This window comes from Bowmanella sp. JS7-9 (assembly GCF_004329715.1).
Taxonomy (GTDB): domain Bacteria; phylum Pseudomonadota; class Gammaproteobacteria; order Enterobacterales; family Alteromonadaceae; genus Pseudobowmanella; species Pseudobowmanella zhangzhouensis.
In genome coordinates this window covers 57,332-114,772 of record NZ_JXSY01000021.1, presented here as the reverse complement: position 1 = coordinate 114,772, position 57,441 = coordinate 57,332, and the positions used below count along the sequence as shown (strand labels likewise).

The window sequence follows — 57,441 nt, the reverse complement described above, 5'->3', positions numbered from 1 at the left end:
AAAGTAATAGGGCAATAAAGTGCAGCAATGGCGCGCCGGCCAAAAACAGTAAGCCCACTGTCGTGGCAAACATGACAATCACAGTACCCAGATCCGGCTGCATCAGCAGAAAAAATGCCATCACGCCAAACACAAACAGCGGGATCCAAAAACCCAATCCACGGGTTTTGGTAATTTGCTGGAAACGGCGTACCAGATAACCGGACAGATACAGAAAGAAACACAGTTTGGCGATTTCAGCGACCTGAATGGTGATCGGTCCAATCACAATCCAGCGCGTACTGCCGTTGACGTTGCGACCGATCCCCAACACCACAATGAGTAACACAATGGCAGCGGCTAACAGGTAGAAGTTCCACTTTTTCCACATTTGCATAGGCACTTGCAGTACCACTGCCGCGGCCACTAAGGCCAGTCCGATATAGGTGATGTGACGAAGGGCAAAATAAAACGGGTTGCCGGTTAAACGGGTTGCTACCGGCATCGACGCCGACGTGACGATGACCAGCCCGATTGAAAGCAACGCCAGGGCAATCAGCAACAATCCTGCATCGTACGGACGATTATCCACCTCGCCGTGGCGCTGACTGAACAGTAAACGTAATTGACTGGTCATGGCACTCATTGCAATGCCTCCACCGCTGCCACGAATTGTTCACCGCGATCCTGATAATTTCGGAACATATCCAGGCTCGCGCATGCCGGTGATAACAGCACCATATCGCCTTCTGAAGCTATTGAGGCGGCTAGGCTGACCGCCTGCTGAATGCCGGTAACCGGTTTGGCATTGTTATGCAGACGGGCGATTTTATCGCCGTCTTTACCCAGCGTAATCAGGGTGTCGACCTTGCTCAGCGCAGCCACCATTGGTTGCAAATCCGCACCTTTGGCATCACCACCGGCAATCAATACCAGTTTACCGGTGACGGTTGGCGCCAAACCATCAATCGCCGCCAACGTGGCACCCACATTGGTGCCTTTCGAGTCATTGATCCAGCTCACGCCACCGCGCTGCGATACCAGCTCACAGCGATGGGCCAAACCTTTAAAGGTTTTGGCGGCTTGCTGCAGCGCGCCATGGTCATCGGTAAGCGCCAGCGCCAACGCCGCTGACGCCTGAATATTGGCAACATTGTGTAAACCGCGCAGTTGGCAATCCTGCATACTCAGCCACGCCTGATTCTTAAATAAAATCGTTTGCGTGGCTGCGTCATAGCCAAAACCATCACGAGACGGCTCAAGACCAAAACTGTCCCGCGCCAACGCTTTGGGATAAGCGGTACTGGCATCATCACGATTGGCAATGCATCGCTGTGCGTGACGATAAATACGCAATTTACTGTCGCGGTAATCGGCAAAATCCCGGTAACGATCCATATGGTCATCACTGACATTCAACACAGTCGCGGCGACCGGCGCCAAAGACGAAGTGGTCTCCAGCTGGAAACTGGATAACTCCAGCACAAACACGTCAGCATCAGTACCAAGCAAATCCAGCACCGGAATACCAATGTTGCCGCCCATTGCGGCATTGAGTCCGGCTTGCTGCAACATCGAGGTGACCAGCGAGGTAACGGTAGACTTGCCGTTGCTGCCAGTAATAGCAATCACAGGCTTGCGATTCAGCCGCGCAAATAGTTCCACATCCCCGACAATTTCCACACCGTGGTGCGCTGCCGCGGCAATAGCGTCGCTGCGTATTGATAAGCCCGGCGACACCACCAGCATGTCAAACTGAGTTAAACGCGCGGCCTCTAATGGTCCCAGTGTTACCGGCACAGGTAACTGCACAGACAGATTCGTGCGGGTGTCAAATCCTTGCAAGGATTCACATTTACCCTGCAAATAGGCAACACAAGCCTGGCCCGTTTGGCCAAGCCCTAATACTGCGATGTGTTTGCCCGCGAGAAAATCCATGCTTACCTCAGTTTCAGGGTGCTTAACCCTACCAGCACTAACATCAGCGAGATGATCCAGAAGCGCACGATCACACGCGGCTCTGGCCAGCCTTTTAATTCGTAATGATGGTGAATCGGTGCCATGCGGAAAATCCGCTTGCCCCGTAACTTAAAGGAGCCCACCTGCAGGATGACCGACAAGGCTTCCATCACAAATACGCCGCCCATGATCAGCAACACCAGTTCCTGGCGCACCAGCACAGCGATAATGCCCAATGCTCCGCCCAGTGCCAGCGATCCAACATCGCCCATAAACACCATGGCCGGATAGGTGTTAAACCACAGGAATCCCAAACCAGCACCAACAATCGCAGTACACACGATGACCAACTCACTGGTAAGCGGCAAATGGGGTAGATTTAAGTACGCGGAGAAATTCACGTTACCACTGGCGTAGGCGAACACCGCAAACGCGCCGGCGACCAGAATAGTTGGCACAATCGCTAGGCCGTCCAACCCGTCTGTCAGGTTGACCGCATTACTGGTACCGACTAACACGAAATAGGTCATGACCAGATATAACGCACCAAGCTGAGGCATCACATCTTTGAAAAACGGCACAATCAACGCAGTTTCTGCTTCGGTATGGGCGCTGCTATACAGGAAAAACGCGACCGCCACGGCGACCACGGATAACCAGAAGTATTTCCAGCGAGCGATTAAACCTTTGCTGTCTTTACGGATCACTTTGCGGTAGTCATCCACAAAGCCGACTAAGCCATAACTGGCGATGACGAACAGCGTGGTTAAAACATAACGATTGGCCAAATCTGCCCACAGCAGTGTACTGCTGATAATCGCAGCCAGAATCAGTACGCCGCCCATGGTCGGTGTACCGGATTTGGATAAATGGGACTGCGGGCCATCATTACGCACGGTCTGACCGATTTGCAGGCGCTGCAATGAACGAATCATCCATGGACCCATAAAAATAGCGATCCCTAGCGCCGTCAGCGTACTCAGAATAGCCCGCATGGTAAGGTATTGAAAGACGCGGAAACTTGCGTCAAATTGTTGTAGCCATTCGGCCAGCCATATCAACATGCGATGGCCTCCGGGTTAAATTCAAGCTTTCCCACGCGTGACTCCCGAATGGCATCTACCACTCTTTCCATGCGTGCACTACGCGAGCCCTTGACCAAAATTGTGATTGGCAATTCGCTGTCGAGCAATCGTGACTCAAGTTCACTTATCAGCGTATCGATGTCACTAAAATGACGGCCGTTGCCGTTAAATACCGTGCTGGCATGCTGGCTAAGCACACCCAGGGTAAACAACAACTCCAGCCCTTTATTTCGGGCATATTCGCCAACCTGCTCATGGTAAAAACGGGCTTTTTCGCCTAGCTCAGCCATATCACCGAGCACCAGAATGCGCTGACCCGGGTAACTGGCCAGCAGATCGATGGCGGCATTAACCGACAGCACATTGGCGTTGTAGGTGTCGTCCAGCAGACGCACTTGCGAAGTAAGCTGATACACATTGGTGCGGCCTTTTACCTGGCGCATGTTTTCCAGCCCCAGTTGCACGTCATCCAACGTAGCACCGACGGCCATCGCCAACGCAGCAGCTACCAGCGCATTGCCTACATTGTGCATACCCGGCAACACCAGATTGACCCACGCATTCCCCTGCGGCGTAACCAGTTCAAAACTTGCGCACCCATCAGCCCCCAGAGTCGCGCGACGCGCGCAGAAGTCAGCGTTTTGCTGCAATGAGAATCGCTGAACCTGGATATCGGTTAGTTTGGTTGCCCAGAAATCATGAAACTGGCTATCGGCATTTAGCACTGCCACGCCTGCGCTATTCAGGCCCTGAAAAATCTCGCTTTTCGCCCGCGCAACGCCGAGCAAACTGCCAAATCCTTGTAAATGAGCTTCAGCGGCATTGACGATAGTGGCCGCATCCGGCTTAACCAGTTGGGTGGTGTAGGCAATTTCCCCCAAATGATTGGCGCCCATTTCAATCACCGCATATTCATGCTGTTGCTCCAGACGCAGTAACGTCAGTGGCACCCCGATGTCATTATTAAAATTACCGTCAGTGGCCAGCACATTACCGCGGCGCGCTAAAATAGCGGCAACCATTTCTTTAACCGTCGTTTTGCCGCTACTGCCGGTGATCCCAACGGTTTTCGGCGCCACTTTGGCTTTGATAGCCGCCCCCAACTGACCTAATGCCTTATGGGTGTCGTGCACCACAATTGTTGGCACGTTGACCTGTTGAGGCTCTGAGATAATCAGCGCAGCGGCGCCTTTTTCCAAAGCGGTCGGGATAAATTCATGACCGTTAAAATTCGGCCCCACCAGGGCAATAAACAGGTCACCTGGTTTGATGGTGCGCGTGTCGGTACTCACACCCTGGATAGTTATATCCGCACCGCTTAATTGACCATCAAGCTGCTCTGAGATCCATGTCAGTGATACCGGAATCATGCTGTTTCCCTCACTAATAAACCTGCAATTATTTCTCGTTCGTTATAATTCAATCGCGTGTTACCAATTATCTGATAATCCTCGTGGCCTTTACCTGCCACCAGAATCACATCCTGTTCGTTACATGCCAGCAGGCATTGTTGAATCGCTGTGGCTCTATCCAGTTCGACCCTGACCGCTTCGGGTTGCTGACAGCCGGCCAAAATATCCTGCACGATGGTTTGCGGATCCTCTGAACGACTGTTGTCATTGGTCAACATCACCCCATCGGCGAAACGTTCGGCAATTTCACCCATTTGCGGGCGTTTGCCCTTATCTCGATCGCCACCACAGCCAAACACACACCACAGTTTTCCACTGCAATGACGCCGTGCGGCAGTCAGAGCCTGTTCCAATGCATCCGGGGTATGGGCGTAATCAACAATCACGGACGCTTTGCCGGGTGCACTAAATAATTCCATCCGACCGGCGACGGCCTGAACTCGCTCTGCTACCTGCATTAGTTGGGTAAAGGGTTTACCAAGACATAGCTGTGCGGTAATGGCTGCCAGCAGATTGAGTACATTGAAATGACCAATCAGCGGGCTATTGAAACTGGCGTCACCCCAACTGCTGTGCAGTTGAATTTGGCTACCGCCGCTATGGAACGTCACCTGTTTAGCGACGCAGAAACGCTGCCCTGGGAATAGACATTCTTCCAGTCCAAACCAGACAGGCTCAACTGACTCGGGGCATTCAGCCAGCCAACGGGCACTTTGCGGATCCTGTTGGTTTAGTACCGCGTACTTGAGCCCGGGTTGACGCAACAGCATACGCTTGGCAGCGGCATACTCGGCCATGGTGCCATGGTAATCCAGGTGGTCACGAGTCAGATTGGTGAAGATCGCCACATCGGTCTTCAGCGCGGTAATGCGGTGCTGAACCAGCGCATGACTGGACGCTTCAAGGCTGATCATGCCCGCTCCCGCTGCACGCATATCAGCCAGCAGGCGTTGCATGCTAACCGCATCAGGGGTGGTATTGATCACATCACTCAGTTGACCCAGCAAACCCGCGCCCACCGTGCCGATGGTACCGGCCGTTTGACCGCACAACTGGCTTAACTGCGCGCTGAGCTGAGCGGTCGTGGTTTTGCCATTGGTGCCGGTGACCGCGACGATATCCAGATGATTGGCAGGGTAGTCATAAAACTCACAGGCCAGCAGACTCAGCTGCTCAACCAGTTTATAGAAATGCACGATCAGCGAATGCTCACGCATATCCGTTTCACCATGGCGGACGCGTTCATCGGTATGGGCAATAATCACCCGCGCCCCCAAACTTACCGCCTGTGGAATAAAATCCCGGCCGTCCACATTGTGTCCGGGTACAGCCACAAACACTTTATGTAAATCCACGTCGCGGCTGCTGAGCACCAGATCACTCACCATCAATTCGGGCGCCTGAATGCCAAATTTAGCCAGCACGTGGTGCAGATTAACCGCCATGCAAACCCTCCTGCTGATGTTCAAGCGCCGCAATGGAGGAAACCGGACGGTCATCCGGGGGAATATTCAGCATTTGTAGTGCGCCAGCCATAATCCGCGAAAATGTCGGTGCAGCGGTATCGCCCCCGTAGTAAAGGTCGCCACCTGGTTCATCCACTAACACCACGCATACCAGACGGGGCTCAGACACCGGCGCAATGCCCACGAACAGGTTGGCATATTCTTCACCATAGCCACCGGCGACGGCTTTACGGCTGGTTCCGGTTTTGCCAGCTACCCGATAACCGGGCACGGCGGCTTTCGGCGCTGTGCCACCATCCAATACAACAGATTCAAGCATGCTTACCATGGCATTCGCGTATTGTTCTTCCAACACCCGCTCACCCTGTACCGGCGTGCCTTTGATGATGCTCAGTGGTCGTTTAATCCCACCGTTGGCGATAATCGAATACATGCGGGCAACCTGCAACGGCGTCACGGCCAGGTTATAGCCGAAGGATAACGCCGCCAGTTCATGCTCTGACCAACGACTGCGGTCGTGGAAAATACCACTGCTTTCACCAATCAGATTGGTACCGGTATCGCCAATCAGGCCCATTTCATAATACAGGTCGATAAAACGCTCTTTGGGCACTGATAACGCCAGTTTCGATGTGCCCATATTGGAGGATTTCTGAATAATCCCGCGCAGATCCAACACCCCATTATTTTTCCCATCCTGCACCATTGAACCGCCAACGCGCATCCAACCGGGCGAGGTATCAATCTGGGTATCCAGCGTGGCTGCGCCATATTCCAACGCGCTAATCACTGCCATGGGTTTAACCACTGAACCCGGTTCAAACGTATCGGTAACTACGCGGTTACGAATGCGGTGCGCCGTCACGCCACGACGATTATTGGGGTTAAACGAGGGCGCATTAACCAATGCGAGTATTTCACCGGTGTGCACGTCCACCACCACAGCGGACGCCGAAGCCGCATCGTACAACTGAATGGCGCGTTTCACTTCTTTGTAGGCCAGCGCCTGCAGGCGTTGATCGATGGTCAGCGAGAGATCCTGTGGGTCTTCGCCCTGGGTTTCATCCAGGATTTCCACCTGACGGCCTTTGGCATCACGACGAATTTTGCGGGTATCCGGCGTACCGGTCAGGTAATCATTGAATAAGCGCTCAACCCCTTCGATGCCTTTATCATCGATATCGGTAAAGCCAACCAATTGTGCACTGACTTCACCGGTTGGGTAGTAACGGCGCGATTCCTGACGCAGATAAATGCCTGGGATAGCCAGTTTCTGCACATATTGCGCCATCGCTGGGGTGACCTGACGCTGCAGATACACGAAACGGCGGCTGGGATCGGCGACCCGCTCAACCAACGCATTCACATCGTCACCAATTACCTGAGCCAGCGCTTTCCAGCGCCGCATATCCTGCAGTCCACCGCGATCGTGCACGACTTTAGGATCCGCCCAAATAGTTTGCACCGGCACACTCACGGCCAGCTCTTCACCATTACGATCGGTAATCATGCCACGGTGCACGCTGCTGGTACGGGTACGAAGTGTGCGGTTATCGCCCTGTTCGATTAGCTGATCAGGCGAAATCACCTGAATATATGCGGCGCGCACAGCCAGGCCGGTAAAGACTGTTGCAATCACAACCCCTACAAGCAGAAAACGCCACTGCAAAGGGCGTGGCGCGATATTGGCTTCAGCTTGTTGTTTTTTGGTAGCGCGGCTCATTTTATCCTCACTACCACTTCTTCTTTGGGATCCGGCCGATGCATGTCTAACTGCTTGGCCACCATGCTCTCGATGCGATTATGTTCGGTCAGGGCACTTTGCTCCAGAAGGAGATGCCTCCATTCCACATCCAGCTGGTCTCTCTCCTGCATCAGAGATTCATGTACGATAATCAGTTGGCGGTTGTGATGGGCGCTAAGAATGACGCCGAAGGCACTAAAAATCACTAACACAAACAACAGCAAACGCCACGGATGCTGGAGGATCTCCAGCCCGATCACGACCGGTAAATTAATCCGTGCGCTCGACTTGCTCATCGCTTCTGCGCTACGCGCAATACGGAACTGCGCGCCCTGGTATTGGCATTAATTTCTGCCGCAGAGGGTTTAATCGCTTTACCGACCAAATCCACCAGTTTACCGGCATTTAGTTGCGCGTCAGTCAGTGGCAGGCCTTTCGGCACCTTCATACCCTGACTTTTGTCGCGCATAAAACGTTTGACCAGTCGGTCTTCCAGCGAATGGAAACTGATTACCGCCAGACGCCCCTCTGGCGCTAACACCTTCACGGCAGCATCCAGTGCAGTCTTGATTTCTTCTAATTCGCTGTTGATATAAATGCGCACGGCCTGGAACGTGCGGGTGGCCGGATGCTTGAACTTATCTTTGACCGGCACCGCCTCATCAATCACTTTGGCAAGCTGCGCAGTGTGCGTAAATGGGGTACTTTGGCGGACATTAACGATGGCATGCGCAATGCGCTTACCGAATTTTTCCTCGCCGTAGGTTTTAATCACATCGGCGATTTCTTCTTCGTCAGCGTGATTTAACCACTCTGCCGCACTAATGCCACGGGTGGGATCCATACGCATATCCAGCGGCCCGTTGCGCATAAAGCTAAAGCCGCGCTCGGCATCATCCAACTGAGGTGATGACACACCGAGATCCATCAGGATACCGTCCAGTTTGCCGCTCAGTTCTAAATCAGCGGCTACATCGGCCAGTGCTGAAAACGGCGTATGCACAATTTGAAAACGGGCATCGTCACTCAGGGCCTGAGCGGCCTGAATGGCTTGCGGGTCACGATCCAGCGCGATTAGACGACCCTTATCGTTCAGGCGACCTAAAATCGCGCGGGAGTGCCCCCCACGACCAAACGTCGCATCCAGATAAATGCCATCAGGCTTGATATTGAGGGCGTCCAGAGACTCCTCGAGCAACACCGACAGGTGCGCGAATTGGCCAGTCATCAGAATACAAAGTCCCGCAGTCTTTCACTCGGTTCAAAGTTACCCTGTTGCTCCGTTTCAATATCCGCTTTGATACGGGATTGCCAGTTGTCGGCACTCCAAAGCTCGAATTTGTTCATTTGCCCAACCATCATAATTTCTTTATCTAAACCAGCATGGTCACGCAGAGGTCCAGGGATCAGGAAGCGACCGTTTTTATCCATTTCACCCTCGGTGGCATAGCCCAGCAGCAAACGCTGAATGCGCGCCTCGTGCTCAACCATGCTGGATAAACGACTCAACCGGATTTCAATTTCTTCCCATTCGGGAAGTGGGTAAAGCAGCAAACAGGGCTGCTTGGTGTGTATTGTGCACACCAGTTGCCCCTGACAATCATCCAGCAGCGCCTGTCGGTACTTCGTCGGTACCGTTAAACGACCTTTAGCGTCCAGATTGATTGCATTAGCGCCGCGAAACATTCCCCTCGCCTTTTGGTATTATTTGATCCACAAAATGCCACTTTTACCCACAAATGGCAGTGTAGTTACCACCACATGTCACGTCAAGCACTAAAAATCGGCTTTTTATGCCACCGAATGTGGCGGATTTTCTGGCCTCGGGGGAAGTGATTGAATTGGCTGGAATTAGTCAGGACTGTTCAGTATTTGAACAAATAAATTAATTACTCTGCACCCGCGGCGGGCATAAAAATTCATAAAAGTGTTACACATGTACGCTGAAATTTAGGTACTATGTTGTTCTATTATTGGTCACCCGATATTTTCCCATGACCCAAACCAGCACTGCTCCTTATTCCTTTAAAGAAGAAATGCTCAATAGCATCAGCCATGGTGCCGGCATGATTGCCGCCATCGTCGGCTTGGTATTTATGCTCCTGCGCGCCGACTCCGCATTGACCATCACCTCATCTGCTATTTATGGCGCTACCCTGATCCTGATGTTTTTAAGCTCAACGATTTATCACGCAGTGACCCATCAGAAAGCCAAAGGTATTTTTAAGCTATTTGACCACAGTGCAATATATCTATTGATAGCAGGTACTTACACACCACTAACTTTGGTGGCTGTAGGCGGCTGGTTTGGCATTAGCATGACGGTGCTGATATGGACACTGGCCGTGGCTGGCGTGGCATTTAAACTCATTGCCCGTCATCGTTTCCCGAAAGTATCAGTCATTACTTATCTGCTAATGGGCTGGATATCCGTTACGCTGGTCTACCCGCTTTATCAGGCGATGGAAGGAATCGGTTTGTGGCTGATCGTGGCGGGCGGGTTATTTTTCAGCATCGGCGTGCTGTTTTATGTGGCTAAGAACAAGAAGTACACCCACGCCATCTGGCATATCTTCGTGATGGGCGGCTGTGCCTGCCATTTCTTCTCTATTTATTACTTTGTGGTCTAGAGACTAATTTTGCCCAGCCGGTGGTTGCGACATCACGCCAGCCGCCGGACCATAACCACCATTGTAACGCCCTGGTTTATGGTTTACCGCCACAATCATATTCATCACTAACGCACCGAGTACGGATAAAGCCACTATCCAGAGGCTGGCAATAAGGAAAGATACTGCCAGAATGCCCATATCGATGACCAGTTGCAGCTTACCCGCACGGATATTGAATTTATTCTGCAGGTAAAACGCCAGAATACCGATGCCACCCAGGCTGGATTTATGCCGGAACATGACCAGCATGCCCATGCCAATCAACAACCCACCCACAACCGCGGCAAACGCCGGGCTTTCCACCTCAACGTGCAACAATAACGGGATCTTCTCCACTAACACCGAGACCATAGTGACTGAAATAAAGGTCTTTAAGGTGAAGCTTTTGCCAATCTGGGTGATGGCCAGATAATAAAAAGGCAGGTTAATCAGGAAAAACGCCATGCCAAAATTGACTGGCACAACATTGGCGACCAGTAATGCAATACCCGCGGTGCCACCGGTTAATAGTCCCTGGTTTTTGAACAGCGCCAAGCCAAGGGCAACCAGCAATGCGCCGCAAAACAGGGCGAGAACATCTTCGTAAATTTTATGCTTGGAAACAGGCACGGCATCACCACAAAACTGGAAAAACGCGCCTATTTTACTGGGTAACGATACACAAAAAAGCCCCATTCCCGGGGCGTAAAACTCGATCGAGGCGTTTCGTTAAACTGGCGTTTTGGATTGTTTAGCAGAATGTTAAATCGGCGCAAGAATCCGCTCATTTTTAACAAGTCACACGCAAAAACGGCAACTAAAGTTACCGCTTATCAATGCTGCTATTTTTAACGGCTGGTGTAGTCGAATCCGGACTCAGCTGCCGCAAATAAGCATGCAAACTGGCTTTGGAAAACTCGCCCATACGCTTGCTAATCAATTTCCCGTTAGCATCAAAAAACAGTGTGGTTGGCAGCCCCACAACATTAAGTGCGTTACTAATGTTAGCGGCAGGGTCCAGCAACACATGCTCAGTACTTGCCGACATGCCGCGCAAGTATTCACTTACTGAGTCCGGATGTTCCCCCTGATTAAGCAGCAGAATCGTTACATGGGGGTAACGCTGCTGAGCGTCAATCAACACCGGCATTTCTCGCCGGCATGGCGGGCACCAACTGGCCCACACATTAATCACCACAGGTTTGCCTTTAAAACTGGCGAGTGACACCGGCGTGCCGTCTAACTCGGTTGCCTGCATATCTGGTAAATCACCGGCTTCCTGAGCGTGCCACCACCAGGTCAGCGGGGCAGCAATGATAAGTGTCAGCAATCCCGCGCGAAGTAAAGGTTTAAACAACAAGCGACGCCGGGCCAATTGCGTCAGTAGATAACCCAGCCCGGCAAGCACGCCACTTTCCACATGCCAGCCACCGTCACGAATATCCAGATAGGCCAGCGGGCTGGCGTACAATTCGTGAAAACGGAACAGAAAAATCAAACGAGCGACAAACAGACCAATGACAAGCGCGTTCCAGCTCAGCGTAACGATGACATCGCGGCGCCGCTTTTGCGCCATCACCAGCCGCAAAGCCAGCAACCAGCTAAGCATCAAAACAAACAGTGCTACCAGCCCCTCGGGCAGGGCGAATGGTCCCAGGTTCATGGCAATTTCAATATCAGAAAAATTAGCGCTACTTTACCCAATAAGGCCAAGCAGGCCTATACCGGTGAATAACCGAAAGGATCATTGTGCGATAGAAAGGTCGGAGTCGGCCTGTAAGCCGGGTTCTGTCGAGGGTAATCATTCATCTAGGCCAGAAATTACTCGCTGGCTCAAGCAACCTACCCGCTCCCCGTACGGGCCGTACGTAATGGGAGCCTATTTGGTCTTGCTCCGGGTGGAGTTTACCGTGCCACAAACTGTTACCAGCTGCGCGGTGCGCTCTTACCGCACCCTTTCACCCTTACCGGCGCTTGCGCGCTTAGGCGGTCTACTCTCTGCTGCACTTGTCGTCGGCTCACGCCGCCCAGACGTTATCTGGCACCCTGCCCTATGGAGCCCGGACTTTCCTCCCCTTCAGCAAGCTGAAGCAGCGATTACCCGGCCGACTCCGGACGCGGATTCTACGTTTTTCGCGCTAACAGCACAAACTAAATCGCCAGACTGCGCGTACATCAGCAGAATTGGCCGATAAAAACTGCTAAAATCACGCGCTGAATTAAGAGGAGATGTCATGCTGTTAGCCGCGTTAGCGATTCTACTGGGTTTTGTATTACTAGTCTGGAGTGCCGATCGTTTCATCGAAGGTGCCGCCGCTACCGCTCAACACGCCGGCATGCCACCGCTGCTCATCGGTATGGTGATTGTGGGTTTTGGTACCTCAGCACCGGAAATGGTGGTGTCTGCCATGGCTGCGCTGGACGGTAATCCGGATCTGGCGCTGGGCAACGCATTAGGCTCGAATATCGTCAATACCGGCCTGATCGTTGGCATCACCGCTCTGATCGTCCCAATTGCCGTTCACTCCAAAATTGTGCGCCGTGAATTACCCGTGTTACTGGGTATTGGCCTGCTGTGTGGCTGGTTGATCATGGATGGCGCCCTGAGCCGCAATGAATCCCTGCTGCTACTTTTTGGCTTTTTTGCATTGATTGGCTGGTCGACATTCTCTGCCTTGCGGGGCAAGGGCGACGCACTGGAAGCGGAAGTCAGCCAGGAGCTGGAAGAACATGCTATGCCAATCGGCCGGGCGATCATGTGGCTGGTCATTGGCTTAATCTTATTAATCGCCAGCTCGCGCATCCTGGTATGGGGCGCAGTGGAAATTGCCCAGTCGTTAGGGGTAAGTGACTTGGTCATCGGCTTGACTATCGTGGCACTAGGCACCTCATTACCTGAATTAGCCGCGTCTGTCATCGCGGTGAAAAAAGGCGAGCATGAGATTGCGCTGGGGAATGTCGTGGGTTCGAATATGTTTAACCTGCTAGCAGTGATTGGTATCGCAGGGACAATTATGCCGATTGAGACGATTCCCGCCGGCGCGCTCAGTCGTGACTGGAGCACTATGATGGCATTGCTGGTTGCGCTGCTGTTAATGGGCATTGGCTGGCGCGGCCGCAACAGCGGACGAGTAAACCGCTGGGAAGGCGCAGCCCTGTTGGTAGCCTTCAGTGCATACAACATCTATCTGGTCTTCGACGTTATCCAAAATTAAAACAGTACAAATTCATGCCCGATTGCCGATACAATGGCTGTCGGGCGCGTTCTGCAATTTGTCCTCGCCCCGGCATTCTTAAATAAAAAATAAATATAATCAGCAGCTTAGGTCACTATATCTGAGTGCTGACGACGGGAATTTTGCAGTGGCGATTCTGAATATTGGCGAGTCTCTGTACACGCGCTCAATTAAAGACCTGATAAAACGCATCCATGACGCGACGCCGGTGCGCGACTCCGTTTATGAAATGGCCAGCGATTATTATAAGAATCTTCCCGATCAGAAGGCCGAAATTGCCCGTATTGAAGCCAAAATTCAAAATGCGCAAGACACCCTCAGCAAAACCACCCGCAAGCCCGTAATTGCCGATTTAGAAGACCAAATAAAAGGCTGGAAAATCGAGCTGAAGAATTTTCACACCGAGATAGACAATCAACGTATCAAACGCCGCAATAAACTGGTGCAGGTTTGCCTGGACATTCTCGACCTGCTGGACGGCGCTAACTTTCTCGAGGAAAACAACCGAGCAGCCAAGTTGCTCGGTACGGTTTTTATGATACAGCCTGACGAAGGACGCCGTCGTCTGACCCTCAATGGCAGAGCCAAGCATTTGTATAAAGCTTGTTTGTCATTGCGCTTATTGGATCGATTACTGTCCGCCGATTTAATCAAAGACCCCTTTATTAAAAACCGCGCCGACATTCTGAAGCAAAGTCAAAACGGCAATGTTGAGATGGCGCAGGCGACATATCGGGACGATATTAAAATTCCACTGATAATGGCCTGTTTGCTGCAAGATATCGGGCGTATGCACCCGGATGCACAGCGCATTCTGCATGGCCCGGATCGGAATATGAACGAATTCCGCACCCTGTCACTGGAAGAGCGTACCCAGTTACTGCAAATTACCTCAATTCAGACCATGTTGTTTGTGCGCGATGGAATCGGTCTCGGACGTTATGTGGGTAACTCCCGTGAAGAGCGGGATCAATTTGTTCGCCTGGAACAGCTAAGGCTCAGCTTTATCCTGCGCGTGATAAAAAGTTCGATAACCGGTGAGGGCGATATCGGAGATCTGATTAAGATTCCGCAGATTTACTCTTCCGTGGTGCTGTCGACAAAAGAAAACAATCAGCTGCATCAAACACCGCTGGCGATGATGATCTTAAAGCGCGGCGCAGAATCAGGCCGTTTCAGCAAAGCCGGCGTGGCCGCCCTGCTGTCTATTGTTGGCATTTTCCCTCAGGGCTTCGGCATTGCCTATATTCCGGCCGATGCCAGCGATGGCGATCGCTATGAATATGCTGTGGTTAATGGATTGTATCCGCCCAAATTCGATGAACCTTTGTGCCGACGGGTCACCCGCAACCTGCAGTATTACCCTAACGGCAACAACGTCAATATCAGTCGCAAGTACAACCTGTATTTCCCTGAAGCCAGACACAAGCTGGAAAAAATGTCGCGGGAACGCTTATTAGAAATTCTCGAAAAGCTGTGTTTTGATTTTGAAGAACGCAAAAATCAGGATCTCATCCCGCGCTGTTGGCACCCCTATCACTATTTCTCCGATGAGCGCCACCAGAACCTCTGGGGGCGCACACAGGTGGAGTCCAATTAGGCTTTGAGTCTGGCTATGATCGTTTCGAGCATGCTGCGTGGGCAGCCGAAGTTGATCCGGAAATAACCCGGCGCAGCAAAATCCACACCCGGTGAAGGACCGACACCTTTTGCTTCGCACCAGGCCTGCACGTCATCTATATTAAGTCCCCGCGCATCCACCCAGGCCAGAAAGGTGGCGGCCGGTTGCAACATACGCAGGCCATCTATCTGATTAATTTGTTCATACAGATAATCGCGGTTTGCGCGCAAATATTGCAACTGCGCCTGATACCAGTCATCACATCGCGTGAAGGCCGCAGCCGTGGCCTCAAGCCCCATAACGTTTGCCCACGGCACGATGCCCTGCATCGCCTGACGGAATTGATTGCGCAGTGCAGGGTTAGGGATCAGGGCAAAGGAAGTGCCCAAACCGGCAATATTGAACGTTTTGCTGGCCGCCATCAGAGTAACCGAAATATCCTGCAGCGCGTCTAACTTACTGGCCGGCAGATGATTGATACCCTCGTCCAGAATCAAGTCACAATGAATTTCGTCACTGACCAACAATAAACCGTGTGTAGTACATATGTCGGCAATCCTGAGCAGGTCCTGCTCAGAGAAAACGCCCCCGACGGGATTCATGGGGTTGCACAGGATTAATAGCTTACAGGCAGGATCCTGTGCTTCGCGCTCCAGTGCAGCAAAATCCAACACCCATTTACCGTCACTCTCCAAAGTGGGTATATCTACCCGCTGCAGCCCATTCAATGCCGGCGCTGCCAGTAAGGGTGGATAATTAGGTACCTGTACGATGACTTTATCACCCGGCTGACAAAATGCTTTACAGGCGGCGTTAAAGGCCGGCACTACGCCCGGTGTCCAGACTAACCAGTCCTGTTGAATGTGCCAGTCATATTGACGTTCACACCAACGCGCCACCGCCTGGTTCGCCGGTGCAAATTGTGCAGGCAAGGTATACCCGAATACCCCGTGACTAACCCGTTGCTGCAGCGCATCAATAATGGGTTGCGCACAACGGAATTCCGAATCCGCTACCCAGCAGGGTAAAATATCTCGCTCAGCCGGGTATTTTTGCCACTTAAAAGCGTACGTCGCACTGCGGTCGGTAATAGTGTCTAAATCCATGCAGGGTTCCTGAGTAAAACTGAATTTTTAACGCTAACAAACTTTGTCATCGCGCACTAGATGCACGGGACCACGCAAACAAAAAAGGCGCCCTAACGGCGCCTTTTAACAGCAGAAAGTTGCACTTACATCGCGTACAACAGCACGATGCTGGCAACCAGACCAGCAACGCCTAAGTAACCGAATTCAATGCGTTTAACCAGCACGTCTTCACCCTGTGCATCGCTGAAGAACATGCCGTAAACGATACTGCCGAGACCCAGGCTGAATACCGCGACCAACAGCATAAATAAAATGACTTCAAACATGTGCGTAAACCACCATTAAAATTTGATGCGCCTATTATGCCCTAAAAAGTTTGGCAGGGTTAATAGGTGAGCGATAAGTTTTACGAAATCTTAGCTAATTTCGCCACTTTTTCTGTTTATTCTGACCAGCCCCAATTAGGCAAAATCCATTAAATGATTGTTTTTAATCACTTTTTAAGATTGGCACTGGCTTTGCTCTAGCTAAATAGTCGAACACAAAAAATTATCTGATAAGGATTCACTATGAAACGTCTGCTACTGACCAGTTTATTATTTAGCACCAGTGCATTGGCTCACAACGAATGCAATGTTCATGTCGACCAACAGGTGAGTCTGGAAAACCGGGTGCTAACGGTACGCTTCGCTGATGATCAGGAACTGAAAATGAATGGTCAGACGGTCACTCTCAACGGTCAGACATTATCGCTGACGGCCAGTCAGCAAGCTGATGCACAAGGCTACTATCAGGGCTTTATGCACGCCGCCCCAGCGACCGCAGATATCGCTCTGGATGCGATTGGGTTAGCGGGTGAAGCAGTAGCGAAAGCCTTTGGCGAAATCAGCGGCGAAGACTCCGATCTGGTGGAAGATATCAGCGCCGAGTTCAACGAATTACGCAACGAAATGCACCAGCGTTTCTACGATGACAACGGTAACGTACGTTTCAGCTTTAACGATATGGATAATGGCGACTTCCTTGGCGCAGAATTTGAAGAAGAGTTTGAAGAACGCATTGAGTCGGTGGTGGAGCGCTCCGTTGGAGGTTTGCTAATGGCCATCGGTTCTCAAATGTTATTCGGTGATGGTATGGATGCCTTTGAAGCTCGCATGGAAAAATTTGGCGAAGACATGGAAAAGCAAATGGAAGCCAGAGCGGACCAAATTGAACTGCGCGCCAATGAATTATGCGAATCACTGGCCAGCGTCGATGAATACGAGACGCGCCTGAGTGAAAGCGTAGACGGCTTGAGCGAACTGAACGTATTAACAGTTACCCACTAAATCCCTGGCATAACGGTTTTCCCGTTGCTTTGGCGGCCATCCCTGGCCGCCTTTTTTATTTGGAGAGGACACAGATGAAATCCAGACTCGCCAGCCTCGCTTGTTTGCTCGCTTTTACGGTTAACGGACAAACCCTGGAGCAGCAAATCCTAGTTATGGACAGGCAATTTTTCGATGCTTTTAACCAGTGTGACATTCAAACCATGGCTAATCTGTTTAGCCCGGATCTTGAGTTTTACCACGATCAGGCCGGCATCGCTGATTATGCCCAAAGCATGCAAAACACCCGCGCACTGTGTGAGCGCAATTTGCAACTCAACCGCCAACTGGTGGAAGGCAGCACGCGCATTTTTCCCATCGCCCAGCAAGGGGCGATTCAGCATGGTAAACATCAGTTTTGTCATCCGGAACAGGGCAAAATGGATTGCGGCACCTTTGAATTTATCCATATTTGGCGCATTGAAGATGGCAAATGGACCCTTAGCCGTGTTATTAGTTTCGCCCACTAGCGACTAACCCATAAACACTATGCACATTTCGGTAATCGGCGCAGGTTGGCTGGGCACGCCATTGGCGCTGCATCTGGCGAAGCACGGCCATACACTCGATGTCACTAAACGCCATGACGGCATGCTCAACAAGCATATTAAGGCCCACGCATTCGACTGGAAGCTCGAGCACAGCTGGCCGAATCTGGCGTTCGCCCAACAAAGTGATGTCTGCGTGTTAAATATTCCGGGCGGACGGCGCAGTCAGGATCTTAGTGATTACACCGTGGCGATTCAGCGCCTGGTGCAACACCTGCGTGACCTTGGCTGCAAGCATCTGCTGTTTATCAGCAGCACATCTGTGTATGGGGAGGCCAGCGGCCGAATTATTGAAACCACAGAACCTAAGCCGCTAACCGCCTCGGCGCGCGCCAATCTGGCCATCGAACATGCAGTAAGAGACATCTATGCCGCACACGGCACTGTGTTGCGTCTGGCCGGCCTGGTTGGACATGATCGACATCCAGTGGTGCATTTGGCAGGCAAAGAGCTGGACGATGCCCACTCGCCGGTTAATTTGATTCATCAGGCCGATGTTATTCACGCCATCAGCCGCATTATCGACACCAGTTTGTGGGGCGAAACCCTGCATTTGTGTTGTGAAAAGCACCCAACGCGTGAGGAATACTATAGCGCCTGCGCCCGGCAACGTGGTCTGGCGATCCCAACCTTCACCCAACATCAGCAAGCGACGCGCTGGATTGATGCCAGTCAAACCCTGGCGACGCTGGGGCTGACACTACAATTCCCGGATCCGATGGACTTTTGCCAATAAAAAAGCCCCGCGTTCGGGGCTTTTCTGTCCAACCTGTTAGTTAGCCAACCAATGGCGCGCCGAAGTATTTCAACGCAACGGTGTTGATAAATACCAACAATAAAATAACCGGAATGAACGTACCCAGTGAAAAGTCCACGTACTTTTCAAACAGACTGCCTTTGTAGGCCGGATCGCCTGCATCCAGCTCCGCATTGAAGCGCGCGCGCTTCCAGCGATAGATAACAAAGATACACACCAACAGACCATTGAGCGGCAGAATTGTGTCGTAGAAAACATCCACCAACACATCAAACACCGACTTATCTGCATTGGCGTAATGTACAAAATTAGTGGTGAAATCCAGCATCCCAAATGACGTAGAAGACAGCACTGCCAGAAGCGTGATCAGCACACCAAGAATAACCAACGCCTTTTTACGATTCATGCCGGTTTCGCCCATCAGCGCCGCGTTAGGTACTTCAATGATCGAGACGAGTGAAGTAATCGCCGCAAAAAACACCAGCAGGAAAAACAGCCCGGCAACGATGCTTGCGCCTGTATAGCCAATGGTGGTCTGCAGGGCGAGGAAAATCTTCGGCAAAAAGGTAAAGATCATGCCGACCGACGAGTCCGACAGCTCTGCGGTATTGGTATTAGGATTGAACGAAAACACCGCCGGTAAGACCAGCAAGCCCGCCACAAATGCTACCGCGGTATCGGTTAGGGCAACCATTTTAGCCGAACCCGGCACAGCATTATCCCTTCCCAGATACGAGCCATAGGTGATCATAATGCCCATACCTAGCGACAGCGAGAAGAACGCCTGAGACAACGCACCGCTAACGACGCTGGCGTTTATCTTGCTGAAATCAGGAACGAGATAATATTCGACACCAGCAAATGCATTATCCAGCGTCAGCACAAAGATCACTAAGCCCACCAGCATAATAAACAGTGCTGGCATCAGGATCTTCGCCGCCTTTTCAATACCCTCTTTAACGCCACCCTGCAAAATCAGAAAAACAATGGCGCCAACAACAGCCATATAGATAAAGACTTCATAACTATTTATAAAATTACCGAAAGTGTCAGGGTCAGCCAATAGCGCTAAATCGCCACCGACGATATGGAACAGATAGCCGATAATCCATACGGTAATCACGGTATAAAACACCGCAATCATAAATGGCGTGATCACCGACAACCAACCCGCGATAGCCCATTTTCCATCCCCGGGCGCCAGTTTTTTGTATGAACCCAGCGGATCTTTTTGCGTGTTGCGACCCAATGCCATCTCGGCCAGCATCACAGGTAAGCAGACAAAGGCGACAAACAGCGCGTAGATCAATAAAAACGCGCCACCACCATTTTTGGTAGCAGCAACCGGAAATCCTACCATGTTACCAATGCCAACGGCCGAACCGGCAGCGGCGAGAATAAAGCCCAGACGAGAGCCAAATTGTTCACGTGGCGCACTCATACTTCTTCCTTTTCTTATAGTTTTAGCGGCCGATACTATCAGCCCTCGGCACGATTGTCGCGACCGTTGCGCGGATTTTCCTGTCAGTTCGCCTGTACAGTCAACATCCCGATCCCCGGTCTGACCAGACTCCCCATATACAGAGTGTCGCCATAGCGTTCGGCACTGGTCACAATCGCCATCGTTTCGCCAGTTGCATCATGTAAACTCTGCAAAATATTCCCCTCAGCATCCAACTTCAGCACCAGACCATGGGCGACCGGTTTTGGCCACAGAGCCTCGGGCAGTGCGCCCAGAATACGTTTCAGTGTCGGTAACGACTGCAAGCTCTCCAGCGCGGGTAAACGCGGCGCGTACAAGGCCATCCAGAAATGACCTTGATCATCCGCCGAGATCCCATCCGGAAAGCCCGGCAAATTGTGTTGCCACATATCACTCTGTCCGGCGCGTTCGCCTGATAGCCACACACGGCGAGTCTGAAACGCGAACGTCTCATTAACCAACACAAACGAACCATCTTTCGCTACCGCCACACCGTTAGCAAAATACAAATCATCCAGTAGAAGGTCAGTCTCGCCTGTGGTCGGGTCGTAACGCATGAATCGTCCTGAGGGGCGTCCCTCTAACGCTTCCAGTCGATAGTTGTGCATCGTGTAGTTGGCAGTGGCGTCGGTGAAATAGATACGTCCATCAGGTGCAATATCCACGTCGTCAGTCAGACCAAAGCGCTCTCCATTGAAGCTATCGACCAATACAGTGATGTCACCTTGTGGGGTAACGCGCAGTAAGCCACTGAATGCATCGCACACGATCAGATTGCCCTGTTCATCGACCGCCAATCCAGCCGGCCGTACCAGAGGATTTCCCTGTGCAAACACCCGCCATTGGCCACTTGTGGTGCGTTGCCAGATCTTGCCGTCCGCGCTTCCGGTGTATAGGTTGCCCTGCGCATCCATCGCGATGTCTTCGCCACCGGCAATCTCCTCACGGCCTTCTACGACAGCCCGTTGCAGTGCGCTGTTCACACTCAGTACACCCTGCAAGGGCGGCGGTGAGTCAAAATGTCGCGCTACGGGACGAATCGGTGACGTCCACCATAAGTACCCCGCGATCAGTGTGATGCCAGCCACAATCCATGCAACTAACCGCATGATTTACATCCTTTTATTCCATGATTCAGGCTAGCCTAGGCAAGTCACTGGTCGCGGTCAACCGTAACCTGTGGCGACGGCGCTTGATTTTTTTACGGCAGACACTATCTAATCAGGTCAGGTGAGTGCACGGTGCACTGCCGTTAGGGTTTTACGTAAGGTAATAAATTTCATGGCAACCAATGTTCAGCAAGCCACCCTCGCCGGTGGATGTTTCTGGTGTATCGAGTCGGCATTTAATCAGATTGAAGGGGTCATCAAAGCGATCTCCGGCTATGCCGGCGGGCATACTCAGCAGCCCAGCTATGAACAGGTATGTAAAGGCGACACGGGCCATGCAGAGGTTGTGCGGATTGAATTTGACGCCGACAGCATTAGCTATCGGGATATTCTGGAAATCTTTTTTGCGTTGCATAACCCTACGCAACTCAACCGTCAGGGCGAAGATATCGGCGCGCAATACCGCAGTGAAATTTTTTACCATGACGACGCCCAAAAGCAGGCCGCCGAACAGATTATCGCCGAAATAGAGCAGGAAAAAATCTGGCCCGACCCGGTCGTTACCAAAGTTACGGCCGTTAACAACTACTTCCCTGCTGAAGAATATCATCAGGATTACTTTAGCCAGAATCCACAAAACCAGTACTGCAATATGGTAGTTGCGCCTAAGTTGGCTAAATTTAAACAGAAATTTGCCAGCAAGCTAAAAAGCTAACGGCGAATTGGCAACCGATGCCCCTGCGTAGCAGACATGAAGGAGTGACATGAAAGTACTAAATGATTTTCTCAAGCAAGGGTCAGCCAGTGGCATTTTATTGATTCTGGCCGCCCTGCTGGCGATGATTGCAGCCAATTCCCCACTGGCAGGATTTTACCAGTTACTCATCGACTTACCTGTCTCTGTGCAGGTGGGTGCGTTGGTGGTCGACAAACCGCTGTTGCTATGGATAAACGACGGCCTGATGGCCGGTTTCTTTTTCCTGGTTGGTTTAGAGTTAAAACGGGAAATCGCCGAAGGTCAGCTTTCGTCAGTAGACAACATAATGCTTCCGGCTGTTGCGGCTATCGGTGGTATGGTCGTGCCCGCCGGTATCTACGCCTGGATATGCTGGGGTAACGATATGGCAATGCAAGGCTGGGCGATTCCAGCAGCGACCGATATCGCCTTTGCCATGGGGATTCTGGCGTTATTGGGTAGCCGGGTACCACCGGCGCTCAAGTTATTTTTAGTCTCGCTGGCCATCATCGATGACATTGGCGCCATTATTATCATCGCCGTGTTTTACACCGAAAATATCGCTACTGTGCCGCTGATTATTGGCGCGGTGTGTTTGCCCATTCTGTTTATTATGAACCGCCGAAATGTTACCAGTACGTCGGCCTACTTGCTGATAGGTGCCGTACTGTGGCTAGCCACGTTAAAATCCGGTGTCCATGCGACGCTGGCAGGTGTGGCACTGGCATTTTTCATTCCGATGCGGGACAACAAGAACCCCGAATACAGCCCATTAAAGGAGCTGGAGCATAATCTGCACTCTCCTGTGTCCTATGTGGTGCTGCCAGTATTCGCCTTCGCTAACTCGGGTATCGATTTATTTGCGCTAAATATGGCCTCGCTGGTGCATCCGGTAACCTTGGGAATCACGCTGGGCTTATTTATCGGTAAACAATTGGGCGTCTTCGGCTTTAGCTGGTTACTGATCAAATCCGGTGTCGCGAAATTACCCAGCGGCGTTAACTTTACTCAGCTGTATGGCGTGTCCATTTTGTGTGGTGTAGGTTTTACCATGTCACTGTTTATCGGCAGCCTGGCATTTGAAAGTACCGGCATGAATCAGATGTTTGATGAACGCCTCGGCATATTGGCAGGTTCTATTCTGTCTGCCATCGTGGGCTACCTGGTACTTAAAAATAACCTCAGGAAAGTTGCTGACTGAGACAAAAAAGCCTGACAGTTGTCAGGCTTTTTTCTTAATACAATAAGCTGTATATCTTGCGGCGGTAGGTGCTGGCGAGCGGATCACCCGGCGGTAAACCGTTGATGGTATCCAGCGCCAGTTTTTTTGCCTCACCGAAGTTTAAATCTTTCTTTAATACCGCGAAGAACAATTCCAGTGCTTCTTCAACCCGTTTCGCCTGCTGTAATTGCACCGCAAGCTGTACTTGCAGGGTCAGGTTATCCGGTTGTGCCGCCAATTGTTGCTGCAGCGCCTGAATCTCCGGGGTATCTGCCGCCTGCTCGGCCAGTTCAATTTGGCCCATCAAAGCCTGATAGGTGGCATCCTGATCGACCATAGTCACGGTTTCTAACAAGGTCTTCGCCTGAGCAGTAAAGCCTTGCTGGATATAAGCACTGGCCAGCACAAACTTCACGTCCGCACGCTCGGGCGCCAAATCATGGGCTTGCTTTGCCAGCTGCGCGGCTTGCTCCCATTGCTCGGCGCCAAGCTGCTGTTGCGCTGAGGCCAGTAATTCATCGACCGGATTAGGCAGATACTTTTGCAATAATGCCACGATGTCGCTCTCTGGCTGAACGCCGGCGAAACCATCTACCGGTTGACCGTCTTTAACTAAAATCACCGTTGGTAAACTGCGCACCCCAAATTGTGCGGCAATCTGCGGTTGTTCATCACAATTCACTTTAGCCAAAACTAAGTGCTCGGCGTATTGAACCGCCAGCTTTTCCAAAATGGGCATTAAATTTTTACAGGGCGCACACCAATCCGCCCAGAAGTCGACCAGTACTAACTTTTGCTGGGAGAGTTCCAGCATCACATGCTGAAAATTCTCTAAATCCACATTAATTGCATTACTCATGCGTCGTTCTCTTTATTTAACTTACCTGCGCAAATGGGGATAACGACGCTGTTTTGCAACGCCAAACCGGGCATTTGCTTAATTAATCCGCAATCGAACGGCAAAACCGGATTTTTTGCGATTTTTTTTGCAAAAAGGGCTTTTCAAACCCCGCACTTTATATATAATGCGCCCCGTCTTGCAGATGTGGTGGAATTGGTAGACACGCTAGCTTCAGGTGCTAGTGACCGAAAGGTCGTGGGAGTTCAAGTCTCCCCATCTGCACCAAATTCCCTTCACTTCGGTGAAAACAAATAACCGCTTTTTAAGCGGTTTTTTTGTGCCTGAAAAACTGGTACAAGTCCCTGCACATCTGGCACCTCATCTAAAATTCTGGTACCTCACCGAAAATTCTGGCGCATTGCCTAACAGCTTGGCAACCGCTTCAGCGGCTGCCCGACTCCGGTTCGGCCTTATCCTGTTTTGCTTCTGGCAGAATTAAACTGACAATCTTCCAGTCCGCCTTGGGCTTAATATCCGTTTGCATGGTATACAGTTGAATCCTGCCCTGCGGGTTTATCGCCAGCAGGCGTTGTGCCCGTTCCCCATAAGTGGCGTTGTAGTCTTCTTCGGTAAAGTTCTCAGACAGTCCAGTGGTTTTAATCGTTGCCCCTTTGGACACCATACTGGCCAGGCGCGCATAGGTAACGCCCTCACCAAACAGACTCAGACGTTTGGCATATTGCTCCGATACCTGGTGGCTGGGGCGCACGTCCTGCTCGTTATTGGTTAACGCATACACCGCTTCTTTACCCAGATAATACTGGAAGTGGTAGGTCACCAGCGGATTAAGCTGCTTATAGGGCGACATAACCAACACAGTGCCAAATTGCGCCATATCCAGCACCCGTGAAGCATGACTGGACATTGGATTACCAAAATAGGTCGGAATGTTTTCCATCCGTGCATGACGGATAGCGTTCCAGTTGGTATCTGCAATACGCACAGGAATATCGTGATTGATTAGCTCTTTGGCCAGTAAACGACAAAACTCGTTGCCGCCAAAGATCAGGTAACCGATCGGCGGTGGCGCGCGCTCTCCTAACAACCGTGCAATCGTGACTGAGGTCAGGCTTTGCAGTACAACCGTAACGATAATGACCAGAAACACCAGCGGTACCAGTATTTTAGCTTCCTCAAATCCCTGGGCTTCCATTTGCAGGGCAAATAACGCCGATACCGCCGCGGCAACAATACCGCGCGGCGCGATCCAGCTCAGTAATGCCACTTCCTGCCATTTTAATCCGGCACCGATAGAACTGATTACCACAGACAGCGGCCGCGCCACAAACAGGATCACCAGCAACAGCAGGATCACGCTCCAGCGCAAATCGGTAATTGCGCTGAGTTCAATGCGCGTCGCCAGCAAAATAAACAAGGCGGAAATCAGCAGCACGCTGAGGGTTTCTTTAAATTCGATGATGTCGTCCACTTCGACATCTTTCATATTGGCCAGCCACATGCCGGCAATAGTGACCGTCAGCAAGCCTGACTCATGCGCAAACACGTTGGACAGGGCAAATACACCAAGAATGATGGTCAGCACGGCCGTGTTACGCAGATAGTGCGGTACCCAGTTTTTTCGCAATACCACGCCCAGGCCATAGCCCGCCATCGAACCCAGCGCAAAACCGGTGACCAATGTGGCACCAAATGCTAACAGGGTATGGCTAAAGGCATCCTGAGTCGCCACCACAAATTCGTACACCAGTACCGCCAGCAAGGCACCAATGGGATCGATGATAATGCCTTCCCAGCGAAGAATATTAGAGACTTTGGCCGAGGGGCGAATCGAACGCAGCATCGGCACGATCACCGTTGGCCCGGTCACGGTAACGATGGCACCGAACAAAAACGCAATTTGCCAACTGAGTGCGAGAGTGGCATGCGCCGCCCAACTGACCACCAGCCAGGTCACCAGTGCACCTACCGTGCAGAGGTTTCGCACCATTTTACCGTGGCCACCCAGATCGGTCAGTTTTAAGGTCAGCGAGCCTTCAAACAGAATGATAGCAACCGATAATGACACAATCGGGAACAGCAAATCACCGAAGATAGCGTCGGCATTCATAACCCCAAATACCGGCCCAACCAGAATACCGGTAACCAATAAAGGTAAAATCGCGGGGACTTTGATTCGATAGGCAAGATACTGACACCCAATGGACAGTAATCCCACCATCACCAACAACAACGTCAGGTTTTGCAAGTCTTTCTCCTTGGCTCGCAATAAGGCAACAACAGCTTTTATATCATCGGCTCGGGATTATTGCTCGGCTATTTCGTGTGCCGAACAATCGAGCCACTGTCCTGTAGTGGTCAGGGCACAAATAGATTAGCATAGCCTTACCTGTTCTTTTTGCATTCGGCTATGACACACAAAACCGTCGCCCTGGTCGCACACGATCATAAAAAACCTGAACTGATTCAGTGGTCAAAAACCAATATTCATAAATTGCGCCAGTACAAGCTGGTTGCCACCGGTACCACAGGGGGCTTGTTGCAGGAAGCATTGGGTTTACCCATCACCCGCTATCGGAGTGGCCCACTGGGCGGGGACCAGCAGATCGGCGCGTTAATCGCTGAAGGTAAACTGGATGTACTGGTGTTTTTCTGGGATCCCCTCGACCCTGCGCCCCACGATCCTGACGTCAAAGCATTGCTGCGACTGTGTTCGGTATGGAATATTCCGGTCGCCTGCAACAAAGCCAGTGCCGATTTGATGTTTAATGTGGTGGATATTGATGCGCCGGATTACCAGCGGGATATACCCGACTACGGCAAATAATGCTGACCGCCCAAACTGGAGAGCCCAAAATGAAAACGCACCTTACGTTAATCTTATGCACCTTAGCGCTCACTGGCTGTAGTCACCGTAGCCTGTATGAGACCGGCCAAAATTATCAAAAGAGCCAGTGCATTATCGATGCACAAACGCCGGAGCAAATTGATGCCTGCCGGCAAGCCAATAACATGTCCTACGAGGAATATAAAAAGGCCCGTGAAGCCTTGGCGAAGCAACCAACTCCCGAGAAGTGAGCTAGGCGTCGGGCAGACCTTTACGGTAGGCGTTTAACAATAAGTAAGGTTTGCGATCGAAGCCGTTACTAAAGACCCATACACTCCAGGTCGTAATTACATCACCTGCAATGAGTTCGCTCTGCATCGCTGACACCAAACTGTCTTGCACATACATTACTGCGCTTTGTCCGGATTCGTTTTCTATCTCAAGACAAAAGCTAACGGCGGGTAAACTGTTCCGCTCATGCCCTTGCATGACTAAAATCTGGAACAACGCATTGGTATCACAAGGCGCCGGCAAACTCAGAATTTGGTTTGAAAACGAAACTGCACGCATCGGCGTCAATATTTCTAATCCCAAGTCTTCGCCGTGCGAGTCTATGATGACATCAGATTCAGTCACAATCGACGATAGCGTCGTTTTCTTATAACCATCATAATCAAATGCGAGCACAAGGTTGCAGCAACACACCCAAAGAAAAAGCACAAAAACACTACGCATCATAATTTGGCATCCGGATACAACTCTCGCGCCATAATTCAGTACCTGATATCGAGTTTTGGCGACAGCACCAGCAGTAATGTGGCCACCGGGCCCAGCAACAACGACAACAAAAACCAGTTAAGTCCCTTACGCTCTTTGCCTTGGGCTAATCCGGCATTGATCAGCGCGAGGGCTCCCCAACCTACGAAAAACGGACTATTGTTCAACACGTCTTGCATACTCATTTCCTTGTGTAATTACTGGGCAAAAGCGCTTATTTGCTGGCCATCTGCATATAATCCAGGGTCAGATCGGTTAACACTTTAACCCCGGTCTTCATGCCACTTTCATCGATATAAAAATACGGCGTGTGATGATCGGGAGCTTCATCCGCTTTGGTATCAAGCGGTTTGCCGCCTACAAACAAATACAGACCCGGTACTTCCTGCTGGAAAAAGGAAAAGTCCTCAGCGCCGGTAACGGCTTTCACTTCCCGCAAATTCTGCTCACCGGCACTACGGCGGATAGTCGGTAACATTTTGTTCATCAGCGCGGGATCGTTATACGTAACCGGATAGCTATAATCCAACGGCAGCGTCAGCTCTGCCTCGGCGCGCATGCTGGCAGCAATATGTTCTACTTTGCGCGCCATGGCCTCGTACACATGCTGGCGAGCGCTGTCGTTCAGGGTACGTATGGTACCGACCAATTCAACTTCAGAGGGAATAATATTCGAACGGTTACCACCGTGAATTGCGCCTATCGTGACCACGGCGCCATCGTCAATCAGAGTTAATTCGCGGCTAACGATGGTTTGCAGGCTCAAAATCATCTGTGCTGCAGTTGTGATCGGATCCACACTGAGCCAGGGATACGCACCATGGGATTGCTTGCCTTTAATGACAATCTTAAACGGATCCACCGCCGCCATAATGCCACCATGGCGATATTCGACCACGCCGACATCTGTCCCGGAGCTGATATGCAGACCGAACACCACGTCAACATTCTGCATCACGCCTTCTTTGACCATAATCTCGGCACCACCTTTTTCACCCGGCGGGGCTCCCTCTTCGGCGGGTTGAAAGACAAATTTCACTTTGCCGTTTAATTGCGCCCGCATATCGGTGAGTATTTTGGCTGCGCCCATCAGCATGGCCATATGGGTATCGTGGCCACAGGCATGCATTACCGGCACCTGATTACCATTAAACTCACCGATGACTTCGGATTTAAACGCCAGGTCATTGAGCTCTTTGACCGGCAAACCATCCATATCCGCGCGCAGGGCGACAGTTGGTCCGGGCTTGCCCGAGTCCAGAATCGCCACCACACCGGTTCCTGCCACGCCGGTGGTCACCTGCAGGTTTAACCCCCTTAAATAGGCCGCGATATATTCGGCCGTTTGATATTCGCGATTGGATAATTCCGGATGCTGGTGAAAATGGCGACGCCACTTGATCACGTCCGATTCAACTGCATCAACTCGTTGCTCAACTGATTGAGCCAGCGTGCCCGACGAACACAGCAATGCCAGTCCCAACGTAAACAGTGTTTTGTTCATGTTTATTTATCCAACCGTTGTTTGTGTACCACTGTGGCACAGAGCGTGATGGTATTCGATAGGCTTAATCGCAAAATACTGAATATATTCATAAAAAATTCGCCAGCGCAGACAAAAGCGATACATTGGTCGCCTTACCCGGAGTGAAAACTATGTGGATCGCTTTTACTTGTCTGGCCGCGTTTATGCAGGCCTGGCGCAATGCATTACAGAGCCAGTTGGCCAGCCAGATCAGTCCGCTGGGCGTCACGCTGGCACGGTTCCTGTGGGCAGGCCCACTGGCGGCACTTTATCTGCTTGCTCTGCACCAGTGGCAACCTACCCCACTGCCGACTATTCAATACCCTGCACTGGGGTTTATCTGCTTTGCCGCGTTGATGCAGATACTGGCGACCGCCTTGATGGCACGATTGTTCCAGTTAAAAAATTTCGCGGTAGGTGCAGGTTTAGCCAAAACAGAAGCATTGTTTGCTGCCGTTTTGGGCATGGCATTTTTTGGCACACAGTTATCGCTACAGGCCTGGCTGGGGGTGCTGATTGGTGGTTTCGCGGTTATGTTACTCTCCAGTCAGGGGCGCTGGCATCAATTGTCGGCTCCAACCGTTTTATTGGGGCTGGCCAGCGGAGTCAGCTTCGCGCTGACCTCTTTGTCGGTGCGTGAGGCGGCCATTCGTCTCGATGTGCCCTTCCCACACAGTGCTGCCTGGGTGCTGTTAAGCGTAATCAGCCTGCAAACAGTGATCCTGTGTGGCTATCTGGCAATAGCTGAGCGGCATACGTTGCATGCTCTGCTGCGCCAGTCACGTCAGGTCGTGCTGATCAGTACCACCAGCTGCTTAGGTTCCATTGGCTGGTTTAGTGCCATGGCGCTGACCGCCGTACCCTTGGTCAAAACCCTCGGCCAGATCGAGGTCTTTTTTATGCTGGCAATTAATCTCTGGTGGTTAAAAAGTCCGGCGCGTAAACGGGAGAATATCGGCTTAGTCTTGGTGGCGCTGGCAGCGGTACTGGTTTTATCGGCATAGCGGCATTTACCGTCAGGTGTTATACACTGACATTCTAAGGCAAGGATAAATAAGGAAAAATCATGCAGCCGTCGTTAACTGATAGCACAGAAACTCTGAACAAAATCTATGACGTCAGTATCGAATTATTGCTGACTTACGGCCCTAAGGTATTACTTGCCTTTATCGTACTGTTTGCCGGTTTTTGGGTGATCAAAGGCATTTTGCGCGTACTGGATGTGGCCCTTTCAACCGCCAAAGTTGAGCCCACATTGCGCAGCTTTTTGGGCAGTATCAGCAATGCATTCCTGCGCATTATTTTGTTGATAATCTTTGCCTCCATGATTGGGGTGGAAACTGCCTCACTGATTGCCATGCTGGGTGCCGCAGGTCTGGCCATCGGCCTTGCGCTGCAGGGAAGTTTAAGCAACTTCGCCGGCGGCGTGCTGATTTTGTTGTTTAAACCATTTAAAGTCGGCGATGTGATTGAAGCACAGGGTTTTCTAGGCAAAGTCACCGAGATCCAGATTTTTAATACCCTGATGTTGACACTGGATAACCAGAAAGTGGTGATCCCCAATGGCGCGCTATCTAACGGCAACATCAAAAACCTGTTTAGCGAGCCCACCCGTCGTATCGACCTGACCTTTGGGGTGTCCTACAGCGACGACATCGACAAAGTCCGCGCCGTGCTCAAAGACGTGCTGGCGGCAGAGTCCCGCCTGTTGGCTGATCATGATCAGGATATCTTTGTTTCAGCCCATGCCGACAGTTCGGTTAATTTTGAATTGCGCGCGTGGGTTAATTCTGATGATTACGTCAAAACCCGTTTTGCCCTGATTGAAGCGGTAAAAAAAGCCTTTGATGCAAACGATATCAGCATTCCGTTTCCACAGCGGGATGTGCATATTTATCAGCACAACAACTAAGCCCTGTGCAGCGAACATTCTCGCTGCACAGGTAATACCTGCCTGCGCTTATGTTTACTCAATTATCTGGGTACAATGCACGCAAAGACGTAACGCAGGATGCAATTTTGCATATTAAACGACCCGATTTTGAATGGGCATTTTTAGGACCTAAATACTGGCTGACCTGGCTGGGCATCGGCATTTTATATCTCATCAGTTGGTTACCGTGGCGCTGGCAACTGGCGCTTGGCGGGCAACTGGGTCTGCTACTTGGCAAGCTGGCAAAAAGTCGCACCAACGTGGCCAAACGTAATCTGGAACTGGCGTTTCCTGACATGCCTGACACAGAGCGCGCGCGCATCCTACGTGAAAACCTGAAAAATACCGGTATCGCTTTGCTTGAAGGCGGCATGGGTTGGTGGTGGCCAGACTGGCGGGTTCGCGGCATTGGCCGGGTAGAAGGTTACGAACATATTCAGGCGATTCTGGACAAGGGCAAAGGCGTATTCGGCATTGCCATTCATAATCTCAATTTAGAAATGAATTGCCGGGTGATTGGTACAGTGCACCCTTCCGTGGTGTTTTACCGCCGGCATAACAATCCGCTGATGGAATGGATCCAATATCGCGGCCGCTCACGTGCCAACAAACTGATGATCCACAAAAAAGGCGTTAGGGAAATGCTCAATTGCCTGAATGACGGCGACCTGTGCCTGTACCTGCCGGATCAGGACTACGGAGCCCGCCGCAGCGAATTTGTGCCATTTTTTGCCGTACCGGATGCCGCCACCACCACCGGCACGTTAATTTTTGCCCGCGAAGCCAATTGCGAAAGTGTGTTCGTCTTGCCATTGCGTACCGATGATGGCTATGTAATTAAAATTCTGCCAGGTCTTGAAGGTTTTCCGTCTATGGACGATAAACTGGATGTGACGCGCATTAACCAGAAAGTCGAGGAACTGGTCATGCAGGCGCCGGAGCAATATTTGTGGATGCATAAACGCTACAAGACCCGCCCGGACAGCAGCCTACCCTCGTATTACGGATAACATGGCAAAAAAACCACCCAGCAATGCACAATTCTGGCTCCGCTACCTCCTGTTAAGTCTGGGCGTTATTGTGGTGGGTGTGACGTTAATTATTCTGCTTAACCGTGAAGGCAGCATGGATGGCGAACCGGCCAAAGACCCGGCTGCCGGCATGAGTAAATTTTATGCCGATTACCGCATGTCTTCGTCACAGCCGCGCCCAAAAGATCTTGGCGACTTCGTGATAGAAGTGGAAGAGCCAGAGGAAGGAATGGACAACCGCTTGTCGGATATGGAGTCCCTGCAAAGTAATATCCCGCGCGGCTGGGTCGGTGAGTACAAGTTTCGTGATTTCAAAGCCGGCAGTACCTTACGCGAGAGTATTTCTGCCCACGCACAAAATGAGGGTATGCAAGTGCTGTGGGAGCTGGATCAGGACTTTATCATCAAAGTCCAGTTTCAAATCGAAGATACTATCGTCGGGTCACTGCACAAAATTGCCGGTGCAATTGGGGCGAATTTTGATGGCGATGTGGAAACCTGGTTCTGTCCCCGCCAGCGAGCGCTGGTGATCACCAACAAACAGAGTAACTACCTGTTACAGCACTGCGAAAAAAACCAACGGGATCAGCAACCCAACTAGTTCATGAGTTGCTGCCAAATCTCGCTCACCTCGCCACGCAACTGCATCAATTCTTGATCCTCGACCAATAAAGGGGCACCTTGCAGGGTCAAATGGTGACCGCGATTGCGATAGGCTAGATACGCCTGATTGAGTGTGCTGGCCTGCGCGGATGTCAGTAAGTCATGTTGCAGTGCCTGCTCAATGATCCGCACATTATCTGGCCAGCGGGTCAATTCTGGGAAGCCATGGCTGTGTGCCAGAACTAAAAATTGCACGATAAATTCAATGTCGGCAATGCCGCCTCTGTCCTGTTTTAAGTCAAACTTCGATTCGTCCCCCTGACTTAAATGGCTGCGCATCTTATCGCGCATCTCACGCACTTCCTGACGCAATGTGTCTATGTCACGGGGTTTGGCCAGCACAGCATGACGGATTTTTGCAAATTGCTGATACAGGGTATCACTGCCAAATATCATGCGGCTGCGGGTCAATGCCTGATGCTCCCATGTCCAGGCCTCCTGCTGCTGGTATTGGGCAAAGCCGTCCATATGACAGACCAATAAGCCCGAATTGCCGGCAGGCCTGAGCCGCAGATCCACCTCATACAATTCACCCGAGGCAGTTTTGGTAGCGAAAATATGCATAATCCGCTGCGCCAGGCGCAGATAAAACTGACGCGATTCAATAGATTTTTCGCCAGATGTCAGTTCATTGCCGTCACAACCGTGGATAAACACCAGATCCAAATCTGAGCCATAACCTAATTCCAGCCCCCCCAACTTGCCATACCCAACCACCGCAAATTGCAGGTTATCGTCGCTGGCTCCGGCCGGATAGCCATAGCGCGCTGTCATTTGCTGCCAGGCCAGATGCACCGCTTGATCAATTATGGCTTCGGCCAGATAGGTCAGGTGGTCACTGACCTTCATGACCGGCAGCGCCCCCGTCACATCCGCGGCGGCAATGCGCAACTGTTCAGCCAGTTTGTACTGACGCAGGGTTTCCATTTGTAATTCGAGATCATCCGGGTCGATACGCAGAAAATACTGGCGGATTTCCGAAGCATAACTTTGCAGCGGCGTCGGCTGATAGAGCATTTGTGGATTGAGTAATTCATCAAGCAATACCGGGAAACGCGCAATTTGCTCAGTGATCCAGGGGCTGGCGGCACACAAGCGGATTAACTGGCGCAGAGCTCCCTGATTCTCAAACAACAGTTCCAGATAGGCAGTGCGGCGACTAATCGCTTTAATCACGGTGTACAAACGTGGCAGCGAGGATGCATCGTCTGAGCGCACAACCTCCTGCAAAATCAGTGGCATCAGCTTATCCAGGGTTTCTTTCCCACGCTGGCCAATGGGGTGATGCAGCATATAGTCGCGAAAGTGCTGCCAGGCCGGCCATAAGTCTGCAATCTGGGTTTGACTAAGTTTATCGGCCAATAGCGCCTGAGCCTCGTTGTCACTGAGTTCCAGTAACCAGGCATCGTTAAATTCAGCATCACAACTGCTGGCGCCTTCGGCTTCTTCGCCAATCAGAAGTTCAAAATGATGACTAACCTCGGCCATCACCCCCTGCACCTGAGCTAACAGCGCGGAAAAGTCGGCGACCTCACAAACCCTGCATAAACGCTGTTGGTTTAATCCGTCGTCCGGTAACGTCTGGGTCTGTGCATCATTAAATTGCTGCAGGTAATGCTCAACCCGGCGCAGATACAAATAACAGTCGCGCAATGCCTGACAATCTGAGGCTTCAAGCACTTGTTCCTGTTCCATCACCTGTAAGGTTTGCAGCAGGTTGCGAGTTTGCAAAGATGCCTGCCGACCGGCACGGATCAATTGCAGACTTTGCACAATAAATTCAATTTCACGGATACCACCGGCGCCCAGCTTGATGTTGTTGGTCAGCTGACGTCGACGTACTTCCTGACTGATCATGGACTTCATGCGGCGCAGCGACTCAATGGCACTGAAGTCGATATAGCGGCGAAATACAAACGGCCGACGGATCTGTTCCAGCTGCTCACTGTAGCGGCCATCCGGGTTAATAATCCGTGCCTTGAGCATGGCGTAACGCTCCCAGTCACGTCCCTGCTGTTGATAATAATCTTCCAGCGCGGCGAAATGGCTGACAATCGGCCCGCTGTCACCGAATGGGCGCAAACGCATATCCACCCGGAACACCTGCCCGTCAGCGGTGATTTGATGCAAGGCAGCGATAAGCTTTTGCGCCAGCCGCTGGAACCAGATCTGATGTTCAAGGCCACGCCTGGCGTCAGTTTCACCCGGCTCGGGATAAGCAAAAATCAGGTCAATGTCGGATGAGAAATTCAGTTCCTGCCCGCCCAGTTTACCCATGCCCCAAATCAGCATAGGTTGAGGGCCGAGACTCCCCATCGGCATGCCGTGTTTACTGCACATATCGGCGTACAACCAGTGATAGGCGCCATTAATCAGCGTATCGGCCAGTGCCGAAACGTCGGTCAGTGATTGCGCGATGGATTGCTGATGGGTCAGATCCCGCCACGCCAACTGCACCATCCAGCGGCGGCGAAAACGGCGCAAGTGCTGGGCAAGATTGGCTTCATCCTGTATCTCATGAATTTGCGACCAATAGTTGGCGTAATCGGGCTGAGCGCAGGACAGTTGCTTATCGATAAATAACCAACTGAGTAACTCAGCATCTTTCAGGCAACTGTCGGCAATAAAATCGCTCAGCGAAAAGCCAACAATAATATCCGGGGCGAAGACCTGTAAGGCCTCAGCCTGCTGCGGATAACGCTCTGAAAACTGTTGCCAGACGGCCTGGCCTTTGGCTTGTAACACGCTTGCTCCGGTATGCGGGCTGGCTTGTCTGGGATAAATACTTGCCAGTCGCGCAGAATGATCTGATCATGACTGCCATGAGTTTACAAGAATGTTTCCGTTATGCAGCAAATACTTAGCCAGATTTCCCTGAGTGGCCATGACCTCACAACGATGGGGCTGGACCTGTTTCTGGGGTTGTTCATTCTGGTGTTAATGCGATGGGCGTATTCGCTGTGGGTGCGTATCGATTTTCGCGAAGAATTAGCACGCAAGGATAATTTTGCGTTGGGGATCAGCATCGCAGGGGCCCTGCTATCCATTGCCATGCTGATCACCGCAGTGGTCAGTAGCTTTACCATGATGGCCTATCAGCAAATGGCGATAAAACTGATTAGCTATGGCCTGGTTGGTATATTGCTGATCAAAGTGGGCCGGGTTGCCCATGACCGCCTGGTTCTCAGTCGCTTTAACAAGCACGACCAAATTATGCAGGGCAATATCAGCATTGCCTTCGTCGATGCAGCCGGTGCAATCGCCATGGCACTGATCGTGTCTTCGGTTTTACGCTGGACCCGCAGTATTGATATCAATGGCCTGATTGCCATCGCATCTGGCTTTGTCGTTGCGCTAACCATGATTTTACTGACGACCCGTGCGGTAGAGCATCATTACGCGGCAAATAACCAGAATGATGATATGCAGGACGCACTGGTACGCGGGCAGTTCGCGCTGGCGGTTCGCCATGCCGGGCAAATTCTCGGGGTATCCATTGCGGTATCGGCCGGTGAACATATTATTCAGTATCAGCCACAGGCCTATGTGAATAACCTGTTGAGCTGGTTACTGGTTGCGACTGTCCTGACAATCACCAGTGTGGTGCTGACACTGATTGCCAAACGCATCGTGTTATTTGGTATCAATCTGGTACGTGAAGTGGATCATCAGCACAATGTCGGCATCGCCAGTATTGAAATGATTCTAAGCATTGGCATGGCCATGTTACTCAGAGGTGTCGTAAGCGTATGAAACTGGTCGACCGCCACGGCAATGCCCTGAAGCCGTTTGATATCGGCATGATGCTGCTGTCACTGGTGGCGGTTGTGCTGGTCAGCGTGTTGTTACTCGTCCCGTTAGAAGACGACGTACGTAACTATCTGCTGACCATGGATACCTTTATCTGCCTGATCTTTCTGGCACATTTTCTGTTCAACTGGCTCACTGCCGACTCCCCGCTAACGTATCTGAAGCATCATTGGATCGACTTAATTGCCAGTATCCCCGCGGTGGAGCCGTTTCGGCTGGCGCGCTTTTTACAGGTATTCCGGGTTATCCGCCTGCTGCGCGCTGCCCACTACAGCCTGCTGCCAACCTTTAAAGCGCGAATTCAGACCACGCTGGCCACCCTGATGGCGGTATTGATTGTGGTGATCGGTGGTGCCGGACTGTCTATTTATCTGGTCGAACATAACGCGCCCGGTGCCATGATCAAAACCGCTGAAGATGCCCTATGGTGGTCGCTGGTGACTATCTCCACCGTAGGCTACGGCGATTTTTACCCGGTCACCACCACTGGCCGGATTATTGCGGTACTGCTGATTATGAGTGGCGTGAGTTTATTCGGCGTTATCTCCGGTTATCTGGTGTCACACTTTATAACGCCGGATGAAGACGACCAGTTAGCCCTGCAAAGTAAACGCCTGAGCCGTATTGATGTGCAGGTAGAAGACCTGACCCATTCGGTCAATCGTCTGCATGAAAAACTCGATCAATTGCTGGCCGACAAAGCCCGCAGTAGCGAAGATAAATAATCCTCACTGTCCACCGGTAAGGGTTGCGTGCCCGCGATTATTGCCAGCTTGGTTTGGCGGTTTTGCTGCTTAATCCAGTATTCGGTTTGCGCCGCGCTACGTCTGTCCGCCAAGGCATGACAAAACACCAGCTCCAATGGCCCTTTGCCAATCAGTGCCTTAGCGCCCTTACCCTGTGCGTGTTGCAAAAACCGACGCTTGGGATCGACTGTGATACCGGTATAAAGCTGATTCAACCGATTCCGGATCAGATACACAAACCAGCGCTGTGCCGAGTCAGTCATAGGTCGCCCACCCTGTGTGGCAAATGGCTATGTAAATAGTCCACCAGCATCGCCACTTTCGGCGCCAACTGGCGGTTCTGACTATATACCGCCCATACGCCTTCACTTGCGTCCCGATAATCGGCCAGCACTTCACGCAACTGGCCGCTGGCCAGCGCCTCTTTCACATAATAATCCGGCAGTTGTACCAGCCCTAAGCCCTGCCTGGCGGCATCCAGCAGTGCGCTGCCAGAATTGCAGCGCAAGCGCCCATGCACCCGCATGGTTCTTAACTTACCCTGTTCCTGAAAGCGCCACACATCCAGACTGCCGAGCAGGCACTGATGACGCGACAAGTCCTGTAAACGCAGTGGTGTGCCATGGGCGTTTAAATAAGCGGGTGAGCCACATACGTAGACCTGACGATTGGCCAGGCGCCGCGCGATCAGGCTGGAGTCGGCCAGGCGACCGAGGCGCACCGCCACATCCACATTATGCTCAAGCAAATCCAGAGTTTGATTGGTCAGTACCAAATCCAGTTCCAGCTGCGGATACTGCTGCATAAAACGATTGAGCAGTGGCGCAATATAACGCTCACCATAGGTGACAGGTGCGGTAACCCTCAGCTTGCCCGCCGGACTTTGCTGCAGTTGCTGCAACGCCTGCTGTGCCTGTTGCAGCCCATCCACCAGCACCCGGCAATGTTGATAAAACAACTGCCCGGCTTCAGTCATCGTCACTTTGCGTGTGGTGCGGTTCAGTAACCTTACTGCCAGCGTCGCTTCCAGCGTGGCAACCTTACGGCTGATATTCACCACCGAGCACTGCAGTCGTCTGGCCGCACCGGTAAAGGAGCCGGCGTCGACCACCGCAACAAACTCATTAACTCCTTCCCAATCCTGCATTTATTTCATATTTGTAATAATAATTTTCATTACAACAGGATTATCCACAATAAGCGCTCACGTACAATCCCAATAAAACCCGGCGCGTTGCTCATCGCACGCTATGCTGATTACTTTACTTATCATAAGGATCCCCTATGCCACTGGAACTGCAACTTGGCCAAACCTCCATTAAAACCCGTGCGGCTGTGGCCTGGAAAGCCGGCGCACCACTGAGCATTGAAGAAGTCGATTTGGCGCTGCCGAAAAAAGGCGAAGTGCTGGTACGCATCGTCGCCACCGGCGTGTGTCACACCGATGCCTACACCCTTTCCGGCGATGACCCGGAGGGATTGTTTCCGGCCATCCTCGGTCATGAAGGTGGCGGTATCGTTGAAATGGTGGGCGAAGGTGTCACCTCTGTGGCGGTCGGTGATCATGTGATTCCGCTCTACACTCCGGAATGTGGCCAGTGTAAGTTTTGCTTATCGGGCAAAACCAATTTATGCCAGGCGATCCGCACCACGCAGGGCAAAGGCCTGATGCCCGATGGCACCAGTCGTTTCAGTAAAGATGGGCAAACCATCTACCACTATATGGGTACCTCGACCTTCTCCGAATACACCGTTTTGCCAGACATCGCACTGGCAAAAATTCCGAAGCAAGCTCCGCTGGAAAAGGTCTGTTTGCTGGGCTGTGGCGTCACCACTGGCATGGGTGCGGTAACTAATGCGGCGCGTGTTCAGCCTGGCGATACCGTTGCCGTGTTCGGGCTCGGTGGCATTGGCCTGAGTGTGATTTTGGGTGCGGTAATGGCAAAAGCCGGGCGGATTATTGCCATCGATATCAATGAAGATAAATTCACTATCGCTAAACAACTGGGTGCCACCGACTGTATCAATCCAGCGGACTACGACAAGCCGATTCAGGAGGTGATTGTTGAGATGACCGACGGCGGCGTGGACTGGTCCTTTGAATGTATTGGTAATGTCAAAGTTATGCGCTCGGCGCTGGAATGCTGCCACAAAGGCTGGGGCGAGTCCGTAATCATTGGCGTAGCCGGTGCAGGACAGGAAATCTCGACTCGTCCATTCCAGTTGGTGACGGGCCGGGTATGGCGTGGTACCGCGTTTGGGGGCGTAAAAGGCCGCTCGCAACTGCCGGAATATGTGCAGCGGTATCTGGATGGCGAGTTTGAGTTGGATACCTTTATTACTCATACCATGGGGTTGGAGGATATTAACCATGCCTTTGACCTGATGCATGAAGGTAAGTCTATTCGTAGTGTGGTGCACTTCTGATGACCAACCTTGAACCTATCGCCAGTCACCGCCTGCATGACGGTTGGCAACGTCAGTACAAACATCAGTCGGCGGTGCTGAACTGTACGATGCAGTTTTCAGTGTACTTACCGCCACAGGCGGAGCATCAGGCCCTGCCGGTGTTGTACTGGTTGTCCGGCCTGACCTGCACTGACGAGAACTTTTCGCAAAAATCCGCGGCGCAGCGCGCCGCCGCTGAACATGGCATTATTCTGGTCATTCCGGACACCAGCCCGCGTGGCGATGACGTGGCGGATGATGACGCCTACGATTTGGGTAAAGGTGCGGGGTTCTATCTCAATGCCACCCAGGCGCCGTGGTCAGCGCACTATCGCATGGCAGATTACGTGGTCGAAGAATTGCCGGCATTGATCACCCAGGCATTTAATACCAATGGTCGTGCATCTATTTCAGGCCACAGTATGGGCGGTCATGGGGCGCTGACGCTGGCGATTAAACACCCGCAAAACTATTGCTCAGTGAGTGCCTTCGCGCCCATCGTCTCCCCCACTACTTGCCCCTGGGGGCAAAAAGCGTTTAACGCGTACCTGGGTGACGATCAGGCTCAATGGGCTGATTTCGATGCGTGTTTGTTATTGAAAAAGCACGGGCTGAAGCTGCCGGTCAAAATTGATCAGGGGCTGGCAGATAATTTTCTCGACTCGCAACAACTGACCAAACCGTTTGAGCAACAGTGTCAGCAACAACAGGTCGCAGCAGATATCCAGTACCATGATGGCTATGACCATAGCTACTATTTCATTAGCAGCTTTATTGATGCACATATCGCGTTCCATGCGCAGGCATTGCACAAACCAGGCTAGCCAAATCCGCTTGGGAGCCGATTTAGCCCTTTCTTTTTGTGGTTAAATCGGCAACCATTGGCGCAGTTTTTTCTCAACAGGCAGTCTCGTTGTGGCACAGCTCTACTTCTACTATTCGGCAATGAATGCCGGCAAATCCACCTCTTTACTCCAGTCTGCATATAACTACCGTGAGCGCGGTATGCATGTGGCGCTGTACACCGCCGCCCTGGACGACCGCTTTGGTAAAGGCTTAATTGCCTCGCGCATTGGTCTTAAGGCCGAAGCCAGTCTGTTCAATGAAGAAACCAATCTGTTTAAAGAAATGCATAAGCTGCACAATCAGCAGCCACTGGATTGCGTGTTTATTGATGAGGCGCAGTTCCTTTCCAAACAGCAGGTCATGCAGCTGACCCAGGTGGTGGATGAACTGGATATCCCGGTATTGGCTTACGGCCTGCGAACCGACTTCACCGGCGAAACCTTTAGCGGTAGCAAATACCTGCTGGCCTGGTGCGACAAGATGGTCGAGCTAAAAACCGTCTGTCATTGCGGGCGCAAGGCCAATTTTGTGGTACGCATGGATGAAAACGGCAATGCAGTGCGCGATGGCGAACAGGTCGCCATTGGTGGCAACGACCAGTATGTCTCCATGTGCCGTAAACATTTTCGCGATCTCGTCTGGTAAAAATTCATCAGGTGGCATCATCCGATGCCACTATTCCGACCACTTCTGTATCCTGCGCCAGCGTTGAGTTGTAGAAAAAATCAGTTCAAATGCACGGCAATTTAACCTAATTAACACCTCGTTTTTGCTTGAAAATTAATCACATAGGGTTAGAGTCAGAGTATCGTCATGACGATACCGTCTGTACGCGGCAGCCCGGCACACTACTAAAACCATATGCCTTTATCGCCGCGATACGTTTAAAAATAATGATTCCAGGAACAACCCATGAAGTTAAAACATCTTACCCTATCTCTACTGTTAGCCGGTGGCTCACTGGCCACCAATGCCGTTGCTGTTAATGAACATGCCATTGCCCATGCCAACGACAACGCCAAGTTCTTACGCTGCGGCACACCTACCCCATCTGCTAAACAGGCAGAGTTGCGCGAAACCTATTTCCGCCAGTTACAGGGCAACCAAAAAGGTAAGCCAGGTGGTGGAAATGGCGGCGGCAACCAACCACGCCCGGACGGCTCGGTGGTCGTTGATGTGTATTTCCATGTGATCACCGATAGCAGTGGTAACGGCAATCTGTCATCGGGCACCGTCAACGCCCAGATGCAAGTATTGAACGAAGCGTATGCCAACACACCGTTTACCTTTAATCTGGTACAGGTTACCACCACGGCCAACAATAGCTGGTATACCGCAGGCTATGGCAGCGCAGCCGAGCGCGATATGAAATCTACCCTGCGTCAGGGTGATGCCGGCGATTTGAACTTCTATACCAACAATATGGGGGGCGGTTTACTGGGTTGGGCGACCTTCCCATCTGACTACGCCTCCAATCCGGAAAACGATGGCGTGGTAGTGCTGTTCTCGTCACTGCCTGGTGGCACGGCCGCTCCATACAACGAAGGCGATACCGGTACTCACGAAGTAGGTCACTGGCTTGGCCTGTATCACACCTTCCAGGGTGGTTGTGGCGGCAGCGGTGACTATGTCAGCGATACCCCTGCAGAGAAAAGCGCCGCATATGGTTGCCCGGTCGGTCGCGACTCCTGTACATCAGGTAAAAATGCCAGCGGTTTAGATCCTATCAACAACTTTATGGACTATACCGACGACGCCTGTATGTACGAGTTCAGCGAAGGTCAGGCACTGCGTGCCGATCAACAATCGCAAACCTTCCGCGGATTGTAATTACACCCACAAGGCTGCTTCGGCAGCCTTTTTATTTTGTCGAATTTTTACCCAGCCAATTTCACTTAATCGTTCGATTAAAATCCCTTGCTACTGTTAGCGCTTAGTATAAGATGCGCGCAAATTGCTGATAGCCAATCAGCGTCTGGGCTCCTCAAAGCGCCGGCGAGTAACTATTCAGAATAGATTGTCCACTGAGTGGGTAATGTTCTCTCAGTGCTCGCTAACCCACTGTACTGCCAACCGCAGTCGATTTGAGGATGCTATGCAGCTAAACCTGCTTGAAGTTATTCACACCCCTGCTGATTCGCTGGATCATCAGGACAGCCTGATCGAAGCCGAACGTATCAAACGTCTGGTCGCCATCCATGGCTCACCACTCTTGATCCTCGATTGCAATGCAGTCCGCCGTCAATACCGCGCTTTGCAGCAGGCCTTACCCGGTGTGCAATTGCACTATGCGCTCAAACCCCTGCCCCATGCAGATGTAGTCACTACCCTGATGGAAGAAGGCGCCTGTTTCGATTTAGCCACCAATGGAGAAGTGGATTTAGTCGCGTCACTGGGTGTTGCACCGACCAATACCATTCATACCCATCCCATCAAACGCGATAGCGATATTCGCCATGCGCTGGGTTTTGGTTGTAACACCCTGGTATTTGATAACCAGGATGAACTGCTGAAATTTGTGCCTTATCGCGATCAGGTCAAACTGTTACTGCGCGTGAGTTTCCGCAGTCTCGCCACCAAGGTGGATTTGTCCAAAAAGTTTGGCTGTCGCCCGGAAGATGCATTATCGCTGCTCGCGCAAGCGGCTGAACTGGGCATCTGCGTGACCGGGCTATCTTTCCATGTGGGCTCGCAAGCACTGGATCCGAGTAAGCATGTGGAAGCGATTCGTGCCTGTGGCGAGATTATCCGTCAGGCCGCTGAATTGGGTTTACCCTCATTAAATACCGTCGATATCGGTGGCGGGTTCCCGGTCGACTATGTCGAGCCGGTATTACCAATCGATACCTTCTGTGCACCGATTCGTGCCGCGCTGGCAACCTTGCCTGCGGGTACACGGTTGCTCGCCGAGCCGGGACGTTTTATTGCCGCTCCGGCCATGACCGCAGTCGCAACCGTGATGGGCAAAGCGCAGCGCGAAGGCAAGTGGTGGTATTACCTGGATGACGGTGTATATGGCTCATACAGTGGCATTTTGTTTGACCATACCCATTACCCAATTGATAGCCTGAATTTCTTCGGCGAGCGTCAGCCTTGTGTGCTGGCAGGCCCAACCTGCGACAGCATAGACGTGATTGAAGAAAATATTCTGCTGCCAGAATTACACAACGGTGATTTGATTATCGGCCGGATGATGGGGGCGTATACCTCTGCTACCGCCACAGAATTTAATTTCTTCCGCAAAGCCAGCATTGTGGTGATCAACCAAACCCACAATCAGGACTGCGCCGTGGTACCACTGTCCGCCTGATGACATACAAGAGCCCTCCGCCGAGGGCTTTTTTATTTGCGCCACCTATCCTTGCTACCCCTGCAGCATATCCCCTATTAACCTTTTCAAATGAATCACGGCATTCACTGAAAAGTGATCTATATTGTTGTTGTGTAAGTAAATTTTTATTCCTAACTACCAAAAGGATAAGTAATGAAGCGTTTAAATTCTTTACTCTGCGGCAGCCTGATGGCTCTGACTGCCATGGCAGGCACCTGTCACGCTGGCGTGGTATCGTCTGACGTGGTTATGCAACAACAGAAAAGTTTTTACGGCAAGGCACAGTTGATAGCTATGGTTGACAGAGCAGACGTCAATGCCAAATTGATTAGTCTCGGCGTCAATCGTGCCGACGCGATTGCACGCATCAATGCGTTAACTGATGAAGAAATTAACAAACTGAATCAGGAGTTAGAGTCAGCCCCGGCAGGCGGTATTGTCGGAGCGGTGTTAACCGTGCTGGCGATTATTGCTATTCTCGATCTGGTTGGCGTTACTGACGTGTACCCCTTTATCCGACCGATCAATAGCTAATGGTGCGTTATCTATCTCACTATGCCTGCTTATTAGCAGGCATTTTGTTGCTTGGCGGCTGCCAATCGAGATTATCCAGCGAGCAAATTGCGCCTTTACTAAATACACTGGATACCAGACAACACTACATAGCATCGGTACCTTTTTACCCACAGCAGGATTTTTACTGCGGCCCTACCACCTTAACCGAGGTATTTAACTTTTACGGGCACAACTACTCACCCGATGATATCGCGCCAAAGTTATTTATTCCTGAGCGGGAGGGCAGCTTACAGTTAGAAATGATCAGCGCGACCCGGCAACATGGTTTATTACCCTATGCAGAAACAGGCAATCTGCAGACCTTATTACAGCTATTGCGCGCCAATATTCCTGTCATCGTATTACAAAACCTCTCCATCCCCTGGTTTCCACAATGGCATTATGCGCTGGTGACAGGGTACGACATCGACGCACAAACCCTGCGTTTACATACCGGAGTAACGCCTGATCATGTGATGTCCTTTGCTCTGTTTGAAAAAACCTGGGCACGTGGCGGTCACTGGCTACTGGCACCGCTACAGACAACCAGCCGTAGTGACGGGATTGACCCCTTTGTGTATATCGGTGCCGCTTACGACATGATGACTGCCGCCAGCATGGACGAAGGACTGGCATTTATGCAACAGGCCACCACTTTGTGGCCGGATGACTGGCGCGGATACTTTTTTATCGCTAATGCCCACATTGCCAGCGAGCCATCAGTGGCCGCTAGCTGGTTTGCCAAAGGCTTTCAGGCCGGTAAAAACCAAGCCGCTTACGTAAACAATTATGCTTATGTGCTGGCTGAGTTAGGATGCAGGCAAAGCGCACTTGATATCATTACAGATGGCCTTGCACAATTTCCTGACAATACCGATCTTATCACCACCCAGCAGGAAATTCTGCAATCCCCGGCAGCTAGCCAATGCAAAGTCGTAGAAGCGGTCGGCGGTTAATCTGCGTAAACAACCCTAACAAAAAAGCCCACTGAAAAGTGGGCTTTTGGCATTGCACGCGTGAGCAGCAATTATTCTGGCGTTACCGCATTGTGATACACGTTCTGCACGTCGTCACAATCTTCCAGCATGGCTAAAAACTTGTCGTACATTGGCATATCATCTGCATTGATGGCATGTTCGGTCTGCGGTACGAAAGTAATCTCTTCCACGTCAAACGCAATATCCGGCATGGCTTCTGTCAGCGCCGTCTTAACCGCGAAAAACTCGGTGTGCGGAGCGAACACAGTAATGTTGCCATCTTCTGCTTCCACATCGGTCACATCCACATCCGCCATCATCAGGATTTCCAGAATTGCATCTTCGTCGTCACCGGCGAATGAGAAAATCGCCTGATGCTCGAACATATGTGATACCGCGCCAGACACGCCAATTTTGGCACCGGTTTTGGTAAAGCAGTTACGCACGTCGGTGATGGTACGGTTTGGATTGTCGGTCAGACAGTCAACAATCACCATAAAGCCACCCGGACCAAAGCCTTCGTAACGCGCCGGTGAATAATCTTCCCCTGCACCGCCAGTAGCTTTTTCGATGGCTTTATCGATAACGTGGCCAGGCACTTGGTCTTTCTTGGCTTTTTCGATCAGACGCTTGAGTGACTGGTTGGTCGCCGGGTCTGGACCGCCGTTTTTGGCGACCACGTAAATTTCTTTACCGTATTTGGAATAAACTTTGGTTTTTGCACCCGCCGTCTTCATCATGGATGCTTTGCGTACTTCGAAGGCTCGACCCATCGTTATCGTCTCTTGTTGCACTCGCTAATAATGGGCGCAGATTTTACCTATTTAATCGCCCGATACCAAATTTTGATGACTGCCAATCTGAATCTCGGCTGCTACAGGGTGTAATTAAATTGATAAAAGTGTTTGCCATTGGTGATTTCGATGCGCATCTGGCCTTTTAAGCTTTTCAGCTCTCCGGTTCCCGAGTCTGGGATCACCTCCAACAACTGGCGTTGATTGCCTTTATCCATCAAGCCAAAGTGCTGCAACACGAAACTGCCCTGTTTCCCATCCAGCGTGCCGCTAACCTGTTCTATTGCCACATACCCGGCAGAGCCTTTTTGCGCTGTCATGCAACTGAGCATTTCACCTTTCGAGGTGGCCGACAGTTCGCCGGAAAATACTTTGCTAATCGCCATGCGCCCGCTTTGCATGCCGCCCTCGCAGTGCAAATTGGTCTCCAGTGGCGTCAACTCTACTTTGAATTCACCCTTAATCTGGCTCACATTAACTCTCCCTGCTAAACAAACGGGTATCTAGTGATGGAAATTGCTCAAATGCGGGTTTGGCAAAATAGTAGCCCTGAAACAGGTCGATGCCACTATCCCGTAAACACGCATATTCTTCATAGGTTTCAATGCCTTCGGCAATTAATTGTGCATCGATTTGCTCACATAGTCCCACACAGGCGCGCACAATAGCCTGGCGTTTTTTGTCCTGATGCACGTTGCGGATCAAGGCCATATCCAGCTTAATCATATCCGGCTGAATATCTGCCAGTAGGTTCAAGCCCGAATAACCCGCACCAAAATCATCCAGCGCAGTTTTAAAACCTAACTCATGATACGAGTTAATAATGTTCTTGATGTGCTGCACATCGCGTAACTGTTCAGTTTCAGTAAACTCAAACACAATGCGACGGGTATCGAAGCCGTATTCCTGCGCGGCATTGAGCGTAGTGCGAATACATAGCTCGGGCCGATAGATGGCGTTTGGCATGAAATTAATATTTAACAGGCAATTATCGCTGAACTGACTCGCCAGCTCGATGGCTTTAACCCGGCAGGTTTGATCGAAGCGATAACGATTATGTTCATTTATTTGCGCTATGACCTGACCAGCAGATTCCCCATTCACCCCGCGCACCAGTGCTTCCTGGGCGAAGATACGCTGATTTACCGCATCGACAATGGGTTGAAACGCCATGCTTATGGCAAAGCCCAACGCCTCACCGCTGCGACACTGGGCACAGGACAGTTCACGAAAATCGCTGGGTTTACTCATGGGGTCGCTCATAAACACACCGGATTTCATTAGCTTACCACTTCGTACAGATTTTGTGCGAGTTGAAAAAAAACCGCCTGACGGCGGTTTTTTCAAAACTGGCTAAGCATTACGCAATGGAGGCCTGATAGATAGACTCAATGGTCGCATCCAACGTACTGTCAAAGTCGGCATCGCTTTGTTGTGCAGACAGGCCTTCAGTTAACGCTCGGCTGAAACTGGCGATCATGCCTTTGTTTTCTGCCAACTTCTGATTCGCCACTTCACGGCTGTAGCCACCCGACAACGCCACCACGCGCACTACACGCGGGTGAGCAATCAGTTCGGCGTAAAAATTGGCGTGACTGGGAATGGTTAATTTCAGCATTACCAACTGGCTGTCATCCAGACTATCCAAATGCTTAAGAATTGACGCTTTTAACAGGGTTTCTGCCGCTGCTTTGTCCGCAATATTAATATCAACTTCCGGCTCAATGATCGGCACTAAGCCCGCTGCGATAATTTGCTTGCCAACCGCAAACTGTTGCGCAACAACTTCTTCGATACCCACGCCATTGGCCGCTTTAATCACGGAACGCATTTTAGTACCAAACACATTCTGCGCATTGGCCTTGGCTAATAACGCATCAAGCTCTGGCATTGGCTTCATAAGCTGTACGCCATTTTGTTCATCGGCCAGACCTTTATCCACTTTCAGGAAAGGAACGACTTGTTTGTCCTGCCACAGGTAGGTCGCGGCGGGTTTACCGTTAAACTCACGTTCCAGGGTATTTTCAAAAAGAATGGCGCCGATAACACGCTCACCGCTAAAGGCCGGGCTGCTGACGATACGGCTACGCATGGCATGAACCATATCGAACATTTCAGCATCGTTTGCGTAAGCAGACTCGTCTACACCGTAAAGCTTCAGAGCTTTGGGGGTACTGCCACCACTTTGATCCAGCGCAGCGATAAATCCACCCTGGTTACGCATTTTATCCAGCATGGCCTGATTAACAGATGCCATAAATATCTCCTTTGCTTCATTTTACCGCCTGCACGGTAAGTGTTTTTTATGTGTAGGGTACAGCGGGTCTTTTGACCTCTTATTGTTGACAGGGCTAGTGTGTCACCCCTGTCAGGTCACGGCAAGCCTCAGGCTTTGCCGCGTTTTTCCAGCATGGCAACCGCCGGTAACACTTTGCCTTCGACGAATTCCAAAAATGCTCCACCACCGGTAGAGATGTAGGAAATCTTGTCGGCTAATTCATATTTGTCGATGGCCGCCAGCGTATCGCCACCACCGGCAATCGAAAACGCCTCACTGTCAGCGATGGCATGGGCCACGACTTCGGTGCCTTTGGCGAAATTATCAAACTCAAACACACCGCATGGGCCGTTCCACAAAATGGTTTTGGCGTTTTTGAGGGCATCGGCCATCTTTTGCGCTGTTTGCGGGCCATAATCGAGGATCTGCTCGTGATCCTGCACTTCATCCAGGTTCTTGACCGTCGCCGTCGCCGTTTCAGAAAACTCAGTGGCAACACGTACATCGATGGCTTCCGGAATATCCAGGGTATTCATCAGGTGCTGAGCCTGTGGGATCAGGTCTGCTTCATATAGGGATTTGCCCACATTGTGGCCGCGCGCAGCAATAAAGGTATTAGAAATACCACCACCAACAATCAACTGATCGCACACTTTGGATAGGGCTTCCAGCACGGTCAGCTTAGTGGATACTTTGGAGCCACCTACCACGGCCACCATCGGGCGCGCCGGGTTATGCAGGGCCTTGCCTAACGCGTCTAACTCATTGGCCAGCAATGGGCCAGCACAGGCAACCGGAGCAAACAACCCTACCCCATGGGTGCTGGCCTGCGCACGGTGCGCGGTACCAAATGCGTCCATCACAAACACATCACACAATGCCGCATACTGACGGGCAAGGGTTTCATTGTCTTTTCCCTCACCCGGGTTAAAGCGCACGTTTTCCAGCACCACCAGTTCACCGGCCGCCACGTCGACACCATCCAGATAATCGCTCACCAGACGGACCGGAAAATCCACCAGAGACTGCAAATGTGCCACCACAGGTTGCAGGGAGAATTCTGCCTCAGGCTTACCTTCTTCCGGTCGGCCCAGGTGTGACATCACCATAACTTTTGCACCGGCGTCGATTGCTGCCTGCAATGTCGGTAGTGCAGCGCGGATCCGCGCATCAGAGGTCACTTTGCCGTCTTTTACCGGTACGTTCAGATCTTCACGAATCAATACCCGTTTCCCGGCCAGATCCAAATCCATCATGCGTATAATTGCCATCGTGCGTCCTCTCTACTGATTCAAAGTTAATGCTTGCATCGCCTGTGCGGTATCCAACATACGATTGGCGAACCCCCACTCGTTGTCACACCACACCAGCGTTTTAATCAAATGTTTATGGCTTACCCTGGTTTGACTGCCATCCACGATGCTGGAATGCGGATCGTGATTAAAATCACAGGACACCAGTGGTTCCTCGGTGTAATCCAGGATCCCCTGTAATTCGCCTTCGCTTGCGGCTTTTAGTACCGCGTTAACTCGCTCGATATTCACCTGAGCGTCTACCGTTACGCTCAAATCCATCGCGGTCACGTTGATGGTTGGCACCCTTACCGCAATCGCTTCAAACTTACCGGCAAATTTGGGCAATATCCGCTCAATGCCGCGCGCCAGACGGGTATCCACCGGAATAATGGACTGACTGGCTGCCCGGGTACGGCGCAAATCAGGATGATACGCATCAATTACCTGCTGATCGTGCATTGAGGAATGAATGGTAGTGATAGTGCCACTGGTGACGCCAAAGTGGCGATCCAGTACTTCAATCACCGGCACGATACAGTTGGTGGTGCAGGAACCATTAGAAATCACATGGTGCTGCGGGCCGAGTAGCTGATGATTGACACCAAACACCACGGTGGCGTCCATATCCCCGCTGCCGGGCTGGGCAAATAACACCTTTTTCGCCCCTTGGCGCAGATGCTTTTCGCCGTCTGCGCGGGATGAAAATGCGCCGGTACATTCCAGCACGATATCCACATCCAGCTCACCCCAATTGAGCTGATCTATATCGGCAAAACGGGTTAACTGAATGGCATCGTCTGCCACCTTCAGCACATCACCTTCGAGGGCAACCGGAAAGGCAAAGCGACCATGGGTAGTGTCGTATTTGAGTAAATGCGCGACGCCAACAGGCTCGGCTAATTCATTGATGGCAACCACCTGAATCTGTTGATGGCGGCCACTTTCATATAACGCGCGCAACACGCTGCGGCCGATTCGGCCAAAACCATTTATGGCTACGCGCAGAGGTGGGGTACTGGTATTCGTCAAGGCTCAGCCTGTAAGGCGTATTTTTGAGCGGCTATTCTGCCGTTTGTCGCCCCGTTCGGCAAGCCAAACACCGAGATTAATGGGTGAAAAAAAGCCGTGCAGCCCCAGTGGCAGAGCGGCACGGCGTAAGGCGGTCAGCCCGGATGGAAACGGCATGACAGCAGTTCGGGTTAACAAACAGCAACGACATGGGACGTTGCCTGATAACTACAGCAAGATTGACACCAAGAATAAAAATCATATTTTTCAATGTGTTATATTTCTATGCATGAGATAATAAACATCGCGCGACCCAACTTCGGGCAATGGGCACCATGGCAGTGCAGCCCGGGTTAAAAAATCCTCACTGCATCAGACAATTAGTAGTTTTCACTGTTGCTTTTTTGCGCGATAGTGGGCATCACCAAGTTCCGCAACGCCGTTGTAGACGGAATTCATAATCACAATCAGGAGCCAATCATCATGTTAGAAAATATCAATATGCAGGAAATGATGGATACCTACATCATTCCGTGGGCCATCAATATCGGCATGGCATTGCTGATTTATATCGTCGGTAAAATTGTTGTGGGTGTGCTGATCAGAGTGCTTGGCACGCTGTTGGAAAAAGCCAAATACGACACCATGCTGGTGAGCTTTATTAAAGCCATCGCCAATTCGGTGTTGATGCTGTTTGTGATCGTCGCCTCGTTAAATGAGTTGGGCGTCGATACCACCTCTCTGGTGGCGTTATTGGGTGCGGCTGGTTTGGCAATTGGTTTGTCATTGCAAGGTTCACTGCAGAACTTCGCTGCCGGCGTGATGCTGCTGGTGTTTAAGCCATTCCGTGCGGGAGATTTCATTGAAGCCGGCGGCGCAACCGGGGTGGTCGAAGGGATCAGTATCTTTACCACCCAAATCAAGACCGGTGACAACAAGTCGGTGATTGTGCCCAATGGCAGTATCTATGGTGGCAATATTACCAATTACTCCGCGAAGCCGACGCGCCGGGTGGATATGACCTTCGGCATCAGTTATGACAGTGACTTACGCAAAGCCAAAGCCATTTTGGAAGAGATGATGGGCGCCGATGAACGCATCCTGAAAGATCCAGCCCCGGTCGTGGCAGTCGCTGCACTGGCAGACTCCAGCGTTAACTTTGTGTGTCGTCCCTGGGTGAATTCCCCCGATTACTGGGCTGTTTTCTGGGATATGCAGGAAAAAGTTAAACTGCGTTTTGATGAAGAAGGCATTGTTATCCCCTTCCCACAAATGGATGTACATGTGCACAAGCCAGAATAAGCATTTACTGCAGATAAAAGCCGGCATTTGCCGGCTTTTTTATTGCCACGCAGGTATAGCTTTTGCTTATAGTTGTTTTTCACTCATGGGAGTACACCATGCATATCAAACTGGATGATTTATGCACAGAGGATATTGCCGACTTTTTACAGGCCCATCTGGCCGACATGCGCGCAACCTCTCCCCCGGAAAGTAAACATGCTTTGGATCTTGATGCCTTGCGTCAGCCTGACATTAAGTTCTGGTCCGCACGGTCTGAAAACCAGATAGCCGGCTGTATCGCCCTGAAGCGACTGGGTCACAGCGACGGTGAAATCAAGTCCATGCGCGTCGCACCACAATGGCGCGGCATGGGGCTTAGCGCCAGTTTACTTGCCGTTCTCGAACAACATGCCAGAGATGCAGGCATTCGTGCGTTGTGGCTGGAAACCGGCAGCATGGCATTTTTCGCCCCGGCACGGCGTTTTTATTTGCGCATGGGGTTTAGCGAGTGCGCACCATTTGCCCAATACAAACCGGATCCAAATAGCGTTTTTATGTCCAAGTTATTGATTTAGTTAGCTTGTTCCAGCCTTCTGCACTAGTATTCAAGGCAATAAACTGCATGGACTGAGTCACAATGCAAACCAACAACCGGGTAGAATTTCGCTTTTTAGCCGAACCCACCGACGTCAATTTTGGCGGCAAGGTACACGGCGGTATGGTGATGAAATGGATCGATCAGGCCTCCTACGCCTGCGCTGCGCAGTGGAGTCGACGCTATTGTGTGACTGTGTCCGCCAACGCGATTCGGTTTATACGGCCAATTCTGGTTGGGCAAATGGTTACCGTCAAAGCACGGATTGTGCATACCGGTCGCACCAGCATGCATATCTATGTGTCGGTCAAAGCAACTGATCCCAAGTCCCCTAGCGAGCATGTCACCAATCGCTGCTTTATTACCTTTATGGCGCTGGATGAAGGTGGTTACCCAAGTGAAGTCCCGCCATGGGTGCCTGACAGTGAAGAAGACAAAAAGCTCGAACGGGTAGCCATCCGCGCCAAGGATTTTGCCAAAGATCTGGACGCTGAGTTTGCTGAGCAACTGGGCTGGAAGTAGTCGTCTGCCATTAATCACCTGATTTCTAAGATAAATAGCAGTATTTTTGCTCGCTTTGTCCAGCGGACAATCGGTAGGCTGTTGGCCGCATAATCAGGACAGGCAGTGAAAATGTTCAGGCAATACACACAGAGTATTTTAACCGGCATGCCAGCCAATCGGCTGCTGGCACTAGATGTTTTCCGCGGCTTAACCATTACCGCCATGGTGCTGGTCAATAATCCTGGTAGCTGGTCACACGTTTATGCGCCGTTGCTGCATGCAAATTGGCATGGCTGGACGCCAACGGATCTCATTTTCCCGTTTTTCGTGTTTATCATGGGCGTCTCCATCGCCATCGTAACCCAGCGTTTGCAAGCGCAAGGCACAAGGTTTGCTGAAGTGTTTAGCGCGAGCTTAATCCGCAGTCTTAAACTCATCGGTCTGGGGTTATTTTTAGCGCTGTTCTTTTATAACTTTCGCGCAGCGGACTACAGCTGGATTGACCAACGTTTGCTGCAAATTCGCCTCCCCGGTGTGCTACAACGCCTAGGCGTTGTCTTTTTATTAACCACCATCATTGTTTATCACTGGCGCTTGAAGGGCCAGCTGGTCTGGATGCTGAGCCTGTTGATTGGCTATTGGTTACTACTGGTATTTGTCCCCTACCCTCTGCCGGATGGCAATATGACGCAGGGCATGTTAGCCCATGGCAATAGCCTGGTAGCCTATGTGGATGCGCAGGTTTTCGGTGCAGAGCATGTATATTACCGTCAGGCCACTCCATACCCGTTTGATCCGGAAGGATTACTCAGCACGCTACCCGCGATGGCCAGCGCGCTAAGCGGCGTAATGTGCGGCCGCGCATTACTCGCCACTCAATGGACTTTGCAGCAAAAAGCCATGCGCTTGTTAGGCGTGGGGCTGGTGTTAATCGCATTGGCTTATGTGTGGGATCTGTCCCTACCGATAAACAAGGCACTATGGACATCCAGCTATGTGTTGTTAACCACTGGCATGGCCTGTGTGTTACTGGCGGCATTGCTATGGATGTTGGATATACAAGGCTGGACACAGTGGAGCGCGCCATTTGTGGTATTCGGCGTCAACGCCATCGCGTTTTATATGTTTTCGGCCATCCTTGCCCGGCTGCTGATGATGCTGCCAGTGGCCGACACTAGCGCCGGCAATTGGTTATATCAGTCTTTATTCCAACCTCTTTTTGGGGATAAGCCCGGCTCGCTGGCTTATGCTATGTGCTTTTGCGCCCTGTGCTACGTGGCCATGCACATCCTCTACCAACGCAGAATTTTCCTTAAGGTGTAATCACCGGATAATTGCTATTACCCCAATCGCTGTGTGGATTGGCCAGCATGATACGAATAATAATCGGGATCATTTGCGCCAGTATCGCACAGCCATCGCGCAACTGATGGCGGTTTATCTTGCTGTTCCAGGTGGCACCGCCATGTACGATTTGATTACGCAAGGTATACAGACGGGAAAAGACCACCCCTAATACTTTGTCGTCTTTTTTTGCACTTAATGCCTGAATCGCCGTTTGATTTGCTCGAGAGAACTTAGTCAGAAAGGCATCCTGGCTAATCTGACCATTCTGAAAATCCCAGAACGGCTGAAAGATATATTTATTATTTAGCAACACCCGGATTGCCTGAGGGAAGGTTTCCCACAAAGAAGTGTAGATGTGTTGATCTTTATCCAGTGAGCAGAGCATCACAAAGAAATCGTTATACTGTTTGGACTCTGACTCCGATGCATCGGAGATGTTCTGGGCATAGGCGGCATTAAACGCAATCCAGTAAAATATAAAACGGCTGTCCAAATCCGTCATTTGCTCAGCATGGTTAAACCAGCTTAGTGCTCGGTGGATTCGTAGATTGAGGGTGTCAGGGAATGTATCCCTGACACGACGATGGGCGTTCTTCAGCTCGAGATAAGCCATGTTGCTTCCTTGTCCGAAATGTGACAAACCATCGTCACGATAACCCATAGTGAGGACAGGACTGCAACAAAGTCAAGGCCGTTCAAAAACTAAACCACCTTGACTGTAAACAATGGTCTTATTTACCCGAGTATGTATTCAATTTCTTTTATTTCACCTTCTGTCAGATTCAGATGGCTTTGCGCCGCTACGATATCCTCAATCTGCGCAACTTTGCTCGCACCAATTATCACCGAACACACGGATGCCTGACGATGCAACCAGCAGATTGCCAATTGCGCCATGGTTTGGCCACGTCGCTGGGCGATGGCATTAAGTGCCTGTACTTTGGCGATTTTGTCAGCACTGACCTGCTCTGCATTTAAAAACGGGTTGTTGCCATCCGCGGCGCGCGAGTCAGATGGGATACCCTGCAAATATTTATTGGTGAGTAACCCTTGTGCCAGTGGTGAATAGGGAATGCAGCCAATGCCGAGGTTCCCCAGCTCCACATGCAGATTATCCTCTTCTGTCCAACGATCGAACATCGAATAGCGCGGTTGATGCAACACACAAGGTGTGCCCAGATCTTTGAGGATAGCCGCGGCACGCCGGGTCTCTGCCGCATTGTAATTAGACAGTCCTACATACAACGCTTTACCGGCACGTACCACACTGTCCAGTGCACCCATGGTTTCTTCCAGCGGAGTGTGTGGATCGGGTCGATGTGAATAAAACACATCCACATAGTCCAGTTGCATGCGCTTCAGACTTTGATCCAGACTACTGATTAGGTACTTGCGAGATCCCCATTCTCCGTAGGGACCATCCCACATGTGGTAGCCAGCCTTAGTGGAGATAATCAGTTCGTCCCGATGCTGCCGCAGGTCGCTGTGTAATACCTTGCCGAAATTAGTCTCTGCACTGCCCGGTGATGGCCCGTAATTATTCGCCAAATCAAAATGCGTGATGCCTAAATCAAAGGAACGCAGCAGCATATCCCTAGCAGTATCGAACGGAGCGGTATCACCAAAGTTATGCCACAACCCCAATGAGACGAAGGGTAACTTTAACCCGCTGTTTCCACATCGTTTATACACCATGTCCTGATAGCGGTTGGTGGCGGCCTGATAGCTCATAATTTTCTCTGATAGCAATTCGGTTTCCACTAGCATAACCAAATTCATCCTTCGGATCAGGCAAGTATTAAATGAATTCGTGTGTAAGCGTCGATGCTGTTTAGCACTGGCAAAATTCAGCAGATTTTTGCAAAATCGCTCGGAAATCAAATTCCAAATGGATAGCAGTACATGGCCGTAAACCCCGATTTACTCAACCAAGCGCAGCGATTTGCTGATTGGCTCCAACATCAGGCCCTGCCATTGTGGGTAAAACACGGGCAATTAAACGATGGCGGCAGCGTCGAGCGATTGACGGTACAGGCCACGCCAAATCTGCAGGACAATCGGCGGGTCCGGGTCCATGCCCGGCAAATTTATGCCTACAGCGCCGCCGTAGAAATGGGCTGGCTGGATCGCGCCACCGGCGAAAAGCTGGTTGAAGGCCTGCACGACTATTTAAACACCCATGGTCGCAATCCGGACACCCCGGTTGGGTACGCCCACGTGCTCACAGGTGAAAACCAGTTGGTCGATGGCAAACTGGATTTGTATGATTGTGCCTTTCATATTTTTGCCGCTACCTATCGCTATAAAGTGTTCGCTCAGCAAGACGCGCTACAGCAGGCCGATGGGATACTGAATTATCTGGACTCGCAGCTCAAAGGCCCGGGCTTAGGCTGGCTGGAAGGCAACTATATCGCTGATGTGCGGCGCCAGAATCCGCATATGCACTTGTTTGAAACCTTTCTGGCATTGTATGAGGCCACCAATCAGGCGCGTTATCTGGATTACGCCCGCCAAATGTTCGCGTTATTCGAGCAGGTTTTTTTCG

The 57,441-nt window shown here is 51.3% G+C and carries 59 protein-coding genes, 1 tRNA gene and 1 other RNA gene (2 of these 61 only partly in view); 29 read left to right on the top strand and 32 right to left on the bottom strand.

The genetic code is table 11. The features are described from left to right. The 9 genes in view from ftsW to mraZ are tightly spaced (at most 2 nt apart) and all read right to left on the bottom strand, a layout consistent with a single transcriptional unit that may run on beyond the window. On the bottom strand, positions 1–625 hold the 5' portion of the coding sequence (gene ftsW, locus TK45_RS12010) for a putative lipid II flippase FtsW (RefSeq protein WP_131259071.1). Its footprint begins 602 nt before the window's first position; 625 of the gene's 1,227 nt are visible here — the first part of the coding sequence; the start codon lies at positions 623–625; its stop codon lies beyond the left edge, outside the window. After that, entirely contained in the window at positions 622–1,917 is a 1,296-nt protein-coding gene (murD, locus tag TK45_RS12005; RefSeq protein WP_131259070.1) for a UDP-N-acetylmuramoyl-L-alanine--D-glutamate ligase, read from the bottom strand. The genes ftsW and murD overlap by 4 nt, the downstream gene beginning before the upstream one ends. 2 nt (positions 1,918–1,919) lie before the next feature. Beyond that, a complete protein-coding gene (gene mraY / locus TK45_RS12000) occupies positions 1,920–3,002 on the bottom strand; it encodes a phospho-N-acetylmuramoyl-pentapeptide-transferase (RefSeq protein ID WP_131259069.1) in 1,083 nt (360 codons plus the stop codon). Then, complete coding sequence (gene murF, locus TK45_RS11995) at positions 2,996–4,393, bottom strand: UDP-N-acetylmuramoyl-tripeptide--D-alanyl-D-alanine ligase (protein WP_131259068.1); 1,398 nt, start codon at positions 4,391–4,393, stop codon at positions 2,996–2,998. Before murF ends, mraY begins: the two co-directional genes overlap by 7 nt. Then, complete coding sequence (murE, locus tag TK45_RS11990; RefSeq protein WP_131259067.1) at positions 4,390–5,880, bottom strand: UDP-N-acetylmuramoyl-L-alanyl-D-glutamate--2,6-diaminopimelate ligase; 1,491 nt, start codon at positions 5,878–5,880, stop codon at positions 4,390–4,392. Before murE ends, murF begins: the two co-directional genes overlap by 4 nt. Next, complete coding sequence (locus tag TK45_RS11985) at positions 5,870–7,624, bottom strand: penicillin-binding protein 2 (protein WP_131259066.1); 1,755 nt, start codon at positions 7,622–7,624, stop codon at positions 5,870–5,872. Before TK45_RS11985 ends, murE begins: the two co-directional genes overlap by 11 nt. After that, positions 7,621–7,941 (bottom strand): cell division protein FtsL, encoded by a 321-nt coding sequence (gene ftsL / locus TK45_RS11980; RefSeq protein ID WP_131259065.1) that lies wholly within the window; start codon positions 7,939–7,941, stop codon positions 7,621–7,623. The genes TK45_RS11985 and ftsL overlap by 4 nt, the downstream gene beginning before the upstream one ends. Next, positions 7,938–8,873 (bottom strand): 16S rRNA (cytosine(1402)-N(4))-methyltransferase RsmH, encoded by a 936-nt coding sequence (gene rsmH, locus TK45_RS11975; RefSeq protein ID WP_131259064.1) that lies wholly within the window; start codon positions 8,871–8,873, stop codon positions 7,938–7,940. Before rsmH ends, ftsL begins: the two co-directional genes overlap by 4 nt. Further along, positions 8,873–9,331: a division/cell wall cluster transcriptional repressor MraZ gene (gene mraZ / locus TK45_RS11970; protein ID WP_131259063.1), complete on the bottom strand. Its 459-nt coding sequence runs from the start codon at positions 9,329–9,331 to the stop codon at positions 8,873–8,875. Before mraZ ends, rsmH begins: the two co-directional genes overlap by 1 nt. 308 nt (positions 9,332–9,639) lie before the next feature. Here mraZ and TK45_RS11965 point away from each other — a divergent pair, with 308 nt between their 5' ends. Continuing rightward, complete coding sequence (locus tag TK45_RS11965) at positions 9,640–10,275, top strand: hemolysin III family protein (RefSeq protein ID WP_131259062.1); 636 nt, start codon at positions 9,640–9,642, stop codon at positions 10,273–10,275. Positions 10,276–10,278: 3 nt separating this feature from the next. On the opposite strand, the gene TK45_RS11960 is transcribed toward TK45_RS11965, so the two are convergent. The 3 genes from TK45_RS11960 to rnpB form a co-directional block, all read right to left on the bottom strand. After that, entirely contained in the window at positions 10,279–10,926 is a 648-nt protein-coding gene (locus TK45_RS11960) for a YitT family protein (protein ID WP_217350834.1), read from the bottom strand. A 193-nt stretch (positions 10,927–11,119) separates the two neighbouring features. Next, positions 11,120–11,959 carry a thioredoxin family protein gene (locus TK45_RS11955; protein WP_131259060.1) on the bottom strand — a complete coding sequence of 280 codons (840 nt, stop codon included), beginning with the start codon at positions 11,957–11,959 and terminating at the stop codon, positions 11,120–11,122. A gap of 98 nt (positions 11,960–12,057) precedes the next feature. Next, an RNA gene (gene rnpB / locus TK45_RS11950) (RNase P RNA component class A) lies at positions 12,058–12,409 on the bottom strand. Positions 12,410–12,530: 121 nt separating this feature from the next. Between rnpB and TK45_RS11945 the strand changes: the two genes are divergently transcribed. Further along, positions 12,531–13,511: a calcium/sodium antiporter gene (locus TK45_RS11945; protein ID WP_131259059.1), complete on the top strand. Its 981-nt coding sequence runs from the start codon at positions 12,531–12,533 to the stop codon at positions 13,509–13,511. A gap of 148 nt (positions 13,512–13,659) precedes the next feature. Next, the gene (locus TK45_RS11940; RefSeq protein WP_131259058.1) at positions 13,660–15,132 is read left to right on the top strand and encodes a hypothetical protein; all 1,473 of its coding nucleotides are present in this window, start codon (positions 13,660–13,662) and stop codon (positions 15,130–15,132) included. Here TK45_RS11940 and TK45_RS11935 read toward each other — a convergent pair. Beyond that, positions 15,129–16,259 (bottom strand): MalY/PatB family protein, encoded by a 1,131-nt coding sequence (locus TK45_RS11935; RefSeq protein ID WP_131259057.1) that lies wholly within the window; start codon positions 16,257–16,259, stop codon positions 15,129–15,131. The genes TK45_RS11940 and TK45_RS11935 overlap by 4 nt on opposite strands. Before the next feature lie 125 nt (positions 16,260–16,384). Next, on the bottom strand, positions 16,385–16,567 hold the full coding sequence (locus TK45_RS11930; RefSeq protein ID WP_131259056.1) for a hypothetical protein: 183 nt from the start codon (positions 16,565–16,567) through the stop codon (positions 16,385–16,387). A 243-nt stretch (positions 16,568–16,810) separates the two neighbouring features. On the opposite strand from TK45_RS11930, the gene TK45_RS11925 reads away from it, so the two are divergent. The 3 genes from TK45_RS11925 (at position 16,811) to TK45_RS11915 (ending at position 18,892) form a co-directional block, all read left to right on the top strand. Next, positions 16,811–17,569, top strand: a complete 759-nt coding sequence (locus tag TK45_RS11925; protein WP_131259055.1) for a DUF2884 family protein — start codon at positions 16,811–16,813, stop codon at positions 17,567–17,569. A gap of 74 nt (positions 17,570–17,643) precedes the next feature. Then, positions 17,644–18,078, top strand: coding sequence for a nuclear transport factor 2 family protein (locus TK45_RS11920; protein ID WP_131259054.1), 435 nt, complete (start codon positions 17,644–17,646; stop codon positions 18,076–18,078). A gap of 19 nt (positions 18,079–18,097) precedes the next feature. Further along, on the top strand, positions 18,098–18,892 hold the full coding sequence (locus TK45_RS11915; protein WP_131259053.1) for an NAD-dependent epimerase/dehydratase family protein: 795 nt from the start codon (positions 18,098–18,100) through the stop codon (positions 18,890–18,892). Positions 18,893–18,932: 40 nt separating this feature from the next. Here the strand turns inward: TK45_RS11915 and TK45_RS11910 are convergent, their stop codons facing one another. Together TK45_RS11910 and TK45_RS11905 are read right to left on the bottom strand one after the other, a co-directional pair. Then, on the bottom strand, positions 18,933–20,354 hold the full coding sequence (locus tag TK45_RS11910; RefSeq protein ID WP_131259052.1) for a sodium-dependent transporter: 1,422 nt from the start codon (positions 20,352–20,354) through the stop codon (positions 18,933–18,935). A gap of 83 nt (positions 20,355–20,437) precedes the next feature. Beyond that, a complete protein-coding gene (locus tag TK45_RS11905) occupies positions 20,438–21,505 on the bottom strand; it encodes an SMP-30/gluconolactonase/LRE family protein (RefSeq protein WP_131259051.1) in 1,068 nt (355 codons plus the stop codon). Positions 21,506–21,677: 172 nt separating this feature from the next. On the opposite strand from TK45_RS11905, the gene msrA reads away from it, so the two are divergent. Both msrA and nhaA read left to right on the top strand, forming a co-directional pair. Further along, positions 21,678–22,220 (top strand): peptide-methionine (S)-S-oxide reductase MsrA, encoded by a 543-nt coding sequence (gene msrA / locus TK45_RS11900; protein WP_131259050.1) that lies wholly within the window; start codon positions 21,678–21,680, stop codon positions 22,218–22,220. 49 nt (positions 22,221–22,269) lie between these two features. Beyond that, positions 22,270–23,442, top strand: coding sequence for a Na+/H+ antiporter NhaA (gene nhaA / locus TK45_RS11895; protein WP_131259049.1), 1,173 nt, complete (start codon positions 22,270–22,272; stop codon positions 23,440–23,442). Between the two features lie 34 nt (positions 23,443–23,476). On the opposite strand, the gene trxA is transcribed toward nhaA, so the two are convergent. Then, a complete protein-coding gene (gene trxA / locus TK45_RS11890; protein WP_131259048.1) occupies positions 23,477–24,322 on the bottom strand; it encodes a thioredoxin in 846 nt (281 codons plus the stop codon). A 180-nt stretch (positions 24,323–24,502) separates the two neighbouring features. Here trxA and TK45_RS11885 point away from each other — a divergent pair. Beyond that, positions 24,503–24,589: transfer RNA gene (locus tag TK45_RS11885), tRNA-Leu, on the top strand. A gap of 157 nt (positions 24,590–24,746) precedes the next feature. On the opposite strand, the gene TK45_RS11880 is transcribed toward TK45_RS11885, so the two are convergent. Next, positions 24,747–26,570 (bottom strand): cation:proton antiporter, encoded by a 1,824-nt coding sequence (locus TK45_RS11880; protein ID WP_371414274.1) that lies wholly within the window; start codon positions 26,568–26,570, stop codon positions 24,747–24,749. 162 nt (positions 26,571–26,732) lie between these two features. Between TK45_RS11880 and TK45_RS11875 the strand changes: the two genes are divergently transcribed. Both TK45_RS11875 and TK45_RS11870 read left to right on the top strand, forming a co-directional pair. Continuing rightward, a complete protein-coding gene (locus tag TK45_RS11875) occupies positions 26,733–27,149 on the top strand; it encodes a methylglyoxal synthase (protein WP_131259047.1) in 417 nt (138 codons plus the stop codon). Between the two features lie 29 nt (positions 27,150–27,178). Then, complete coding sequence (locus TK45_RS11870) at positions 27,179–27,400, top strand: hypothetical protein (protein ID WP_131259046.1); 222 nt, start codon at positions 27,179–27,181, stop codon at positions 27,398–27,400. A gap of 1 nt (position 27,401) precedes the next feature. On the opposite strand, the gene TK45_RS11865 is transcribed toward TK45_RS11870, so the two are convergent. Genes TK45_RS11865 through TK45_RS11855 form a run of 3 tightly spaced genes read right to left on the bottom strand, consistent with a single transcriptional unit; the run spans position 27,402 to position 29,430 of the window. Next, positions 27,402–27,887 (bottom strand): hypothetical protein, encoded by a 486-nt coding sequence (locus TK45_RS11865; RefSeq protein ID WP_131259045.1) that lies wholly within the window; start codon positions 27,885–27,887, stop codon positions 27,402–27,404. Between the two features lie 35 nt (positions 27,888–27,922). Further along, positions 27,923–28,105, bottom strand: coding sequence for a hypothetical protein (locus TK45_RS11860; protein WP_131259044.1), 183 nt, complete (start codon positions 28,103–28,105; stop codon positions 27,923–27,925). A 35-nt stretch (positions 28,106–28,140) separates the two neighbouring features. After that, positions 28,141–29,430: an amidohydrolase gene (locus tag TK45_RS11855; RefSeq protein WP_131259043.1), complete on the bottom strand. Its 1,290-nt coding sequence runs from the start codon at positions 29,428–29,430 to the stop codon at positions 28,141–28,143. Positions 29,431–29,582: 152 nt separating this feature from the next. Here TK45_RS11855 and TK45_RS11850 point away from each other — a divergent pair, with 152 nt between their 5' ends. The 4 genes from TK45_RS11850 to TK45_RS11835 all read left to right on the top strand — a co-directional run bounded on the left by TK45_RS11850 (position 29,583) and on the right by TK45_RS11835 (position 33,016). Beyond that, positions 29,583–30,455, top strand: a complete 873-nt coding sequence (locus TK45_RS11850; RefSeq protein ID WP_131259042.1) for a DMT family transporter — start codon at positions 29,583–29,585, stop codon at positions 30,453–30,455. 62 nt (positions 30,456–30,517) lie between these two features. Further along, positions 30,518–31,363, top strand: coding sequence for a mechanosensitive ion channel family protein (locus TK45_RS11845; protein WP_131259041.1), 846 nt, complete (start codon positions 30,518–30,520; stop codon positions 31,361–31,363). A gap of 107 nt (positions 31,364–31,470) precedes the next feature. Further along, the gene (gene lpxL, locus TK45_RS11840) at positions 31,471–32,394 is read left to right on the top strand and encodes an LpxL/LpxP family Kdo(2)-lipid IV(A) lauroyl/palmitoleoyl acyltransferase (RefSeq protein WP_254426606.1); all 924 of its coding nucleotides are present in this window, start codon (positions 31,471–31,473) and stop codon (positions 32,392–32,394) included. A gap of 1 nt (position 32,395) precedes the next feature. Continuing rightward, entirely contained in the window at positions 32,396–33,016 is a 621-nt protein-coding gene (locus TK45_RS11835) for a TcpQ domain-containing protein (protein ID WP_131259039.1), read from the top strand. Here TK45_RS11835 and glnE read toward each other — a convergent pair. Beyond that, positions 33,013–35,823: a bifunctional [glutamate--ammonia ligase]-adenylyl-L-tyrosine phosphorylase/[glutamate--ammonia-ligase] adenylyltransferase gene (gene glnE, locus TK45_RS11830; RefSeq protein WP_254426605.1), complete on the bottom strand. Its 2,811-nt coding sequence runs from the start codon at positions 35,821–35,823 to the stop codon at positions 33,013–33,015. The genes TK45_RS11835 and glnE overlap by 4 nt on opposite strands. Positions 35,824–35,925: 102 nt before the next feature. On the opposite strand from glnE, the gene TK45_RS11825 reads away from it, so the two are divergent. Both TK45_RS11825 and TK45_RS11820 read left to right on the top strand, forming a co-directional pair. Further along, entirely contained in the window at positions 35,926–36,831 is a 906-nt protein-coding gene (locus tag TK45_RS11825) for a DUF350 domain-containing protein (RefSeq protein WP_131259037.1), read from the top strand. Further along, a complete protein-coding gene (locus tag TK45_RS11820; RefSeq protein ID WP_131259036.1) occupies positions 36,828–37,613 on the top strand; it encodes a potassium channel family protein in 786 nt (261 codons plus the stop codon). The genes TK45_RS11825 and TK45_RS11820 overlap by 4 nt, the downstream gene beginning before the upstream one ends. Here TK45_RS11820 and TK45_RS11815 read toward each other — a convergent pair. Together TK45_RS11815 and TK45_RS11810 are read right to left on the bottom strand one after the other, a co-directional pair. Beyond that, positions 37,571–37,897, bottom strand: coding sequence for a GIY-YIG nuclease family protein (locus TK45_RS11815; RefSeq protein WP_131259035.1), 327 nt, complete (start codon positions 37,895–37,897; stop codon positions 37,571–37,573). The genes TK45_RS11820 and TK45_RS11815 overlap by 43 nt on opposite strands. Then, positions 37,894–38,781 carry a LysR family transcriptional regulator gene (locus TK45_RS11810; protein ID WP_131259034.1) on the bottom strand — a complete coding sequence of 296 codons (888 nt, stop codon included), beginning with the start codon at positions 38,779–38,781 and terminating at the stop codon, positions 37,894–37,896. Before TK45_RS11810 ends, TK45_RS11815 begins: the two co-directional genes overlap by 4 nt. Before the next feature lie 137 nt (positions 38,782–38,918). Here TK45_RS11810 and TK45_RS11805 point away from each other — a divergent pair, with 137 nt between their 5' ends. From TK45_RS11805 to TK45_RS11775, 7 genes are all read left to right on the top strand, one after another. Then, positions 38,919–40,061, top strand: coding sequence for an S-(hydroxymethyl)glutathione dehydrogenase/class III alcohol dehydrogenase (locus tag TK45_RS11805; protein ID WP_131259033.1), 1,143 nt, complete (start codon positions 38,919–38,921; stop codon positions 40,059–40,061). Then, on the top strand, positions 40,061–40,906 hold the full coding sequence (gene fghA, locus TK45_RS11800; protein ID WP_131259032.1) for an S-formylglutathione hydrolase: 846 nt from the start codon (positions 40,061–40,063) through the stop codon (positions 40,904–40,906). Before TK45_RS11805 ends, fghA begins: the two co-directional genes overlap by 1 nt. Before the next feature lie 91 nt (positions 40,907–40,997). Then, positions 40,998–41,573, top strand: a complete 576-nt coding sequence (locus tag TK45_RS11795; protein ID WP_131259031.1) for a thymidine kinase — start codon at positions 40,998–41,000, stop codon at positions 41,571–41,573. 267 nt (positions 41,574–41,840) lie between these two features. Beyond that, positions 41,841–42,758, top strand: coding sequence for a zinc metalloprotease (locus TK45_RS11790; RefSeq protein WP_131259030.1), 918 nt, complete (start codon positions 41,841–41,843; stop codon positions 42,756–42,758). 265 nt (positions 42,759–43,023) lie between these two features. After that, positions 43,024–44,238, top strand: a complete 1,215-nt coding sequence (locus TK45_RS11785; protein ID WP_131259029.1) for a type III PLP-dependent enzyme — start codon at positions 43,024–43,026, stop codon at positions 44,236–44,238. A 174-nt stretch (positions 44,239–44,412) separates the two neighbouring features. After that, positions 44,413–44,793 (top strand): PA2779 family protein, encoded by a 381-nt coding sequence (locus tag TK45_RS11780; protein ID WP_131259028.1) that lies wholly within the window; start codon positions 44,413–44,415, stop codon positions 44,791–44,793. After that, on the top strand, positions 44,793–45,770 hold the full coding sequence (locus tag TK45_RS11775; RefSeq protein ID WP_131259027.1) for a PA2778 family cysteine peptidase: 978 nt from the start codon (positions 44,793–44,795) through the stop codon (positions 45,768–45,770). The genes TK45_RS11780 and TK45_RS11775 overlap by 1 nt, the downstream gene beginning before the upstream one ends. Before the next feature lie 71 nt (positions 45,771–45,841). On the opposite strand, the gene TK45_RS11770 is transcribed toward TK45_RS11775, so the two are convergent. From TK45_RS11770 to epd, 6 genes are all read right to left on the bottom strand, one after another. After that, entirely contained in the window at positions 45,842–46,564 is a 723-nt protein-coding gene (locus tag TK45_RS11770) for a YebC/PmpR family DNA-binding transcriptional regulator (RefSeq protein ID WP_131259026.1), read from the bottom strand. Positions 46,565–46,665: 101 nt separating this feature from the next. Next, on the bottom strand, positions 46,666–47,058 hold the full coding sequence (locus tag TK45_RS11765) for a DUF3224 domain-containing protein (RefSeq protein WP_254426604.1): 393 nt from the start codon (positions 47,056–47,058) through the stop codon (positions 46,666–46,668). A 1-nt stretch (position 47,059) separates the two neighbouring features. Beyond that, positions 47,060–47,836: an EAL domain-containing protein gene (locus TK45_RS11760; RefSeq protein WP_131259024.1), complete on the bottom strand. Its 777-nt coding sequence runs from the start codon at positions 47,834–47,836 to the stop codon at positions 47,060–47,062. Between the two features lie 109 nt (positions 47,837–47,945). After that, positions 47,946–48,842 (bottom strand): fructose bisphosphate aldolase, encoded by an 897-nt coding sequence (locus tag TK45_RS11755; RefSeq protein WP_131259023.1) that lies wholly within the window; start codon positions 48,840–48,842, stop codon positions 47,946–47,948. A 128-nt stretch (positions 48,843–48,970) separates the two neighbouring features. Then, the gene (locus TK45_RS11750) at positions 48,971–50,134 is read right to left on the bottom strand and encodes a phosphoglycerate kinase (RefSeq protein ID WP_131259022.1); all 1,164 of its coding nucleotides are present in this window, start codon (positions 50,132–50,134) and stop codon (positions 48,971–48,973) included. Between the two features lie 12 nt (positions 50,135–50,146). After that, entirely contained in the window at positions 50,147–51,187 is a 1,041-nt protein-coding gene (gene epd, locus TK45_RS11745) for an erythrose-4-phosphate dehydrogenase (RefSeq protein WP_254426603.1), read from the bottom strand. A gap of 462 nt (positions 51,188–51,649) precedes the next feature. On the opposite strand from epd, the gene TK45_RS11740 reads away from it, so the two are divergent. From TK45_RS11740 to TK45_RS11725, 4 genes are all read left to right on the top strand, one after another. Next, the gene (locus TK45_RS11740) at positions 51,650–52,468 is read left to right on the top strand and encodes a mechanosensitive ion channel family protein (protein WP_254426602.1); all 819 of its coding nucleotides are present in this window, start codon (positions 51,650–51,652) and stop codon (positions 52,466–52,468) included. Positions 52,469–52,566: 98 nt separating this feature from the next. Beyond that, a complete protein-coding gene (locus TK45_RS11735; protein WP_131259021.1) occupies positions 52,567–53,025 on the top strand; it encodes a GNAT family N-acetyltransferase in 459 nt (152 codons plus the stop codon). A gap of 62 nt (positions 53,026–53,087) precedes the next feature. Then, positions 53,088–53,567, top strand: a complete 480-nt coding sequence (locus TK45_RS11730; RefSeq protein WP_131259020.1) for an acyl-CoA thioesterase — start codon at positions 53,088–53,090, stop codon at positions 53,565–53,567. A 111-nt stretch (positions 53,568–53,678) separates the two neighbouring features. Beyond that, positions 53,679–54,872, top strand: coding sequence for an acyltransferase family protein (locus TK45_RS11725; RefSeq protein ID WP_131259225.1), 1,194 nt, complete (start codon positions 53,679–53,681; stop codon positions 54,870–54,872). Here the strand turns inward: TK45_RS11725 and TK45_RS11720 are convergent. Further along, entirely contained in the window at positions 54,862–55,509 is a 648-nt protein-coding gene (locus TK45_RS11720; protein WP_131259019.1) for a HEPN domain-containing protein, read from the bottom strand. The two genes, TK45_RS11725 and TK45_RS11720, sit on opposite strands and share 11 nt — an antisense overlap. 122 nt (positions 55,510–55,631) lie before the next feature. Beyond that, positions 55,632–56,663, bottom strand: a complete 1,032-nt coding sequence (locus TK45_RS11715) for an aldo/keto reductase (RefSeq protein WP_305764519.1) — start codon at positions 56,661–56,663, stop codon at positions 55,632–55,634. Between the two features lie 135 nt (positions 56,664–56,798). Between TK45_RS11715 and TK45_RS11710 the strand changes: the two genes are divergently transcribed. Continuing rightward, positions 56,799–57,441, top strand: the 5' portion of a protein-coding gene (locus tag TK45_RS11710) for an AGE family epimerase/isomerase (RefSeq protein ID WP_131259018.1). It continues 518 nt past the right edge of the window; 643 of the gene's 1,161 nt are visible here — the first part of the coding sequence; the start codon lies at positions 56,799–56,801; the stop codon falls past the right edge of the window.

Bases quoted from the DNA above. Each gene is read 5' to 3' on its own strand.
- TK45_RS11945 (WP_131259059.1), top strand. From the start codon at position 12,531: ATGCTGTTAGCCGCGTTAGCGATTCTACTGGGTTTTGTATTACTAGTC.
- TK45_RS11905 (WP_131259051.1), bottom strand. From the start codon at position 21,505: ATGCGGTTAGTTGCATGGATTGTGGCTGGCATCACACTGATCGCGGGG.
- TK45_RS11985 (WP_131259066.1), bottom strand. From the start codon at position 7,624: ATGAGCCGCGCTACCAAAAAACAACAAGCTGAAGCCAATATCGCGCCA.
- TK45_RS11775 (WP_131259027.1), top strand. From the start codon at position 44,793: ATGGTGCGTTATCTATCTCACTATGCCTGCTTATTAGCAGGCATTTTG.
- TK45_RS11915 (WP_131259053.1), top strand. From the start codon at position 18,098: ATGCACATTTCGGTAATCGGCGCAGGTTGGCTGGGCACGCCATTGGCG.
- TK45_RS11815 (WP_131259035.1), bottom strand. From the start codon at position 37,897: ATGACTGACTCGGCACAGCGCTGGTTTGTGTATCTGATCCGGAATCGG.
- TK45_RS11785 (WP_131259029.1), top strand. From the start codon at position 43,024: ATGCAGCTAAACCTGCTTGAAGTTATTCACACCCCTGCTGATTCGCTG.
- TK45_RS11930 (WP_131259056.1), bottom strand. From the start codon at position 16,567: ATGTTTGAAGTCATTTTATTTATGCTGTTGGTCGCGGTATTCAGCCTG.
- TK45_RS11935 (WP_131259057.1), bottom strand. From the start codon at position 16,259: ATGGATTTAGACACTATTACCGACCGCAGTGCGACGTACGCTTTTAAG.
- TK45_RS11845 (WP_131259041.1), top strand. From the start codon at position 30,518: ATGCAGCCGTCGTTAACTGATAGCACAGAAACTCTGAACAAAATCTAT.
- TK45_RS11735 (WP_131259021.1), top strand. From the start codon at position 52,567: ATGCATATCAAACTGGATGATTTATGCACAGAGGATATTGCCGACTTT.
- TK45_RS11755 (WP_131259023.1), bottom strand. From the start codon at position 48,842: ATGGCATCTGTTAATCAGGCCATGCTGGATAAAATGCGTAACCAGGGT.
- murE (WP_131259067.1), bottom strand. From the start codon at position 5,880: ATGGCGGTTAATCTGCACCACGTGCTGGCTAAATTTGGCATTCAGGCG.
- TK45_RS11920 (WP_131259054.1), top strand. From the start codon at position 17,644: ATGAAATCCAGACTCGCCAGCCTCGCTTGTTTGCTCGCTTTTACGGTT.
- ftsL (WP_131259065.1), bottom strand. From the start codon at position 7,941: ATGAGCAAGTCGAGCGCACGGATTAATTTACCGGTCGTGATCGGGCTG.
- TK45_RS11725 (WP_131259225.1), top strand. From the start codon at position 53,679: ATGTTCAGGCAATACACACAGAGTATTTTAACCGGCATGCCAGCCAAT.
- TK45_RS11925 (WP_131259055.1), top strand. From the start codon at position 16,811: ATGAAACGTCTGCTACTGACCAGTTTATTATTTAGCACCAGTGCATTG.
- nhaA (WP_131259049.1), top strand. From the start codon at position 22,270: ATGAAAGTACTAAATGATTTTCTCAAGCAAGGGTCAGCCAGTGGCATT.
- fghA (WP_131259032.1), top strand. From the start codon at position 40,061: ATGACCAACCTTGAACCTATCGCCAGTCACCGCCTGCATGACGGTTGG.
- TK45_RS11760 (WP_131259024.1), bottom strand. From the start codon at position 47,836: ATGAGTAAACCCAGCGATTTTCGTGAACTGTCCTGTGCCCAGTGTCGC.
- TK45_RS11720 (WP_131259019.1), bottom strand. From the start codon at position 55,509: ATGGCTTATCTCGAGCTGAAGAACGCCCATCGTCGTGTCAGGGATACA.
- TK45_RS11740 (WP_254426602.1), top strand. From the start codon at position 51,650: ATGTTAGAAAATATCAATATGCAGGAAATGATGGATACCTACATCATT.
- msrA (WP_131259050.1), top strand. From the start codon at position 21,678: ATGGCAACCAATGTTCAGCAAGCCACCCTCGCCGGTGGATGTTTCTGG.
- TK45_RS11965 (WP_131259062.1), top strand. From the start codon at position 9,640: ATGACCCAAACCAGCACTGCTCCTTATTCCTTTAAAGAAGAAATGCTC.
- TK45_RS11825 (WP_131259037.1), top strand. From the start codon at position 35,926: ATGCAGCAAATACTTAGCCAGATTTCCCTGAGTGGCCATGACCTCACA.
- TK45_RS11850 (WP_131259042.1), top strand. From the start codon at position 29,583: ATGTGGATCGCTTTTACTTGTCTGGCCGCGTTTATGCAGGCCTGGCGC.
- TK45_RS11810 (WP_131259034.1), bottom strand. From the start codon at position 38,781: ATGCAGGATTGGGAAGGAGTTAATGAGTTTGTTGCGGTGGTCGACGCC.
- TK45_RS11955 (WP_131259060.1), bottom strand. From the start codon at position 11,959: ATGAACCTGGGACCATTCGCCCTGCCCGAGGGGCTGGTAGCACTGTTT.
- TK45_RS11865 (WP_131259045.1), bottom strand. From the start codon at position 27,887: ATGATGCGTAGTGTTTTTGTGCTTTTTCTTTGGGTGTGTTGCTGCAAC.
- TK45_RS11715 (WP_305764519.1), bottom strand. From the start codon at position 56,663: ATGCTAGTGGAAACCGAATTGCTATCAGAGAAAATTATGAGCTATCAG.
- TK45_RS11780 (WP_131259028.1), top strand. From the start codon at position 44,413: ATGAAGCGTTTAAATTCTTTACTCTGCGGCAGCCTGATGGCTCTGACT.
- TK45_RS11750 (WP_131259022.1), bottom strand. From the start codon at position 50,134: ATGGCAATTATACGCATGATGGATTTGGATCTGGCCGGGAAACGGGTA.
- rsmH (WP_131259064.1), bottom strand. From the start codon at position 8,873: ATGACTGGCCAATTCGCGCACCTGTCGGTGTTGCTCGAGGAGTCTCTG.
- TK45_RS11805 (WP_131259033.1), top strand. From the start codon at position 38,919: ATGCCACTGGAACTGCAACTTGGCCAAACCTCCATTAAAACCCGTGCG.
- TK45_RS11730 (WP_131259020.1), top strand. From the start codon at position 53,088: ATGCAAACCAACAACCGGGTAGAATTTCGCTTTTTAGCCGAACCCACC.
- murD (WP_131259070.1), bottom strand. From the start codon at position 1,917: ATGGATTTTCTCGCGGGCAAACACATCGCAGTATTAGGGCTTGGCCAA.
- TK45_RS11770 (WP_131259026.1), bottom strand. From the start codon at position 46,564: ATGGGTCGAGCCTTCGAAGTACGCAAAGCATCCATGATGAAGACGGCG.
- TK45_RS11870 (WP_131259046.1), top strand. From the start codon at position 27,179: ATGAAAACGCACCTTACGTTAATCTTATGCACCTTAGCGCTCACTGGC.
- TK45_RS11860 (WP_131259044.1), bottom strand. From the start codon at position 28,105: ATGCAAGACGTGTTGAACAATAGTCCGTTTTTCGTAGGTTGGGGAGCC.
- trxA (WP_131259048.1), bottom strand. From the start codon at position 24,322: ATGAGTAATGCAATTAATGTGGATTTAGAGAATTTTCAGCATGTGATG.
- TK45_RS11855 (WP_131259043.1), bottom strand. From the start codon at position 29,430: ATGAACAAAACACTGTTTACGTTGGGACTGGCATTGCTGTGTTCGTCG.
- murF (WP_131259068.1), bottom strand. From the start codon at position 4,393: ATGATTCCGGTATCACTGACATGGATCTCAGAGCAGCTTGATGGTCAA.
- mraY (WP_131259069.1), bottom strand. From the start codon at position 3,002: ATGTTGATATGGCTGGCCGAATGGCTACAACAATTTGACGCAAGTTTC.
- mraZ (WP_131259063.1), bottom strand. From the start codon at position 9,331: ATGTTTCGCGGCGCTAATGCAATCAATCTGGACGCTAAAGGTCGTTTA.
- TK45_RS11910 (WP_131259052.1), bottom strand. From the start codon at position 20,354: ATGAGTGCGCCACGTGAACAATTTGGCTCTCGTCTGGGCTTTATTCTC.
- TK45_RS11835 (WP_131259039.1), top strand. From the start codon at position 32,396: ATGGCAAAAAAACCACCCAGCAATGCACAATTCTGGCTCCGCTACCTC.
- TK45_RS11875 (WP_131259047.1), top strand. From the start codon at position 26,733: ATGACACACAAAACCGTCGCCCTGGTCGCACACGATCATAAAAAACCT.
- TK45_RS11790 (WP_131259030.1), top strand. From the start codon at position 41,841: ATGAAGTTAAAACATCTTACCCTATCTCTACTGTTAGCCGGTGGCTCA.
- TK45_RS11820 (WP_131259036.1), top strand. From the start codon at position 36,828: ATGAAACTGGTCGACCGCCACGGCAATGCCCTGAAGCCGTTTGATATC.